This is a genomic window from Gordonia sp. QH-12 (genome assembly GCF_001578675.1).
In the GTDB taxonomy this organism is placed as follows: Bacteria; Actinomycetota; Actinomycetes; order Mycobacteriales; family Mycobacteriaceae; genus Gordonia; species Gordonia sihwensis.
In genome coordinates, this window is sequence record NZ_KQ969288.1 from 56,429 (window position 1) to 113,410 (window position 56,982).

55 protein-coding genes (1 of these 55 running past the window's edge) are annotated in these 56,982 nt (G+C 69.7%); 18 read left to right on the top strand and 37 right to left on the bottom strand.

The genetic code is table 11. The features are described from left to right. Positions 1-4 precede the first annotated feature (4 nt). Both Y710_RS07985 and Y710_RS07990 read left to right on the top strand, forming a co-directional pair. On the top strand, positions 5-1,342 hold the full coding sequence (locus tag Y710_RS07985) for a cytochrome P450 (protein ID WP_062367087.1): 1,338 nt from the start codon (positions 5-7) through the stop codon (positions 1,340-1,342). 92 nt (positions 1,343-1,434) lie between these two features. Beyond that, complete coding sequence (locus Y710_RS07990; RefSeq protein ID WP_231650278.1) at positions 1,435-1,809, top strand: PASTA domain-containing protein; 375 nt, start codon at positions 1,435-1,437, stop codon at positions 1,807-1,809. 28 nt (positions 1,810-1,837) lie between these two features. Here the strand turns inward: Y710_RS07990 and Y710_RS18925 are convergent, their stop codons facing one another. Next, positions 1,838-2,008 (bottom strand): hypothetical protein, encoded by a 171-nt coding sequence (locus Y710_RS18925; RefSeq protein ID WP_197462922.1) that lies wholly within the window; start codon positions 2,006-2,008, stop codon positions 1,838-1,840. Positions 2,009-2,311: 303 nt separating this feature from the next. On the opposite strand from Y710_RS18925, the gene Y710_RS07995 reads away from it, so the two are divergent. After that, positions 2,312-2,776 carry a tRNA (cytidine(34)-2'-O)-methyltransferase gene (locus Y710_RS07995; protein ID WP_006897221.1) on the top strand — a complete coding sequence of 155 codons (465 nt, stop codon included), beginning with the start codon at positions 2,312-2,314 and terminating at the stop codon, positions 2,774-2,776. Positions 2,777-2,813: 37 nt separating this feature from the next. Here the strand turns inward: Y710_RS07995 and Y710_RS08000 are convergent, their stop codons facing one another. Then, complete coding sequence (locus tag Y710_RS08000) at positions 2,814-3,878, bottom strand: citrate synthase (protein ID WP_062367089.1); 1,065 nt, start codon at positions 3,876-3,878, stop codon at positions 2,814-2,816. Between the two features lie 54 nt (positions 3,879-3,932). On the opposite strand from Y710_RS08000, the gene Y710_RS08005 reads away from it, so the two are divergent. Then, the gene (locus tag Y710_RS08005; protein WP_062367090.1) at positions 3,933-5,087 is read left to right on the top strand and encodes a citrate/2-methylcitrate synthase; all 1,155 of its coding nucleotides are present in this window, start codon (positions 3,933-3,935) and stop codon (positions 5,085-5,087) included. Here the strand turns inward: Y710_RS08005 and nagB are convergent. Both nagB and Y710_RS08015 read right to left on the bottom strand, forming a co-directional pair. After that, a complete protein-coding gene (nagB, locus tag Y710_RS08010) occupies positions 5,084-5,833 on the bottom strand; it encodes a glucosamine-6-phosphate deaminase (protein ID WP_006897218.1) in 750 nt (249 codons plus the stop codon). The genes Y710_RS08005 and nagB overlap by 4 nt on opposite strands. Before the next feature lie 75 nt (positions 5,834-5,908). Next, entirely contained in the window at positions 5,909-9,199 is a 3,291-nt protein-coding gene (locus Y710_RS08015; protein ID WP_045537815.1) for an error-prone DNA polymerase, read from the bottom strand. 146 nt (positions 9,200-9,345) lie between these two features. Here Y710_RS08015 and Y710_RS08020 point away from each other — a divergent pair, with 146 nt between their 5' ends. Together Y710_RS08020 and Y710_RS08025 are read left to right on the top strand one after the other, a co-directional pair. After that, positions 9,346-11,265: an SDR family oxidoreductase gene (locus Y710_RS08020; protein ID WP_062367093.1), complete on the top strand. Its 1,920-nt coding sequence runs from the start codon at positions 9,346-9,348 to the stop codon at positions 11,263-11,265. 33 nt (positions 11,266-11,298) lie between these two features. Next, positions 11,299-12,363 carry an alanine racemase gene (locus tag Y710_RS08025; RefSeq protein ID WP_006897215.1) on the top strand — a complete coding sequence of 355 codons (1,065 nt, stop codon included), beginning with the start codon at positions 11,299-11,301 and terminating at the stop codon, positions 12,361-12,363. A gap of 33 nt (positions 12,364-12,396) precedes the next feature. Here the strand turns inward: Y710_RS08025 and Y710_RS08030 are convergent, their stop codons facing one another. Both Y710_RS08030 and Y710_RS08035 read right to left on the bottom strand, forming a co-directional pair. Beyond that, positions 12,397-14,004, bottom strand: coding sequence for a DNA polymerase Y family protein (locus tag Y710_RS08030; protein ID WP_045537807.1), 1,608 nt, complete (start codon positions 14,002-14,004; stop codon positions 12,397-12,399). Continuing rightward, entirely contained in the window at positions 14,001-14,780 is a 780-nt protein-coding gene (locus Y710_RS08035) for a hypothetical protein (protein ID WP_006897213.1), read from the bottom strand. Before Y710_RS08035 ends, Y710_RS08030 begins: the two co-directional genes overlap by 4 nt. A gap of 213 nt (positions 14,781-14,993) precedes the next feature. Between Y710_RS08035 and Y710_RS08040 the strand changes: the two genes are divergently transcribed. Next, complete coding sequence (locus Y710_RS08040) at positions 14,994-15,506, top strand: hypothetical protein (RefSeq protein WP_045537805.1); 513 nt, start codon at positions 14,994-14,996, stop codon at positions 15,504-15,506. 72 nt (positions 15,507-15,578) lie between these two features. On the opposite strand, the gene Y710_RS08045 is transcribed toward Y710_RS08040, so the two are convergent. Beyond that, the gene (locus tag Y710_RS08045; RefSeq protein ID WP_062367095.1) at positions 15,579-16,505 is read right to left on the bottom strand and encodes an SPL family radical SAM protein; all 927 of its coding nucleotides are present in this window, start codon (positions 16,503-16,505) and stop codon (positions 15,579-15,581) included. A gap of 100 nt (positions 16,506-16,605) precedes the next feature. Between Y710_RS08045 and Y710_RS08050 the strand changes: the two genes are divergently transcribed. Next, entirely contained in the window at positions 16,606-17,859 is a 1,254-nt protein-coding gene (locus Y710_RS08050) for a serine/threonine-protein kinase (protein WP_045537813.1), read from the top strand. A 12-nt stretch (positions 17,860-17,871) separates the two neighbouring features. On the opposite strand, the gene Y710_RS08055 is transcribed toward Y710_RS08050, so the two are convergent. Both Y710_RS08055 and Y710_RS08060 read right to left on the bottom strand, forming a co-directional pair. After that, positions 17,872-18,540, bottom strand: a complete 669-nt coding sequence (locus Y710_RS08055; RefSeq protein ID WP_006897209.1) for a response regulator — start codon at positions 18,538-18,540, stop codon at positions 17,872-17,874. After that, on the bottom strand, positions 18,537-19,784 hold the full coding sequence (locus Y710_RS08060) for a sensor histidine kinase (protein ID WP_045537802.1): 1,248 nt from the start codon (positions 19,782-19,784) through the stop codon (positions 18,537-18,539). The genes Y710_RS08055 and Y710_RS08060 overlap by 4 nt, the downstream gene beginning before the upstream one ends. Before the next feature lie 99 nt (positions 19,785-19,883). On the opposite strand from Y710_RS08060, the gene Y710_RS08065 reads away from it, so the two are divergent. Both Y710_RS08065 and Y710_RS08070 read left to right on the top strand, forming a co-directional pair. Continuing rightward, positions 19,884-21,167: a PspC domain-containing protein gene (locus Y710_RS08065; protein WP_062367097.1), complete on the top strand. Its 1,284-nt coding sequence runs from the start codon at positions 19,884-19,886 to the stop codon at positions 21,165-21,167. After that, positions 21,164-21,382: a hypothetical protein gene (locus Y710_RS08070; RefSeq protein WP_006897206.1), complete on the top strand. Its 219-nt coding sequence runs from the start codon at positions 21,164-21,166 to the stop codon at positions 21,380-21,382. Before Y710_RS08065 ends, Y710_RS08070 begins: the two co-directional genes overlap by 4 nt. Before the next feature lie 253 nt (positions 21,383-21,635). Here Y710_RS08070 and guaA read toward each other — a convergent pair whose 3' ends face one another. Then, the gene (gene guaA / locus Y710_RS08075; protein ID WP_062367099.1) at positions 21,636-23,219 is read right to left on the bottom strand and encodes a glutamine-hydrolyzing GMP synthase; all 1,584 of its coding nucleotides are present in this window, start codon (positions 23,217-23,219) and stop codon (positions 21,636-21,638) included. A 426-nt stretch (positions 23,220-23,645) separates the two neighbouring features. Here guaA and Y710_RS08080 point away from each other — a divergent pair, with 426 nt between their 5' ends. The 5 genes from Y710_RS08080 (at position 23,646) to cysE (ending at position 27,335) form a co-directional block, all read left to right on the top strand. After that, positions 23,646-24,263, top strand: coding sequence for a biotin transporter BioY (locus Y710_RS08080; protein ID WP_006897190.1), 618 nt, complete (start codon positions 23,646-23,648; stop codon positions 24,261-24,263). Continuing rightward, complete coding sequence (locus Y710_RS08085) at positions 24,256-24,954, top strand: energy-coupling factor ABC transporter ATP-binding protein (protein ID WP_006897189.1); 699 nt, start codon at positions 24,256-24,258, stop codon at positions 24,952-24,954. The genes Y710_RS08080 and Y710_RS08085 overlap by 8 nt, the downstream gene beginning before the upstream one ends. After that, positions 24,951-25,547: an energy-coupling factor transporter transmembrane component T family protein gene (locus tag Y710_RS08090; protein WP_006897188.1), complete on the top strand. Its 597-nt coding sequence runs from the start codon at positions 24,951-24,953 to the stop codon at positions 25,545-25,547. Before Y710_RS08085 ends, Y710_RS08090 begins: the two co-directional genes overlap by 4 nt. 268 nt (positions 25,548-25,815) lie before the next feature. Continuing rightward, positions 25,816-26,754: a cysteine synthase A gene (gene cysK / locus Y710_RS08095; protein ID WP_045537792.1), complete on the top strand. Its 939-nt coding sequence runs from the start codon at positions 25,816-25,818 to the stop codon at positions 26,752-26,754. Beyond that, positions 26,754-27,335 carry a serine O-acetyltransferase gene (gene cysE, locus Y710_RS08100; protein WP_006897186.1) on the top strand — a complete coding sequence of 194 codons (582 nt, stop codon included), beginning with the start codon at positions 26,754-26,756 and terminating at the stop codon, positions 27,333-27,335. Before cysK ends, cysE begins: the two co-directional genes overlap by 1 nt. Positions 27,336-27,413: 78 nt before the next feature. Here the strand turns inward: cysE and Y710_RS08105 are convergent, their stop codons facing one another. From Y710_RS08105 to guaB, 6 genes are all read right to left on the bottom strand, one after another. Then, positions 27,414-29,144 carry a GMC family oxidoreductase N-terminal domain-containing protein gene (locus Y710_RS08105; protein WP_062367101.1) on the bottom strand — a complete coding sequence of 577 codons (1,731 nt, stop codon included), beginning with the start codon at positions 29,142-29,144 and terminating at the stop codon, positions 27,414-27,416. Positions 29,145-29,198: 54 nt separating this feature from the next. After that, a complete protein-coding gene (locus Y710_RS08110; protein WP_231875708.1) occupies positions 29,199-29,792 on the bottom strand; it encodes a TetR/AcrR family transcriptional regulator in 594 nt (197 codons plus the stop codon). Continuing rightward, positions 29,789-31,012, bottom strand: a complete 1,224-nt coding sequence (locus Y710_RS08115) for a cytochrome P450 (RefSeq protein WP_062367103.1) — start codon at positions 31,010-31,012, stop codon at positions 29,789-29,791. Before Y710_RS08115 ends, Y710_RS08110 begins: the two co-directional genes overlap by 4 nt. A 66-nt stretch (positions 31,013-31,078) precedes the next feature. Next, entirely contained in the window at positions 31,079-31,369 is a 291-nt protein-coding gene (locus tag Y710_RS08120) for a DUF4287 domain-containing protein (RefSeq protein ID WP_062367105.1), read from the bottom strand. A 180-nt stretch (positions 31,370-31,549) separates the two neighbouring features. Continuing rightward, positions 31,550-32,716, bottom strand: coding sequence for a GuaB3 family IMP dehydrogenase-related protein (locus Y710_RS08125; RefSeq protein WP_039867727.1), 1,167 nt, complete (start codon positions 32,714-32,716; stop codon positions 31,550-31,552). Positions 32,717-32,779: 63 nt separating this feature from the next. Continuing rightward, positions 32,780-34,291 carry an IMP dehydrogenase gene (gene guaB, locus Y710_RS08130; RefSeq protein ID WP_006897180.1) on the bottom strand — a complete coding sequence of 504 codons (1,512 nt, stop codon included), beginning with the start codon at positions 34,289-34,291 and terminating at the stop codon, positions 32,780-32,782. Between the two features lie 66 nt (positions 34,292-34,357). Here guaB and Y710_RS08135 point away from each other — a divergent pair, with 66 nt between their 5' ends. Next, positions 34,358-34,744, top strand: coding sequence for a DUF5319 domain-containing protein (locus Y710_RS08135; protein WP_039867726.1), 387 nt, complete (start codon positions 34,358-34,360; stop codon positions 34,742-34,744). Positions 34,745-34,837: 93 nt separating this feature from the next. Here Y710_RS08135 and Y710_RS08140 read toward each other — a convergent pair whose 3' ends face one another. From Y710_RS08140 to Y710_RS08150, 3 genes are all read right to left on the bottom strand, one after another. After that, the gene (locus Y710_RS08140) at positions 34,838-35,659 is read right to left on the bottom strand and encodes an anti-sigma-D factor RsdA (RefSeq protein WP_051999664.1); all 822 of its coding nucleotides are present in this window, start codon (positions 35,657-35,659) and stop codon (positions 34,838-34,840) included. An 11-nt stretch (positions 35,660-35,670) separates the two neighbouring features. Then, positions 35,671-36,246, bottom strand: a complete 576-nt coding sequence (locus tag Y710_RS08145; RefSeq protein WP_006897177.1) for a sigma-70 family RNA polymerase sigma factor — start codon at positions 36,244-36,246, stop codon at positions 35,671-35,673. An 83-nt stretch (positions 36,247-36,329) separates the two neighbouring features. Then, the gene (locus tag Y710_RS08150; RefSeq protein ID WP_006897176.1) at positions 36,330-37,172 is read right to left on the bottom strand and encodes a hypothetical protein; all 843 of its coding nucleotides are present in this window, start codon (positions 37,170-37,172) and stop codon (positions 36,330-36,332) included. Between the two features lie 460 nt (positions 37,173-37,632). Here Y710_RS08150 and Y710_RS08155 point away from each other — a divergent pair, with 460 nt between their 5' ends. Further along, positions 37,633-37,872 (top strand): WhiB family transcriptional regulator, encoded by a 240-nt coding sequence (locus tag Y710_RS08155; protein ID WP_045540292.1) that lies wholly within the window; start codon positions 37,633-37,635, stop codon positions 37,870-37,872. 126 nt (positions 37,873-37,998) lie between these two features. Here Y710_RS08155 and groES read toward each other — a convergent pair whose 3' ends face one another. The 16 genes from groES to rplM all read right to left on the bottom strand — a co-directional run bounded on the left by groES (position 37,999) and on the right by rplM (position 51,420). Next, positions 37,999-38,295 carry a co-chaperone GroES gene (groES, locus tag Y710_RS08160; RefSeq protein ID WP_006897174.1) on the bottom strand — a complete coding sequence of 99 codons (297 nt, stop codon included), beginning with the start codon at positions 38,293-38,295 and terminating at the stop codon, positions 37,999-38,001. A 169-nt stretch (positions 38,296-38,464) separates the two neighbouring features. Continuing rightward, entirely contained in the window at positions 38,465-39,493 is a 1,029-nt protein-coding gene (gene tsaD, locus Y710_RS08165) for a tRNA (adenosine(37)-N6)-threonylcarbamoyltransferase complex transferase subunit TsaD (RefSeq protein ID WP_006897173.1), read from the bottom strand. Next, positions 39,490-40,062 (bottom strand): ribosomal protein S18-alanine N-acetyltransferase, encoded by a 573-nt coding sequence (gene rimI, locus Y710_RS08170; RefSeq protein ID WP_062367108.1) that lies wholly within the window; start codon positions 40,060-40,062, stop codon positions 39,490-39,492. Before rimI ends, tsaD begins: the two co-directional genes overlap by 4 nt. Beyond that, positions 40,055-40,765, bottom strand: coding sequence for a tRNA (adenosine(37)-N6)-threonylcarbamoyltransferase complex dimerization subunit type 1 TsaB (gene tsaB / locus Y710_RS08175; RefSeq protein WP_006897171.1), 711 nt, complete (start codon positions 40,763-40,765; stop codon positions 40,055-40,057). Before tsaB ends, rimI begins: the two co-directional genes overlap by 8 nt. Next, complete coding sequence (tsaE, locus tag Y710_RS08180; RefSeq protein WP_006897170.1) at positions 40,762-41,214, bottom strand: tRNA (adenosine(37)-N6)-threonylcarbamoyltransferase complex ATPase subunit type 1 TsaE; 453 nt, start codon at positions 41,212-41,214, stop codon at positions 40,762-40,764. The genes tsaB and tsaE overlap by 4 nt, the downstream gene beginning before the upstream one ends. Further along, positions 41,211-42,410, bottom strand: coding sequence for an alpha/beta fold hydrolase (locus tag Y710_RS08185; protein WP_062367177.1), 1,200 nt, complete (start codon positions 42,408-42,410; stop codon positions 41,211-41,213). The genes tsaE and Y710_RS08185 overlap by 4 nt, the downstream gene beginning before the upstream one ends. Beyond that, positions 42,403-43,563 carry an alanine racemase gene (alr, locus tag Y710_RS08190; protein ID WP_006897168.1) on the bottom strand — a complete coding sequence of 387 codons (1,161 nt, stop codon included), beginning with the start codon at positions 43,561-43,563 and terminating at the stop codon, positions 42,403-42,405. Before alr ends, Y710_RS08185 begins: the two co-directional genes overlap by 8 nt. A 5-nt stretch (positions 43,564-43,568) precedes the next feature. Beyond that, on the bottom strand, positions 43,569-44,999 hold the full coding sequence (locus tag Y710_RS08195; RefSeq protein ID WP_062367110.1) for a bifunctional ADP-dependent NAD(P)H-hydrate dehydratase/NAD(P)H-hydrate epimerase: 1,431 nt from the start codon (positions 44,997-44,999) through the stop codon (positions 43,569-43,571). 13 nt (positions 45,000-45,012) lie between these two features. Further along, the gene (glmS, locus tag Y710_RS08200; protein ID WP_039867719.1) at positions 45,013-46,875 is read right to left on the bottom strand and encodes a glutamine--fructose-6-phosphate transaminase (isomerizing); all 1,863 of its coding nucleotides are present in this window, start codon (positions 46,873-46,875) and stop codon (positions 45,013-45,015) included. 17 nt (positions 46,876-46,892) lie between these two features. Then, positions 46,893-47,795: an alpha/beta hydrolase family protein gene (locus Y710_RS08205; RefSeq protein WP_006897165.1), complete on the bottom strand. Its 903-nt coding sequence runs from the start codon at positions 47,793-47,795 to the stop codon at positions 46,893-46,895. Between the two features lie 50 nt (positions 47,796-47,845). Next, positions 47,846-48,091: a hypothetical protein gene (locus tag Y710_RS08210; protein WP_006897164.1), complete on the bottom strand. Its 246-nt coding sequence runs from the start codon at positions 48,089-48,091 to the stop codon at positions 47,846-47,848. Then, entirely contained in the window at positions 48,088-48,705 is a 618-nt protein-coding gene (locus Y710_RS08215) for a hypothetical protein (protein WP_231875709.1), read from the bottom strand. Before Y710_RS08215 ends, Y710_RS08210 begins: the two co-directional genes overlap by 4 nt. Continuing rightward, a complete protein-coding gene (locus tag Y710_RS08220; RefSeq protein ID WP_006897162.1) occupies positions 48,702-49,022 on the bottom strand; it encodes a hypothetical protein in 321 nt (106 codons plus the stop codon). The genes Y710_RS08215 and Y710_RS08220 overlap by 4 nt, the downstream gene beginning before the upstream one ends. 93 nt (positions 49,023-49,115) lie before the next feature. Continuing rightward, the gene (gene glmM / locus Y710_RS08225; protein WP_062367114.1) at positions 49,116-50,444 is read right to left on the bottom strand and encodes a phosphoglucosamine mutase; all 1,329 of its coding nucleotides are present in this window, start codon (positions 50,442-50,444) and stop codon (positions 49,116-49,118) included. A 14-nt stretch (positions 50,445-50,458) separates the two neighbouring features. Further along, positions 50,459-50,980: a 30S ribosomal protein S9 gene (gene rpsI / locus Y710_RS08230; protein ID WP_006897160.1), complete on the bottom strand. Its 522-nt coding sequence runs from the start codon at positions 50,978-50,980 to the stop codon at positions 50,459-50,461. Beyond that, positions 50,977-51,420: a 50S ribosomal protein L13 gene (gene rplM, locus Y710_RS08235; RefSeq protein ID WP_006897159.1), complete on the bottom strand. Its 444-nt coding sequence runs from the start codon at positions 51,418-51,420 to the stop codon at positions 50,977-50,979. The genes rpsI and rplM overlap by 4 nt, the downstream gene beginning before the upstream one ends. Before the next feature lie 175 nt (positions 51,421-51,595). Between rplM and Y710_RS08240 the strand changes: the two genes are divergently transcribed. After that, positions 51,596-52,129, top strand: a complete 534-nt coding sequence (locus tag Y710_RS08240; RefSeq protein ID WP_039867718.1) for a YceI family protein — start codon at positions 51,596-51,598, stop codon at positions 52,127-52,129. On the opposite strand, the gene Y710_RS08245 is transcribed toward Y710_RS08240, so the two are convergent. Both Y710_RS08245 and eccCa read right to left on the bottom strand, forming a co-directional pair. Continuing rightward, positions 52,126-53,307 carry a type VII secretion-associated protein gene (locus Y710_RS08245; RefSeq protein ID WP_062367116.1) on the bottom strand — a complete coding sequence of 394 codons (1,182 nt, stop codon included), beginning with the start codon at positions 53,305-53,307 and terminating at the stop codon, positions 52,126-52,128. The two genes, Y710_RS08240 and Y710_RS08245, sit on opposite strands and share 4 nt — an antisense overlap. Further along, positions 53,304-56,982 carry the 3' portion of a type VII secretion protein EccCa gene (eccCa, locus tag Y710_RS08250; protein ID WP_062367119.1) on the bottom strand. The gene runs 272 nt beyond the window's last position, so 3,679 of the gene's 3,951 nt are visible here — the last part of the coding sequence; its start codon lies off the right edge, out of view; it ends in the stop codon at positions 53,304-53,306. Before eccCa ends, Y710_RS08245 begins: the two co-directional genes overlap by 4 nt.

A 56,982-nucleotide genomic window follows, 5' to 3' on the forward strand; every position in this document is an offset into this window, starting at 1 on the left:
TGTCGTGGATCTCCAAGTCTCCGATCCGGAACGCACACGCGCCGACGGGCCGCACCGTCTTCCACCCGGCCCTCGGCTGCCGCGCGCGGTGCAGGGTGCCGGATTCCTCGTCGACCGACGTCGATCCCTGCGCTGGATCGCGCACCGCTACGGCGACGCCGCCGCGCTGGCCCTTCCGTTCTTCGGCGAGACCGTGCTGATCAGCGATCCGGCGATGGCCAAGCAACTGTGCATGGCGAAGTCGGACACCGTCGTCAACGTCCGGCCCAACCTCGGGCGCACCCTGGGCCGCGGTTCGATGTTCGCACTCGTCGGCGACGAGCACCGGCGCCGGCGGCGTCTGCTCACTCCGCCGCTGCACGGGCGGCGAATCAAGGAGTACGAGGCGATCGTCGCGCAGGAGTTCGCCTCGGAGGCGTCGCGCTGGCCGGTCGGACGTCCCTTCGCGACGCTCGAGCCGATGATGCGGATCACGCTGAACGTCATCCTCCGCGCGGTGTTCGGGGCGCAGGGCAGCGGACTCGACGCGCTTGCCGACCTCATGCCTCCGTTGGTGACGAACGGGTCGCGGCTCGCCACGCTTCCCGAACTGCCGCGGTTGGGAGGAAAGGCCAACCCGCGCAACCGATTCGACGCCGAGCGCGCCGAGTACGACGCAGTCATCTCGCCGTTGATCACTCAGGCCCGCGCTGACGCCCACCTCGCCGAGCGCAACGACATCCTCGCGCTGATGGTGCAGAGCAGCTACGACGACGGCACGGTCATGTCCGACGCGGAGATCCGCGACGAACTGCTGACCCTGCTCGCCGCCGGTCATGAGACCACCGCGACCACGCTCGCGTGGGCGATGGAGCGTCTGAGCCGGCACCCGCGGATTCTCGCCGACCTCGCGGCCGAGGCGCGGTCGGAGGAGAACACACTCCGGATCGCGACGATCCACGAGGTCCAGCGGAGCCGGCCGGTGATCGACCTGTTCGGCAGACACGTCATCGCCGAGGACGGTCTCGAACTCGGCGACTACCGAATCCCCAAGGGATACAACGCGGTGGTGGCCATCTCACTGCTGCACGACGACAGCCGGCAGTTCGCCGACCCGGCACGGTTCGACCCGCAGCGCTTCGTCGACGCGAAGCCCGGGCAGGCGTGGCTGCCCTTCGGCGGCGGCACCCGGCGCTGCATCGGAGCAGCGTTCGCGCACATGGAGATGGATGTGGTGCTCCGAGAACTGCTGCGCACGTTCACCGTCCAGCCGACCGCGGCGAAGGGCGAACGCTGGCACTCCCGAGGCGTCGCGTACGCGCCCGCACGAGGCGGGCGCGTGGTGCTGTCGCGACGAATCTGAGGCGGCGGACGCGGGGTGGTTCCCCGCCGCCGCCCGATATGAGTCGGTATCGTCCCATTCATCAGAATGAGAGGCGCCCCATGTTTCGCTCTGTGACCGGTGTCGTTGCGGCAGTCGTCGCAGCCGGCCTGCTCGTCGGCTGTTCCACCGGCGACGTCTCCGCCGGAGGCGCGACGGCGCCGGAGACGACCGAGATGAATACCCAGCACGCTGCGGCACCAGTCAGCTCGGCCGCGAACGCGATCATGCCGAACGTCGTGTGCATGAACCTCCAAGAGGCTCAGAACGAGATCCAGCGGGCCGGTGTCTTCTACTCGCGAAGCAACGACGCCACCGGCAGGGGCCGGCACCAGATCCGCGATCGGAACTGGGTGGTCGTCGCTCAGACTCCGTCCCCCGGGACGCCGATCGGTGAGGGCGACGCCGTTCTGTCGGTCGTCAAGATCGGCGAACCCAGCCTGTGCTGAACCGCCCGGTCCCTGCCGCGAACAGAGGTCAGGCGGCGGCCATCTGCTGCGACCGCGCGACGGCGAGGAACTCCTCGACCGTCACGTAGAAGCCGGTGGCGTCGTCGATCTGAAACCAGACGGTCTGCTTCGGATCGAGCCCGGCCCGTCCCGCGATCGAGGTGATGGTGGTGTTGTTGTTGTCGATAGTGCTGTTCATGTGATGCCTCCTGGCATTCGGGTAGATGGCAACGGCTCACGCCGTCGCGGGAGATGTCATGGGTCTGGGGCTCCGATATCGGCCCAGTCACGGACTTCATGAGGCTCTCGTGGTTCGGCTGCATCGATGCGCCGATCCTTGACCCAGAGTTCCTCGGGAGATTCGCGGATCGCTTCCGGCGGACCGTGAGAGGGTCTACGCCAGCGAATCGCGGATACAACATCCTCGCACATTCATTCGAGACGCGTCAAGCGCCCGTGCCTCGACTCCGGCTTGCGAGGTGCCGGAGCATAGGATCCTCGTGTGTTCCGAATCGTCTACTACCAGCCCTGCATCCCTCCGAACACCGGCAATGCGATTCGGATCGCGGCCAACACGGGCTGCGAACTGCACCTCATCGAGCCGCTCGGGTTCACCATGACCGATGCCCAGGTGCGCCGTGCCGGTCTCGACTACCACGAGATGGCCAATGTGACCGTCCACCCGGACCTGGACACCGCGTGGGAACGGCTCGCTCCCCGACGGGTGTTCGCCTTCACCGCCCACGCCACCCGCTTCTACACCGACGTCGCCTACGAGACCGGCGATGTGCTGTTGTTCGGACCGGAACCCACGGGACTGCCCGACGAGGTCCTCGCCGATCCGCGGATCACCGACCGGCTGCGCATCCCGATGCTGGAGGGGCGGCGTTCGATGAACCTGGCGAATGCCACCAGCGTCGCGCTGTACGAGGCGTGGCGTCAGCACGGGTTCGACGGCGCGGTGTGACGCCGGTGACGAGGTCGCGTCCGGCACGTCCCACTCGTCACCCCGTCCTGCTGCCTCGCCACCGCAGCGGCGCCTCGCCGTACTCCTCGACCGCGTGCGCGGCCATCCCGACCGTCCGCCCGTACTGAAACAGCACCTCCCCCGACCGCACCGGGAGCCCCAGCTCGTGGGTGACGACAGCACCGGCGAAGTCGATGTTCATCGGCCGCCCCACCCGGCGGGCGATCGACTCGGCCGCAGCCAGGGCCTGCGAGTCGGGCCGGTCGGCCCGGACACGGTCGAGCACGATCCGCGCCCGCGGATCCACCCCGGTGTAGATCACGTGCCCGAACCCCGGCACACGGCCTCCGACCACCGCGTCGGCCAGCGCGCGATCGACTGCCGTCCCGCCGACCACCGCGTCGAGCAGCACCCGGGCAGTGGCCGGCGCCCCACCGTGCAGCGGACCCGACAGCGCCGCGTATCCGGCGAGCAGCGCGTCGAACACCCCGGCGCGTGCCGACGCCGCGACCCGGGCCGCCGTCGTCGACGCGGCGAGCCCGTTGTCGATCAGAACGGTCGCGAGCAGGTCGATCCACGGGTGCGTGAAGTCGATTTCGGGCACTGATGCGGCAAGACGCGGAAGCAGTCCCACGACGCGGTCGCCGATGTCCGACAGATCGGCCCGCAGCGGGTCGGCCGCGGCGATCAACGCCACCGTCAACGGGATGCGGCGCTCGACGGGCACGCCCGACACCACGGAACCGTCGACGTCGGGCGGGGTCACGACCGACGAGGCTCCGAGGACCAACTTCGCCGCCCCCGCGAAATCGGTCTCCGCGCACAGTTCGGCGAGGTCACGGCCCCGCAGGTACAGGCGGTCGTCGCGGATCGCGGACACGCCGCTGGCGACGGCGCGGAACCGCAGCAGTCGGTCGCCCGCCCGGCGTCCGTCGTGCTTGGCGGCGGCCAGGGAGTCGATCTGCGTGCGGTCGAACAGCGATTCCGACTGGCCCGGCATCCGCCGCGAGGACAGGACGCCGCGACTGACGTACGAGTACAGCGTCCCGCGCTTGACTCCGAGCCGGGCCGCCGCCTCCGACGTGGTAATCCACTGGTCCACGGGTTGATTCAATCAACATTGCAGATGTTGATCAATGGGCGCAGACTCGGCCGCATGACTCAGAGCACGCCCATCACCGTTCCCCGCGGACTGAAGAATGTGATCGTCGCCGACACGGCCATCGGCGACGTGCGCGGCGAGGAGGGCTTCTACCACTACCGGCAGTACGACGCGACGGAGCTGGCGCGCACGGCGCGCTTCGAGGACGTCTGGCATCTGATGATCTACGGCGAGCTTCCCGACGCGGCGGCGTCGGAGCGGTTCGCGCGCCGCATCGGTGAACTCCGCGTCCTCGACGGCACCACCGTCGATCTGCTGCGCAGCGTCGTCACCCCCGATGTGGAGCCGTTGGCGGCATTGCGCGTGGCACTGGCGACGGCGGGGATCACCGAACGCCCGCTGTTCGACCTGCCCGAAGCCGACCGCATCCACGCCGCGCTGCGCTACGCGGCCATCGCTCCCACCGTGATCGCCGCCGCGCACCGGCTCGCGCGCGGACTCGACGTCGTCGACGCCGACCCCGCCGCCGGACACACGGCCGACTACCTGCGGATGGCGACCGGGAACACCGCCGACGACGCCGTCAGCGCCCTGCAGACCTACCTCGTGACCACCATCGACCACGGCTTCAACGCCTCGACGTTCGCCGGGCGCGTGGTCGCCTCATCGGGGTCGGACATGACATCGTCGATCCTGGGCGCGCTCGGTGCGTTTCTCGGCCCGCTGCACGGCGGCGCGCCCGGACGGGCGCTGGCGGCGCTCGAGGAGATCGGCGATCCGTCGAACACCCGGGACTGGGTGCGGGGAAAGGTGGCCGGCGGCGAGGTCATCATGGGCTTCGGTCATGCCGTCTACCGCACGCACGACCCCCGCGCCGAACTGCTGAAAGAGGTGGTCACCACGCGCTACGACTCACCCCTGGTCCGGCAGGCGGCCGCGGTGGAGGCCGAGATCGAAACCGCGATCAACGAATTCAAGCCCGGTCGGCGACTGTACGCGAACGTCGAGTTCTACGCCGGTGTGCTGATGAGCGAGGTCGGTCTGCCGCCGGAGATGTTCACGCCGACCTTCGGCGTCGCGCGAATCGTCGGCTGGACCGCGAACATCCTCGAACAGGCCGCCGAGCGCAAGATCATCCGTCCGGTGGCCCGCTACGTGGGACCGGAGCCGAGCCGCACCGCGAGTTCGCGAACCACTGCGGACGCCTAAGGCTTGTGGGCGTAGACGTACTTGTAGTAGTCGGCGTCGGCCAGCTTGCTCGCGGCCGCGGGATCGATCACCACCGTCGCGTGACGATGCCACTGGAGGATCGATGCCGGGCACGACGCCGACAGCGGTCCCTCCACCGCCGCCGCGATCGCGTCCGCCTTGCCCTCGCCGGTGGCGACCAGCGCGAGCCGTTCGGCATCGCAGATGGTGCCGAGCCCCTGGGTGATCACGTGCATCGGCACTTCGTCGAACGAGTCGAAGAATCGGGCGTTGTCCTGCCTGGTCTTCTCGGTCAGCGTCTTGATCCGGGTGCGTGAGGTCAGTGACGACGACGGTTCGTTGAATCCGATGTGCCCATTGCTGCCGATGCCGAGGATCTGCACGTCCACCGGGCCGAGGCGGCCGATGAGCGCGTCGTAGGCTTCGGCGGCGGCCTTGAAATCGGGAGCCATGCCGTCCGGCGAGTGCACCGTGCCGATGTCGATGTGATCGGTGAAGTTGTCGCGGATGAACCGGGCGTACGACTCCGGGTGCGTGGGCGGAAGCCCGACGTACTCGTCGAGCAGTACCGCGTCGACGCCCGCGAACGACAGCCCGTTCTCGCGGTGCCTGCGGATCAGCTCGGTGTAGGTGGCCAGCGGCGACGATCCGGTCGCGAGGCCGAGCGTCGATGCACCGCCTTCGATCGCCTCGGCGATGATGTCGGCCATCACCAGCTCCGGACGATCGACGATCACGACCTCCATGCGTCTCCCCGCTCTCTGTGCGCCTCCGTCGTCACCGCGACGATATCCCGATTCGGCCGGTGGTGCGGCGAGTCGTCAGCACCAGTCCCGAGACCGCGTTCCCACTTTCAGATCCAGTCGCTGCAGCCGATCGGCGACGACGGTCACCGCTCCCTCCGCGTTCTGCACCCGGCCCCGGATCAGCAACGCCGACGCCGTCTGCGCCAGTGACCGATAGCGTGCCCACAACCCCACCGAACACACCACGTTCACCATGCCGGTCTCGTCTTCGAGGTTCACGAACGTGACACCCGAAGCGGTGGCCGGCCGCTGCCGATGCGTCACCGCTCCCCCGACCAGCACCCGGCTGCCGTCGGCCACCGACAGCAGCCGGGCGGCCGGGACCACACCCATCGCATCGAGCCGGGGCCGCAGGTATTCGGTGGGATAGGACTTGGGTGAGATGCCGGTGGAGAGCGCGTCGACGGCCGTGAGTTCCACCTCCGACATGCCGGGCAGCGTCGGGGTCGCCCGCGGTGGCGGCACGTCGAGCTGGTCGTCGCGCAGTCCCGAGGCGGCACCGGCCTCCCACAGCGCCTGTCTGCGATCCAGACCGAGGCTCTCGAACGCGCCCGCGGTCGCGAGAGCCTCCAGCTGCGCCGTCGTCGCATTCACACGCCGGGACAGATCCGCCACCGAGACGAACGGACCGCCGGAGGTCCGCTCCTCGACGATCCTCGTCGCGAGGTCGTCGGACAGTCCGCGCACCGCACTCAGGCCGATCCGCACGTCGAGCCCGTCGTTCTCCAGACTCGCGTGGGAGAGCGAGGAGTTCACATCCGGTCGGTGCACCTGGACGCCGTGCCGCCGGGCATCGGCGACCAGCGACTGCGGCGAGTAGAAGCCCATCGGCTGGGCGCGCAGCAGCGCCGCGCAGAACGCCGCCGGGTGATGGAGTTTGAACCACGCGGAGTAGAAGACCAGCGACGCGAAACTCTGCGAATGACTCTCCGGGAAACCGAAATTCGCGAACGCTGCCATCTTCTCGTAGATGCGGTCGGCGAGGTCGCCGGTGATGCCGTGTCTCTCGCGCATCCCGTCGTAGAACCGTGTGCGGAGCCGCTGCATCTTCTCCGGCGACCGTTTGGATCCCATCGCACGACGCAACTGGTCGGCCTCCGCGGCGCCGAAACCCGCGACATCGCGCGCCACCTGCATCAGCTGCTCCTGGAACAGTGGAATGCCGAGGGTGCGCCCGAGTGCGTCCTCCATCGACGGATGATCGCAGTGCGGCTCCTCCAGCCCGTTGCGCCGGCGGATGTACGGATGCACCGAACCGCCCTGGATCGGCCCCGGCCGGATCAACGCCACCTCGACGACGAGGTCGTAGAAGTTCCGCGGCTTCAGCCGCGGCAGGGTCGCCATCTGCGCCCGTGACTCCACCTGGAAGACGCCGACCGAATCGGCGCGGCACAGCATGTCGTAGACGGCCTCCTCGGCCAGGTCGAGCCGTGCCAGATCCACCCGCACGCCCTTGTGCTCGGCGACGAGATCGATCATGTAGTGCAGTGCCGACAGCATGCCCAGGCCCAGCAGATCGAACTTCACCAAGCCGACCGCCGCGCAGTCGTCCTTGTCCCACTGCAGGATGCTGCGATTCTCCATCCGGGCCCATTCGGTGGGGCAGACGTCGGCGATCGGCCTGTCGCAGATCACCATTCCGCCCGAGTGAATCCCCAGATGTCTCGGCAGCGAGGAGATCTGCGCGGCGAGCTCGCGGACGTCGTCGGGCGCGGAGTCGGGGATCTTGCTCCAGGCGTCCTGCTGTCCGGGGGCGTACCCGAGCGCCCGGGCCATATCGCGCACGGCCGACCGCCCGCGGTAGGTGATGACATTGGTGACCTGTGCGCTGTGACTGCGCCCGTGCTTGGCGTAGACGTGCTGGATCGCCTCCTCACGGCGGTCGGACTCGATGTCGACGTCGATGTCCGGCGGACCGTCCCGCTCGGGTGAGAGGAATCGCTCGAACAGCAGATGGTTGGCGACCGGGTCGACGTTGGTGATCCCGAGCGCGTAGCAGACCGCCGAGTTCGCCGCGCTGCCCCGGCCCTGACACAGGATGTCGTTGTCCTTGCAGAACGAGACGATGTCGTGCACCACGAGGAAGTAGCCGGGGAAGGTCAGCGTCTCGATGATCGCCAGCTCGTGGTCGATCTGCCGGTACGCGTCGGGACGCTGCTCCCTGGTGCCGTAACGCTCGCGGGCTCCCCGTTCGGTGAGTGCGCGGAGCCAACTGGCCTCGGTGTGGCCGTCGGGGACGGCGAAGGGCGGCAGGTTCGGGGCGATCAGCCCGAGCGAGAAGGCGCATTCCTCCGCGAAGGCGACGGCGTTGTCGATGGCTTCACGGTGGGCGGGCATCAGCCGGAGCATCTCGTCTCCGCTGCGCAGGTGCGCCCCGCCCACCCCGGGCATCCAGCCGTCGATGGTCGCGATATCGGTCCGGGCGCGCACCGCCGCCATCGCCGTAGCGAGTCGGCCGTTCTCCGGCGCGGCGAAGTGCGCGCCAGTGGTCGCGACTGTCGGCACCCGATGGGATGCGGCCAGTGACGCCAGAATCGCATTGCGTTCGTCGTCGTCCGACCCGGCACCGGGGCTCAGCTCGACGGCGATGTTCCCGGCCCCGAAACGGTCGATCATCGTCCCGAGCGCGGTGTCGGCGGCCCGCCGGCCGCCGCGGTCGAGCGCCCGGCGCACCGCACCCTTGCGGCACCCGGTCAGAACCAGCCAGTCGCCGTCGGCGGCGTACTCGGTGATCGCGTCGGCATCGTAGCGCAACAGCCCCTTCTCGCCACCGCTCATATGCGCGTCGGCGATGACACGGGAGAGCCGGCGGTAGCCCTCGGCGCGGCGTGCGAGGACCAACAGGTGCTCCCCCGGCGGGTCCACCGCACCGGCGCGGGCACTGTCTCGCTGCAGCGAGAGTTCGGCGCCGAACACCGTCGGCATGCCGAACTCGCGGGCCGCTTCGGCGAATCGGACGACACCGTAGAAGCCGTCGTGATCGGTCAGCGCGAGCCCGCGCAGCCCCAGCCGCTGCGCCTCCTCGACCATGGCCTCGGGCATCGACGCGCCGTCGAGGAAGCTGTAGGCACTGTGCGCGTGCAACTCGGCGTACGGCACCGTCGATGCGCCGAACTCGATGTCGGTGGCCTGGTACGGGCCCCGCTTACGCGACCATGCCGGCGAATCGCCGCCGTCCCCCGGCGGCCCCGCGCCGTTGAACGTGGGCGGAAACGTCTCACCGAGCCGGTCGCCGCGCGCAGGCGCACGCCCCGACAGCACTCGCTCCATCTCCGACCAGGTCGGAGGCCCGTTGTTCCATCCCACACACCGATGATAGAACATATGTTCGATATCTGCCTTGCCGTGGCCCGCCCCGGCCACACCCCAGACGCGTGCCAGAGACCGGACCGACGCACGAATTACCGCTGTCAATCATTCACATCGGTATCTCTCTGTGAGACTCTGGGTCGGTGACGAGCTATTTCGTGACCGGCGGCAGCGGCTTCATCGGCCGTCGAGTCGTCGCGCGCCTGCTGGCCCGCGACGAGCAGGCCCGGGTGTACGCGCTCGTGCGCACCGGATCACTGCAGCGATTCGCCGCCGCCATGGAGGGGATCGACGGCGGCGACCGCGTCGTCGCCGTCGCCGGCGACCTCACACACGAAGACCTCGGCCTGCACGGATCCGACGTCGACGAGGTCGACCACGTGATCCACCTGGCCGCACTGCACGACCTCACCGCCGAGGAGGCCGACCTGCGGGCGGTCAACGTCGACGGCACCCGAAGGGTCGCCGAGTTCGCTCTCGCCCGCGGCGCGCTCCTGCACCATCTCTCCTCGATCGCGGTGGCCGGCGACCATCGCGGCGACTTCACCGAGACCGACTTCGACCTCGGCCAAGGCCTGCCGACCGAATGCCACCGCACCGTGTTCGACGCCGAGCGCGTCGTGCGGGAGACCGAGGGCCTGCGCTGGCGGGTGTATCGGCCGTCGGCCGTCGTCGGCGACTCCGTCACCGGACAGGTCGACAGGGCCGACGGCCCCTACTACTTCTTCGGTCACCTCGCCGTGCTCAGTCAGCTGCCCTCGTTCCTGCCGCTGCCGATCCCCGATCCGGGGCCCCTCAACGTCGTCCCCGTCGACTTCGTCGCCGAGGCGATGGTCGCGCTGATCGATGTGCAGGACGGCCGGAGCGGGCTCGTGTTCCATCTCGCCGACCCCGACCCACGCTCGATCACCGACCTGTTCAACGCCCTGTCACCGGCCTTCGACGGACCGTGGGCCTTCACCGCACTGCCTTCGGGGCTGGTGAGGCCGATGCTGGCCGCCAGCGGTCGCGGACTGCTGCGGCCCGGCCGCGACCTGATCGCCGAACAGACCGGCGTCCCACCCGCGATCCTCGACGTCGCCTCCCTTCCCGTGGTGTTCCGCAGCGACGCGACCGCCGCCGAACTCGACACGCTCGGTGTGAGACTGCCCGATCTGGACGAGTACGCACCCCGACTGTGGCGGTACTGGTACGAGAATCTCGATCCGGCCCGTCACCGCCGCAACGATTCGCGGGGCCCGCTGGTCGGCAAGAACATCTTGATCACCGGGGCGTCGTCGGGAATCGGCCGCGCGACCGCCCGCATGTGCGTGCGGCGCGGCGCCAACGTCTTCCTGGTGGCCCGCGACGCCGATCGGCTGATCGAGACCGCCGCCGAACTCGACGCGGAGGTTCCCAAACCCGGGCTGCCCGTCGGACGCGCGTACGCCTATCCCGTCGACATCACCGATGAGGCCGCGGTGCAGACCCTTGTGAAGTCGGTGATCTGCGAGCACGGCCATGTGGACGTGCTGGTCAACAACGCAGGCCGGTCCATCCGACGGGCGACCGCGAACGCGGTGACCAGGTCGCACGACTATCACCGGATGATGGCCGTCAACTACTTCGGCGCCGTCTATCTCACGCTCGCCCTGCTGCCGCACATGATCGAGCGGCAGTCCGGACATATCGTCAACGTGTCCTCGATCGAAGTCCAAAGCCGCGCACCACGATTCGGCGCGTACGCCGCGTCGAAGGCCGCACTGGAGGCGTTCAGCGACGCCACCGGTGCCGAGACCCTCTCCGATCACGTCACGTTCAGCAATGTGCGCATCCCGTTGACCCGAACGCGGATGATCGTTCCGACCAACGCCTACGACAGCGCTCGGGGGATCTGGAGCGTCGACAAGGCCGCCCACCGGGTGCTGCACGCGATCGTCGAGCGCCCCAAGCGGGTGAACACGCTACTCGGCGACCTCATCGATTTCGGTCATCACGCCGCACCGCGGCTCACCAACCGGCTGCTCCATCAGGACTTCCTTCTGCATGAGGAGTCCGACGCCGCGCTCGGCCGCACCGGCTGACGACGAAAGCCGTCGTCCATGCCACCATCAGGTATGCCCGACACTCCGTTCCTGCACGTCGATCCCGCTCGCCTCGACCGCAATCTCGCCGCGATGGCCGGGTGGGCCGAACGGCACGGCGTGCGCTTGCGACCACATGCCAAGACGCACAAGTGCGTTCGGGTCGCGCAGCGGCAGCTCGCCGCCGGTGCCGTCGGACTCACCGTCGCGACGATCGGCGAGGCGGAGGTCTTCGCCGACGCCGGGTTCGACGATCTGTTCGTCGCCTATCCGCTGTGGTTGTCGGAGGACAAGGCCCGCCGCCTGCGTGCACTCGCCGGTCGGGTGACGCTGACCGTCGGTGCCGATTCCGTCGAGGGCGTGCGCCGTCTCGCCGAAGGACTCGGCGGCGCTCCCGTCGGAGTGCTCGTGGAGATCGATTCGGGCATGCACCGCAGCGGTGTACCCGCCGATAGCGTGGTCTCGGTCGCCGACGCGGCTCGCGACGCGGGACTGACCGTGGCCGGTGTCTTCACCTTCCCCGGCCACGGCTACGGACTCGACACAGCGCGAGCCGACGCCGCGGAGCAGGAGGCCCGATCCCTGGCCGTCGCTGCGAACGCTCTGCGCGACAACGGTATCGACGTCTCCGTGGTGAGCGGAGGGTCGACGCCGACCGCACGACTCGCCGATCCCGGCGTGGTCACCGAGTTGCGTCCGGGCGTCTACGTCTTCAACGACGCCCAGCAGTTGGAACTCGGCAGCTGCGGTATCGACGACATCGCACTGACCGCGGTGTCCACGGTGGTCAGCGCATCCGGCTCCCGGGTGGTGCTCGACGCCGGCAGCAAGATCCTCGGGGCGGACCGCCCCGGCTGGACCACCGGTTTCGGCCGGCTCGCCGATCATCTCGACGCCCGTCTCGTCTCGCTGTCCGAGCATCATGCCGTCGCCGAGTTCCCACCGGCTGCCGTCGTGCCCGAGGTGGGCGACCGGGTACGGGTGATACCCAACCACGTCTGTACCGCGGTGAACCTGGTCGACGAACTGTTCGCCGGTCCGGACCCGTACGGTGAACTCGAATCATGGCCGGTCGCGGCGCGTGGCGCGAACAGCTGAGTCCTCCTCTGGGATCGCCGGAACGGGTTCGCCTCACTCATAGACTCCTTCCACAACCCACACCGCCTCCCGGCAGCAGAGCAGCAGTGCGCGGCCGTCTTCCAGCAGTGCCTGTGCCCGAGCGTTCCCCGGACCGAACGGCCACGGTCCCGCCCACCAGTGCAGACGATGCGACCGCGCCCCGAGCCGCACGGTCACCGGCTCCGCACTGAACGCACCGCGCGGACTCACGGCGACCGACCGCCCCTCGGCGTCGAGGACCTCCGCTGTGGCCTGCACCAGCAGCGAGGGCGTCGGCCGGGCAAGGCGGTCCGGCCAGGCGGCCGCCGGATCGCGCGGCGGTCGCAGTTCGTCGCCGAAGGCCACCAGCGCCACCTGCTCGGCCGGTCCCCGACCACCGCTGCGCACCGGCACCCGCACCGACTCGCCGCCGAGCAGCCCTTGGACCCGGACCAGAGCCCGACGTGCTTGATCGCCGAGACCGCCACCGGTGTCGCCCGGAAGCCCGGCGCCCGTCAGCGCCGACTGCAGCGTTCCCGGATTCACCACCTCGACCGGCTCCAGCACCAGTCGGACGACCGGTGAGTCAGGCGCTTCGACGCTGCCGGCCCGGCCGGTCAGCCACCCCTCCAGCTGCCAGCGCACACGGTCGGCAGTGGCCTCCGGCGTGAGCGGCTCCACGCATCGCCAGGTCCGTGAGTGCCGTTGCCCTCGCTCCGTGAACGCGTGAATCGTCAGTCGCATACAGGCCAGCGAGGCTGCGGACAGTCGCTCGTGCAGCTCCTGCGCCATTCGCCGTCCCAGGAAGGCCGCGGCGTCGATCCGATCGACCGGCGGATCACAGCTGTGCTCCACCGCCAAACCCGGCGGGATCGGTGCCCGGCTGGGCCGCCGGCCCGGCAGACCTCGGGCCAGCCGATGCGCGGTGATCGCATCGCCGGAGAAACGTGATGCGATATCCGCGGGATCCATCGCAGCGAAGGCGCCCAGGGTGCGAATCCCCAAGCGCCACAACAGACTCACCAGATCCTCACGTCCCGGGCCGTTCAGCGCGGGTTCTGCCACCAGGTCGGCGACCGGCCTCGCCGAGAGATAGGCGGCATCCGTCCCCGGCGGGACGGTCTGCCCCGATCTCGCGGCGAGCACCGCGGTGAACAGCTCATCGGCCACCCCGACTCTGGCCGTGACTCCCCCGACCACCGTCCTTCCGAGACCATCTGCGTCGCGGCCCCTGCCGACCTCGGCCACCGCATCGGTGAGCCGTTCGGCCAATTGCTCCTCCCCGCCGAAGAAGCGCGCCGCACGATCGGCGGCCACCACCAGCAGTCCCGGCCGCAGCACCTCGGTCATCGGGACCACGCCGGTCACCGCCGCCACCACCGGCTCGAACAATCTCCCATCGCGTGCCGGGTCGGCGTCGTACACGGTCAGCCGCGGACACGACGACTGCGCCTGCCGTTTGCGCATCCCCCGTCTCACCCCGTCGACGCGGGCCGCATGCGAACACGCCTCCACTCGTCCCGCCCGCAGCACCGCCACCGGATCGCCCGGAACTCGCCCGGCCGCCGCGGCGGCCGCCGTCGTCGGCCAGTCCGGACACCACAGTGCCAGCACTCGCCTGCCGGGAGAATCGGCGGTCAATTCGCCACCGCCAGCGCCGCCGGCACCCGGGCCCCGTGTTCTGCACCTGACCCCGCCTTCGGCATCGTCGGCCGGACCAGCCGCATCACTCCTTCTTCTCCCAGTCCCGGCACCACGAGGTCGAACACGTCGCTCACTGGGCGAGCCCCCGGCGCCGACACCTGAACTTCCACCCGAAAACCCCCGATGCGGCCGTATCCGCTTCGCCGTACCGGCAGATGCCGGTACTCCCGCACTCGCCCCTGCACACGCGTGGCCGTCCCCGGCCAGTCACCGAGGACCAGCAGCGTGGACGACTGCTTCCTCGCCCGGCCCCCGAGCACCCGGGCTCGGGCCGGTGCCACCGACGACCCCGTCGGACCCAGTCGATCCTCGAATCCCAGCACCACCAGGTCCATTCCGTCCAGCAGCACCCCAGCCACCTCCAGTCGATCGGCTCCCGGCTCGGCGACCACCGCGATCCGGCTCAGATCCGCCCCCATCTCCACCGCCGCGGCCAGATTGAGTCGCGGCAGCCCGACCAGAGCCACCGTGGCCCCCGTCCGACTCGCCTCGGCGATGATCGACATCGGCACCACCGAAGCACCGGACACCGCGGCCACCGAGCCACGCGGGAGCCCGCGCTTCGGAAACAACGACGCCACGGACTCCGGCACGGCGATCACTCCCGACGACACCACTCCCGAGGCCGTTCCCGCACGAGCGCCCGACTGGCCGGACAGCCGGCTCAGCTTGCGACGCAGGTGTTCCAGTTCGGCCTTCTCCGCTGCATTCATGGCGCTTCCCCTCGTCGTTCCGGGCTTGCGCCCGTGTTCTCACCTCTCGTCCGAAGCGGCAGGGAAGATGCCGGTGTTCGAACTTGTGTTCGATGTTAAGTCCGCCCTCTGACAACCGTCAACGGAGCAGGAAACACCCGCCACACGCGAGGATCTGCGTCCCTTCAGTCGCAACAGCGACCGTCGGCGCACCATGCTCTACCATTCGGATCCATGCAGTCCCGAGCCCTTCCATTCGCCGTCATCGCCGCCGCCGTCACCGGAATCGCGGTCACGGCGCTGCCGTGGTTCGACCTGCGCCGACTGGGCATGGACGCCTCATGGAACGGACTCGGAATCGGCACCGTGAGCCAGAGCGACCTCGGCGTGGCACCGGCCGGCCGCGGCTGGCTGATCGTCGCCGCATGCGCGCTGGCCGCCCTCGCCGGAATCGTCGCACTGCTGCCCGCCGCGAAAGCCCAGAGCATCGGCCGAGTCCTGGCCGGAGTCGCCGCCGTCGGATCCACTGCCGCCGCCTTCGTCCCCGTAGCGGTGTGGATCTGGCCGTCCTGGTACTTCGCCGGGTTCCTCGACGGACTCGGATTGAGTGACGCCCAGGAGCTCGTCACCGTCAGCAAAGCGATCCTCATCGGCCTGATTGTGATACTGCTGATCCTGGCCGCACTGTGCGGCGCACTCTTCATCGACCGCAGCGAACAGAACCTGATCGACGACTCCGGAGCCTGACCCGGCCCACTTCCTGGCGGTACCTCGATTCCGCACGCAGCGACCGCAGCCGCAGACCCGATCCGAACCTGATCAGAACAACGTCAGATCTGGCGAGGGAGCCGTCCCCGCCGGCGGAAGCACCGACGGTTCGGCCGGATTCACACTCTCCGACTCCGGGTCACTGCCCAGACCGTACTTCTCCACGAGCGGCGTCATCCGTGCCCGGAGACCGAGCGCATACTCCGCCGACACGAAGCTCCGTCGGCCGTAGAGGGAGCGGTACCTGCGCACCAGCGCAGGGTGCTCATTTCCCAGCCAGCCGAGGAAGTCAGCACCGCCGTCACCGCCCAACTGCAGCGGAGACACCGACACCCGGGCGGCACCCGCGGCCGACAACGCCGCGAGGAGTTCGTCGAGCTGCGCCGTGCCGTCGGCGAGCAACGGCGGCAGCGGCGCGATCCGAATATGCGGCGCGAGTCCCGCCTCCGACAGCCGCGCCACCATGTCCAGTCGCGCCCGTGGCGACGATGCCGAAGGATCGACCCGCGCCGACAGTCCCGGATCGAGGGTGGCCAGTGAGATCGACACCGTCACCGGCACCGCCCGCCCGATCAACCGCAGCAACGGCAGATCGCGCAGCAGCAGCGTCGACGCGGTGTAGAGAGCGATCGGCGTCTGCGACTCCGACAGGACCGACAGGACCTGAGGCATCATCCGGTAGTGCTCTTCCACCGGATCGTAGGGATCCTCGGCCACTCCGATCGCCACGGTGTCGCGACGCCACGACCGACGCCGCAGCTCCCTCCGGAGCACCGCCGGGGCGTTCATCTTCACCTGCATCGCCTCGCCCGACCGCCGCAGAGCCGAGGCCGCGAAGGAGTGCCGATGACTCCGGTCGCCGGTGACCGATTCCAGCACTGTCCGCGCCAGCACCTCGTGCACCCGGACGCCCGGCGCCTCCGGGATCATGGTCGATCGCATGAAGTCGCCGCACACCAGTTCGGTCAGCGCTGCCATGCCACCTATCCGAACATACGTGCGATGGACTCGTCAAGGGCCGGCGCGCACAGTGAGTGCGGCCCCGATCGCCGTCACCGCCTGCGGCTATCATCGGGCCATGACCTCTCCTGCCACACCCGGCCCGTCGTATCTGGTGGCCGGACGCTACCGGCTGATCCGAAGGATCGGACACGGCGGCATGGGTGCGGTGTGGCTGGCGCACGATCAACTCCTCGACCGCGAGGTGGCGGTGAAACAGGTCCTGACCACCAGCGGGATGGACGAATCAGTCGCCGAGACCTCCCGGGCCCGAGCGCTGCGTGAGGGCCGGTTGGCAGCTCGGCTCTCGCACCGGAACGCCGTTGCGATGCACGACGTCGCGCTCGATCGCAACGAGCCGTGGCTGGTGATGGAGTACCTGCCGAGCCACAGCGTGGCCGACGTCCTGCACGAGAACGGGACGATCGATCCGGTCGAGGCCGCGCAGATCTGCGCGCAGGTGGCCGACGCCATCGCCGAAGCGCACGCCTCCGGCATCGTCCACCGCGACATCAAGCCGGCCAACATCCTGATCGCGAACACCGGCCGCAACGTCGGCCTGGTCAAGATCACCGACTTCGGCATCTCCCGCGCGAAGGACGACGTATCCATCACTCAGACCGGTGTCGTGACCGGCACGCCCGCGTATTTCGCACCGGAAGTGGCCCGAGGCGATGAACCGGGCGAGTCCTCGGACGTCTACTCGCTGGGGTCCACCCTGTACACGATGATCGAGGGGCGTCCCCCGTTCGGCAGCGAGGACAATTACATCGCCACGCTGCACCGGGTGGCGCTCGGTCAGATCAATCCGATCACCCGGGCGGGCGCGCTTTCGCCGATCCTCCTGCGGCTGCTGGAGCCGAATCCCGCCAATCGGCCGACGATGGCCCAGGCCCGAGATCTGCTCGCCAAGTACGCTGCCGACACCCTCGGCACCACCGATAACGTGCTCACCGGGCTGGTGGCGACCAAACCGCTGTCGGCGCGGAACCGGTCGGCCACACTGCCCCCGATCAGCGGTCACTCCACATCGCAACCGTCCACTCCGCAGACGTCCGCCCCGCAGACGCACTCGGCCCCGGACACGTCGCAGGGCTCGGCGCCCCACAACCCGACTCAGGTCGCCTCCGGCTATTACGCGCCGCGAACCACGCCGGAACCGGTGCCCTACGCTCCCACGCAGTATTCGTCGGCGCCGGGCCTGTACACGCCCCCGCCCACCTACTACCAGCAGCAGGGGCCGAGCAGTCACGCCGGTCTCGCGGCCGCTGTCTTCGCCGTATTCGCACTGCTCACCGCGATCGCCGCGGGCATCATCATCCTGGTGATGTGACCCGCGCCCGCCTCATCCGATCTGGCGGTTCACCGCCCAGCGGGTGAGGGCGTTGCGGTTGGACTGCTGCGTCTTGCGCAGCACGTTCGACGCGTGAGTCTCCACCGTCTTCACCGAGATGAACAGTTCCTCCGCGATCTCCCGGTAGGTGTAGCCGCGCGCGAGCAGGCGCAGCACCTCCATCTCGCGGCGGGTCAGCGAATCGAGTTCGGGATCGAGCTGCGGTTCGGGCACCGGCGACCGCCCGGTGAAGGAGTCGAGGACGAATCCGGCCAGTCGCGGACTGAACACCGCGTCGCCCTCGGCGACGCGACGGACCGCGTCGGCCAGTTCGGTGCCGTCGATGGTCTTGGTGACGTACCCCCGCGCGCCGGCGCGGATGGTGGCGATGACATCGGTGGCGGCGTCGGAGACGCTCAGTGCGAGGAACACCGGCGCCTCCGAACCCAGCGCGTCGGTCACCCCGCGGAGCACCGCGACACCTCCGCCGCCCGGCATGTGGACGTCGAGCAGCACCACGTCGGGACGCGCCTGGACGATGCCCGCGACCGCTTCGGGAACGTTGCCCGCGTCGCCGACCACCTCGAGTCCGGCCTCGCCGGCGAGCTCGGTGCGCACCCCCGAGCGGAACACCCCGTGGTCGTCGACCAGGAACACCCGGTAGGTCTTGTCGGCGGTCATGAGAGCTCCTGTGTCCGTTGAGTTTCCGAATCGATGGACGCCGACGGCCCGTGCCGCCGGCCACGCGGCAGCATCAGCGCCACATTGGTACCACGGCCCGGTGTCGAGGTGATTCGCACCGACCCTCCCACACGCTCCATGCGCGCGCGGATCGACCGCGCGATGCCCTGGCGGTCCTGGCTCACCGCGTCGGGATCGAACCCCTTGCCGCGGTCGCGGACGAAGACCTCGACGTGGTCGTCGTCCACCTCGCAGTAGACGTCCACCTTGTCGGCGCCGGAGTGCTTGGCGGCGTTCACCAATGCCTCGCGAGCGGCCGCGACCACCGTCTGCAACCCGTTGGAGACCGTCTCGTCGCGCAGTTCGTCGGGAGTCACGTCGCCGACCGTCACCGTCTCGATCTCGACACCGTACGCGTCCTCCACCTCCGCCGAGACCGCCGAGACGGCCGCGGCGAGCGACTCGCGCCTGCGCGCCTGGTCGCCGAAGAGCCACTGCCGCAGCTCGCGCTCCTGGCGACGGGCGAGCTGTGCGACGGCGTCGGGCTGGTCGGCGCGCTTCTGGATCAGCGCGAGCGTCTGAAGAACCGAGTCGTGCAGGTGCGAGGCGATCTCCTCGCGTTCCTGGTTCCGGATCCGCGCGGCACGCTCGGCGTTCAGCGTCCGCCACATCCGCATCCACAGGGGGATGGTCAGCAGCAACACGCCGAACAGCGTCCCGAGGACCGCGAGCAGGGTCGGGTTCATTCCGGCCAGCGCGGTGTCCGGGGCGGTCACCAGCACCACCAGTCCTCCGACCACGAGGACGGCGCCGGCGGCCAGTCGGAGCCACGTCACCACGCCCCCGCGCGAGGAGACGCCGGTGACGTCCACCTCGCGCCACACCAGCGCCGCACCGCCGAGTACCACCACCAGTGCCAGCAGCGTGGACGCCGGCGCGCTCGAGGCTGCGAAACCGTTGAGCAGCAAGGCCACCACGCCGATGACGATCAATCCCTGCGCCTGCCGGCGCTCCCGAGGAGCGGGCCGCTCCACGTCGGTGCCCGTCGGACAGAAGAACCACAGCAGTCCGTAGGCGGCCACGCCCGCCCCCGCCAGCGCGGCGAGCACGACGAAGACCACGCGGACGCGGAAGACGTCGACGCCCAGGTGGTCGGCGATGCCGCCGCACACTCCGCCCACGACCTTGCCTCCGTTGCGCCGGCGCACACGGTCGACTTGCGGGGTCTGCGTCACGTGAGTCATTGATTCGATAGTGGCACGAACCGGACCGCGTGCACATCAGGGAGCATCTCAGGGTTTAACCCGATTTGCCTCGCTGATCAGGCGTCCAAGATTGACTGCATGGACACCAAGACTCTGATCGACATCTGGAACACCCGGCCGGTCCGCCGCCGGACCGGAAAGTCCGTCGGCGGCGTCTGCACCGGCATCGGCATGCGCTACCGGGTCGATCCGACGCTGGTGAAGGTCGCATTCGTCGTCGCGGCGTTGTTCGGGGGCAGCGGAATCCTGCTCTACATCGCCGCGCTGATCGCTCTTCCCGCCGAAGACGAGACGGCACCCCGCAAGATCCATCAGTCGCATCGCGCACATCACCGCGTGCGGCACGACATGCCCTGGTACTGGATCGTGGTCGCCGTCATCGCGGTCATCGTCTTCAGCAACATGGGCTCGTCGCCGTTCTGGGGCACCAGCGGACTGCTCGGACTCGTGCTGATGCTGGGCGGCTGGTGGCTGCTCTATCAGCGCACCCCGACCGCGCCCGCCGGAACCAGCGCGGATCAGCTGAGGCCGTCCGACGGATCGACGACCGCGACGCCCGCGCCGACGCTCATCGCGGACGAGGTGGTCACGAACGACGTTCTCGCCGACACCGCCGTCCGGCCCGCGTCCGAGACGATCCCGTTCGCGGCCGCTGAACCGCCGGCGCCCGCCCCGCCCGACGCACCGCCGTCGTGGGATCCGCTCGGGACCGCGAGGTTCGCCTGGGATCTGCCGGAACCGACACCGCCCGAGCCGCCCGTGGTGAAGCCGCCCCGGTCTCCGTTGACGTCGGTCTTCGCCGGTCTCGCCCTCATCGCCGCGACCGTCGGCACCGCCGCCCGCGTACTCGGCGACGTCGAGTGGTTCACCGTGGGCCGCATCGCCGGACTCGCGCTGGCGGTGCTGGGTGTCGGAATGGCGATCGACGCGCTGCAGCGCAGGCAGAGCAATACGCGCGCGGCCGGACTGGTGCCGCTCGCCATCATCGTCGGCGTCGTGGCAGTCACCGCCACCGCGTTCTCCGGCGATCGGCCGGCCTTCGCCTCCGGCGGGATCGGCGACCGCTCCTGGCATCCGCGCAGCGCCGAGCAGCTCAGCGAGACCTACCAGCTGACCATCGGCACCACCAGCCTCGACCTCCGCGATCTCGGCGGGCTCGACCACGACCGAACCATCGAGATCCACCAGGGCATCGGCGATATGACGGTCTGGCTGCCCGACGACATCCGCGTCAAGACCGAGTGCAGCACGGTGGTCGGTGATCAGACGTGCCCCGACGGGATCGTCAACCCCGACGCCAAGACACCGACGCTGACGGTGAAGGCGAACCTCAACCTCGGAACCGTGGAGATGAAGCAATGATCGACGAGACTCCCGACCAGACCGGTACCGCCGAACCCGAGCGCCACCGCTCAGTGGTGATGGGGCTCTCGGCGCTGGTGACCCTCCTGGTGGCCGCCTGGTGCCTGGCCGACGGCCCCTTCCTCCTCGACACGACCTACCTGCCCTGGGCACTGCTCGCTATCGGAATCGTGGTCGGCGTCGGCCTGATCGCGAGCGGATTCCGAAGAAAGTAGGACCCTCGCCGTCTGCCCAGGCTCGTCGAGCCGCACCGGAGCGCAGCGACGGAGCGAGTCGAGACCACCCACCGCCACCGGCCCAGGCCCGTCGAACCGTCCCTCGCCGTCCACCACAGGCTCGTCGAGCCGCACCGGAGCGCAGCGACGGAGCGAGTCGAGACCACCCACCGCCACACACCACCCGCCCCGAAACCACCGAGTGCCGCCCACATCCAGATGCGGGCGGCACTCGGCGCGGTTCAGTGGGAGGTCACTCCCATTCGATCGTGCCCGGCGGCTTGCTCGTCACGTCGAGCACCACGCGGTTCACGTCCGGGACCTCGTTGGTGATGCGGGTCGAGATTGTCTCCAGGACCTCGTACGGCACGCGCGTCCAGTCGGCGGTCATCGCGTCTTCGCTCGACACCGGGCGCAGCACGATCGGGTGGCCGTACGTACGACCGTCGCCCTGCACCCCGACGCTGCGGACGTCGGCCAGCAGGACCACCGGGCACTGCCAGATCTGGCCGTCGAGGCCGGCGGACGTCAGTTCCTCGCGCGCGATCAGGTCCGCCTTGCGCAGCAGTTCGAGCCGGTCCTTGGTGACCGATCCGACGATGCGGATCGCGAGACCGGGGCCCGGGAACGGCTGTCGTGCGACGATCTCCTCCGGCAGGCCGAGTTCACGGCCGACGGCACGGACCTCGTCCTTGAAGAGCAGGCGCAGCGGTTCGACGAGCTTGAACTCAAGGTCTTCCGGCAGGCCGCCGACGTTGTGGTGACTCTTGATGTTCGCGGTGCCGCTGCCGCCACCGGATTCGACGACGTCCGGGTACAGGGTGCCCTGAACGAGGAACTCGACCTTCTTGCCCGCGGCGGCCTGGTCGCCCAGCACCTCCGACACCGCGCCCTCGAAGGAGCGGATGAACTCGCGGCCGATGATCTTGCGTTTGGTCTCCGGATCGGAGACGCCGTCGAGGTGGCCGAGAAAGACGTCCTCGGCGTCCACCGTCACCAGCCGCGCGCCCGTCGCCGCGACGAAGTCGGTCTGCACCTGCTCGCGTTCACCGGCGCGCAGCAGTCCGTGGTCGACGAAAACACAGGTCAGACGGTCGCCGATCGCGCGCTGCACCAGTGCTGCCGCCACCGCCGAGTCGACGCCGCCGGACAGTCCGCAGATCGCGAGACCCTCGTCGCCGACCTGCTCCCGGATGTCGGCGATGAGCGCCTCGGCGATGTTCGCCGCGGTCCACGTCGGCGTGAGGTTCGCGATCTCGTAGAGGAAGCGGGTCAGCACTTCCTGGCCGTGCGGGCTGTGCAGGACCTCCGGATGGTATTGCACGCCGGCCATCTGCCGCTCCGCGCACTCGAACGCGGCGACCGGCGCGCCCGGCGTGGACGCGGTGACGGTGAAGCCCTCCGGGGCCACCTGCACGGCGTCGTTGTGGCTCATCCACACCGGCTGCGACTCCGGCAGTCCGCGGTGCAGTTTGCCGCCGTCGGCGACCGTGAGCGTTGTCCGGCCGAACTCGCGTCCGCCGGTGTTCGCGACGGTGCCGCCGAGAGCGGCCGTCATCTTCTGGAATCCGTAGCAGATGCCGAATACCGGAACGCCGAGGTCGAAGAGCTTCTCATCGATGGTCGGCGCATCGTCGGCGTACACCGACGCCGGTCCGCCCGACAGGATCAGCGCGGCCGGATTCTTGGCCTTGATCTCTTCCAGCGTCGCGTCGTGCGCGATCACTTCCGAGTAGATGCGGGCCTCGCGAACGCGGCGAGCGATCAGCTGCGCGTACTGGGCTCCGAAGTCGACGACGAGTACGGGACGCGGGTGGTCGGGGGATGTTTCCGTCACGACGTGAAGTCTATCTTGCGCGCGATCGTCGCTGGTGGTCCGGACCAGCGAGGCAGTTCGGGAGCCCTGCGGCGACCGTGGCGGTCGACTAGAATGATCGGATCGCGGTTTCTCGACTGGACGATGGAAGTCCGGAAGCGAGTTCCCCGCGTAGCTAGTTTGGAAGACTAGGACGCTTTGTGTTCCCCGCGAATGTGTTCCCCGCGAGCGGGGATGGCCCATGGTCGAACTCGGGAACGACGGCGTGGGTGCCGTGCTCCCCGCGCGAGCGGGGATGGTCCGTCTGCCACCGAGTACGGATCCACAGCGCCGCTACCCCACCGCTGTGACCCGCACGCGCCCACCCCACCCGTTTTCGTTCCCGCACCACGCTCCCGCCCAGCCCGCAATAGGTATCTGTGCCACCCGCCAAATACCCTTGAGCCTGTGACGCATCTTTCCTCCGACACCGAAGGCCGCCGCTCGCGCTGGTCGCTGACCATCGCCGACCTGGCTCAGGCCGCCGTCTTCGCCGCGCTCATCGCGGTCCTCGGCCTCCCCGGGCAGATCAATCTCGCCGGCGGAGTCCCGATCACCCTGCAGACGCTCGGCGTGATGCTGGCGGGGGCGGTACTCGGACCGAAGAAGGGCACGCTCGCGGTCGTCATCTTCATGGTGCTGGCCATCGCCGGCCTGCCGATCCTGGCGGGCGGACGCACCGGCATGGTGGCGCTCGGCTCCCCGACCGCAGGCTACTTCGTCGGCTTCCTGCCCGCGGTGATCGTGATCGGCCTGCTCACCGCGCTGATGATGCCGAAGTACAACATCGTGGCGGGCATCGTGATCAACCTCTTCGGCGGCGTCCTGATCATCTACGCGTGCGGCATCGTGGGCCTGCTCCTGCGCACCGACATGTCGCTGGGCGCGGCCATCGCCACCAACGGATCCTTCGTCGCCGGCGACGTGCTCAAGGCGCTCGTGACCGCTCTCGTCGCGGCCCCCGTGCATCGCGGCCGTCCCGGTCTCATCGCGCCGCTGCGGCCGTCGTTCCTCCGCCGTGCCTGAGCCCGCCCCGTCGTCGATCGTCTTCGACGGCGTCGAGCACGCCTTCGGCGACCGCGTGGTACTGCGCGGAGTGGACCTGGCCATCTCGCAACGCCGCGTCGGCATCGTCGGCGCCAACGGCAGCGGCAAGTCGACGCTGGCACGGATGATCAACGGGCTCGTCCTCCCCGACCGCGGGACGGTCACGGTCAACGGGCTCGACGTCCGCAAGAACAAGCGCAGGGTCCGGCGCGACGTCGGCTTCATCTTCTCCGATCCGGACCGGCAGATCATCATGCCGACCGTGGCCGAGGACATCGAGCTCTCGCTCTCGCGCATCGTCTCCGACAAGGCCCAGCGTCGCGCCCGGGCGCGCGAGGTACTCGCCGACTTCGGCCTCGACGGCCACGCCGACCAGCCCGCGCATCAGCTCTCCGGCGGCCAGAAGCAACTGCTCGCGCTCGCCGCAGTGATGGTGGTCGGACCGACCATTCTGGTGGCCGACGAGCCCACCACCATGCTCGACCTCCGCAACGCGCTCATGCTCCGGAGAGTGTTCGCCGACCTCGCAGAACAGCTGATCGTACTGACGCACGACCTCGACATGCTCGACGACTTCGACCGCGTGCTCGTCCTCGACGACGGCCGGGTGGTGGCCGACGACGAACCGGCCCCCGCACTCGCCTTCTACCGCGACCTGATGAGCCGATGATCGGCGTCTACGTCCCCGGCCGCTCCCTGCTGCACCGGCTCCCGGCGGGGTTCAAGATCGTCGCGCTGATGGCGTCGATCATCACGCTCGCCGTGGTGGTCCGAACACCGATCGCCGCCGGGATCGCCCTGGCGGTCACCGTCGCGACGTTCGCCCTCGCCTGGATTCCGCCCCGCCACGCCTGGTCGCAGGTCAAGGGCGTGGTCTGGGTACTGGCGGCGCTCTTCGTCTTCCAGTGGATCATCACCGACGCCGCGCGAGCCTTCGTGGTGTGCGCGGTCCTGCTCGCCTCGGTGGGGCTGGCCGCCGTCGTCACACTCACCACCCGGACCACCGACATGCTCGACGCGATCATCACCGGCCTCTCGCCGTTGCGCCGGCTCGGCGTGCGGACCGACCTCATCGCCATGGCGTTCGCGCTCACCATCCGCAGCATCCCACTGATCGCCGAAGTGCTCGCCCAGGTGGACGAGGCGCGTCGCGCCCGCGGACTGCGCGCCGGCCCGCGCGTTCTCCTGGCACCGACGGTGCTCGCCGCCCTGCAGACGGCCGACGGCTTCGCCGAGACCCTCGCCGCACGCGGAATGGACTGACGAGCAGCCCTTCCCCGATCTGTCGGTCACCGCGGTCTGTTAGCCTTCAATCAGACGGCTTGACGACTTCAAGGAGGATGCGGTGGACCCCTTCCCGCACCTGTCGCGCGCCCTCTTCGCCCACTCGGTGTACTTCCTCACCGATCACTGTCAGTAGGGCTCATCGCACCGTGCCGTCCCGTTCTCAGGGTCGGCACCTGAGCACCGGATCCAGGCCATCAGTGTCTGCAAACCGACCCTCACGGACCCATTTCGCAAAGGAAAAGTCATGTCTCCCACCATTTTCGACGACGTCACCGCTCTCATGGGCCGCACCCCGCTGGTGCGCCTCAACCGCATCACCGACGGCGTGGACGCCACGATCCTGGCCAAGCTGGAGTATTACAACCCCACCAACTCCGTGAAAGACCGCATCGGCGTGGCGATCGTCGACGCCGCCGAAGCCTCCGGAGAACTGCCCGCGGGCGGCACGATCATCGAGGCCACCAGCGGCAACACCGGCATCGCACTGGCGATGGTCGGCGCGGCGCGCGGCTACAACGTCGTCCTGACGATGCCCGAGTCGATGTCGAAGGAACGCCGCGCCCTGCTCCGCGCCTTCGGCGCCGAACTCGTCCTGACCCCGGCCGCCGAAGGCATGGCCGGCGCCGTCAACGCCGCGGAGAAGATCGCCGCCGAGCGCCGCGGTTCGGTCCTCGCCCGCCAGTTCGCCAACGAGGCCAACGCCGAGATCCACCGTCGCACCACCGCCGAGGAGATCTGGAACGACACCGACGGCGCGGTCGACGCCGTAGTGGCCGGCATCGGCACCGGCGGCACGATCACCGGTATCGGCCAGGTCATCAAGAAGCGCAAGCCCGAGATCAAGATCTACGCCGTCGAACCCGCCGAGTCGCCGATCCTCAACGGCGGCGCGCCCGGACCGCACAAGATCCAGGGCCTGGGCGCCAACTTCGTCCCCGAGGTACTCGACACCACCGTGTACGACGAGGTCATCGACGTCGACGTCGACACCGCCGTGAAGTGGGCCCGCCGGGCGGCCACCGAGGAGGGCCTGCTCGTCGGCATCTCGTCCGGTGCCGCGCTGGCCGCCGCCGTCGACGTCGCCAAGCGTCCGGAGCTCAAGGGCAAGACCATCGTCGTCGTGCTCCCCGACTTCGGCGAGCGCTACCTGTCGACGCTGCTCTTCGAAGGGCTGGTCGACTGATGTCCGAGCCGGTTCCGCTACTGCGCCTGCTGCGCGAAGATCTGCGCGTCGCGCAGGAGCGGGATCCGGCGGCCCGGTCGATGATCGAGGTCGCACTCGCCTACCCGGGAGTCCATGCACTCTGGTTCCACCGGGTGGCTCACCGACTGTGGAACTCCGGCGGGGCGGCGCGTCTACCCGCGCGCCTGCTCTCGCAGTTGGGCCGGTTCGTCACGGGCATCGAGATCCATCCCGGCGCGAGGCTCGGCCGCCGCATGTTCATCGACCACGGCATGGGTGTGGTGATCGGCGAGACCGCCGAGGTCGGCGAGGACGTCGTGATGTTCCACGGATCCACCCTCGGCGGCGTCAGCATGTCGAAGGGCAAACGTCATCCCACCGTCGGCGACCGCGTGCTGATCGGCGCCGGCGCCAAGGTCCTCGGTCCCATCACGCTCGGTGACGACGCGAAGATCGGCGCCAATGCCGTTGTGGTGCACGATGTTCCGGCCGGATTCGTCGCAGTGGGCGTCGCCGCGACGACACGGGCGGCCGGCGCACCGGTGCACGACCCGTACGCCGACCCGGCGATCTACATCTGATTCTTCCTGCTCAAACGCTTATGCCGTTCTCCGTGACCCGATTCGAGTCACGGAGAACGGCATAAGCGTTCAGATCGGTCAGGCCTTCTCCACCGGGGTGATCGGCAAGCGCAGCGCGCCGGGCGCGTCCGCCGGAACCACCGGCGCCTTCGGCGCCACCGGGGTCAGCCGCCGGTAGGCGTCGCCCTGCGCGGGACGCGGGTCGGCCTCACCCTTGTTCGGCCACAGGGAGATCGCACGCTCGGCCTGCGCGCAGATCGACAGCGACGGGTTCACGCCGAGGTTCGCGGTGATCGCCGCGCCGTCGGTGATGTGCAGCGTCGGGTAGTTCCAGACGCGGTGGTAGGGGTCGATGACGCCGGTGGCCGGGTCGTCGGAGATGACGCATCCGCCGAGGTAGTGCGCGGTGAGCGGCATGTTGAAGATGTCGCCCCAGGTGCCGCCCGCCAGTCCGCCGGGCAGCTTGGCCGCGATCCGGCGGGTCGCCTCGTTACCCTCCGGAATCCAAGTCGGATTCGGCTCGCCGATGCCCTGCTTGCTCGTCACGTACTTGAACGGACCGCGCTTGCGGACGAAGGTCGTCAGCGAGTTGTTGTTGTTCTGCATCACGAGCGCGATTACCGTCCGCTCGCTCCACTTGCGGACGAAGAACAGCCGCAGCAGCATCAGCGGGTTGGTGACGGCGTTCTTGAGAAACTGGCCGAGTCGGTTGGGGACGCTGCCACCGTCGGTGAGCAGCGTCTGCAGGTAGGCCATCGCGTTGCTGCCCTTGCCGTACCGCACCGGCTCGATGTGAGTGTTGGACGTGGGGTGGAACGACGAGGTGATCGCGACGCCCTCGGTGAAGTCGCGGCTCGAATCGTACGACCGCGCCTGCGCCCCGAGGATGGATTCGGAATTGGTGCGTGTCAGCACGCCCATCGCGTCCGAGAGCCTCGGGAGGGTCGAGCCCTTGGCGCGATGCATGATCTTCTGCGTGTTGAACGTGCCCGCGGCGACGATCACCTGGTCGGCGGTGAACTGTCGCCGCCGGGCGCCGAACGGACCCCAGGACGACGACCCGTGCGCCGACACCAGCCATGAGCCGTCGGCCCGCTGCTCCAGGCGATCGACGGTGGTCCGGTCGATGATCGTCGCGCCGTTCCGCTCGGCCAGACCGAGGTAGTTCTTCATCAGCGTGTTCTTGGCGCCCACGCGGCAGCCGGTCATGCACGCGCCACACTCGGTGCAGGCGGTGCGTTCGGGACCCGCGCCGCCGAAGTAGGGGTCGGGCACCGTCTGACCCGGGGCGCCCTCGCCGCCGGTCTTGGCTCCGAAGAAGACGCCGACCGGGGTGGAGGTGAAGGTGTCGCCGACCCCCATCTCGTCGGCCACCCCCTTCATGATGCGGTCCGAGTTGGTGAACGTCGGGTTGGTCACCACACCGAGCATCCGGCGAGCCTGCTCGTAATGGGGCGTCAGCTCCGATTCCCAGTCGGTGATGTGGTTCCACTGGGGATCGGTGAAGAACGGTGTGGGCGGCTTGTAGAGCGTGTTGGCGTAGTTCAGCGATCCGCCGCCGACGCCGGCGCCGGCGAGAACCATCACGTCCTTGAGCATGTGGACGCGCTGAATGCCCATCAAACCGAACTTCGGCGCCCAGACGAATCGGTTGAGACGCCAACTCGTCTTGGCGAACTGGTCGTCCTCGAAGCGGCGACCGGCTTCGACGATGCCGACGCGATATCCCTTCTCGATGAGGCGGAGCGCACTGACGCTGCCGCCGAATCCGGAACCGATGATGAGGACGTCGAAATCAGTCTGCGCCATAGCCGACCATACTAATGATCATTGTCTCATTATCGAAAGCCAGTGTAGGCTACGCTAACTTCTGGTCTCGGTGAATCCGAGCACGGTCGGCGTGACGAAACGAGCGATCACGGCGCGCTCTCGCTCCGGCGACCCTTCTGGCACCGCGAGCAGCGACACGATCACCCGGACCACCCATCGCGCCGCCTCTCCCCCGTCCTCACCGCCGGCGCCGAGGAAGGCCGTCGCCACCGTCTCGATGAACTCCGACGACAGCGCCAGTTCACCGGCCACCCCCGCACCCGCCGCGGTGAACCAGGCGGCCAGCGCGGGATCCCGGCGGACCTCCGTCAGCGCCACGATGATCGACTCGGTCAGCCGGTCCGCAGGCTCCGGTCGGTCGGAGACGGTCTCGGCCACCACGGCGCCGATACGGCGAGCGACCCGTTCGATGTACGCCAGCTGCAACTGGCGCCGGCCGTCGAAATAGCGGTACAGGGTCGCCCGGGAACACCCCACCGCGGCGGCGATGTCCCCCATCGAGGCGTTGGCCCCCTTCGTGGCGAACACCTCGCCCGCGATCTCGAGGATCGCGTCCTGTACGGCGGGCCGCCGGGTGCCGCGCATCCAATCCGCCCCGCGCACTCGGAGATCCTGATCGTCGGTCATGCCGAGAACGGTACCGAGACCGGTCGCCGCACATAGTTTCCGGACGCCCATTCGATTCCGTCGACGTCGACGTGGAAGTCCGGGCACCGCGCGAGCAGTTCTTCGAGCGCCACCCGCGCCTGCATCCGTGCGGCGGCGGCGCCGAGGCAGTGGTGGGATCCGTGGCTGAAGGCGAGGATGTTCGCGGGGTCGCGGCGGACGTCCAGGTCGGCGGCGTCCTCCCCGTACATGCGTTCGTCACGGTTGGCCGACGCGTAGCAGAGCAGCACCTTGCGGCCCGCCGGGATCGTCACCCCCTCGACCTCGACGTCGCGCGTCGCCGTACGGGCCAGCCCCTGCACCGGCGAGGTCAGCCGCAGCAGTTCGTTGATGGCCGACGGCAGCAGCTCGGGTTCCCGCCGAAGAATCGCACGCTGATCCGGATGCATGGTCAGCAGCGCCGACGAGCCGCCCAGCATGCCGGTGGTCGTGTCGTTTCCGCCGGCGACCATTGTGAAGGCGAACGCCAGCACCGACAGGACGCCCGACTGGTCCGCCGGGTCGTCGGTCAGGCCGGCGGCCACCAGATGCGACACCGTGTCGTCGCCGGGACTGCGCTTGCGGAATTCGATGAGGTCGGCGAAGTACGCCATCAGTCCCATCACCGCCTCCGACGCCGATTCGACGGCCGAGGCCATGTCGGCGCCCGGGTTGGCCGCGACGATCGCGTCGGTCCACGCGTCGAACTGTCCGCGATCGGACTCCGGCACGCCGAGGTAGTGGGCGACGACCATGCTCGGCAGCGGTTTGAACAGGTCCGCGGCGATGTCTCCGCCGCCGCGGGAGGCAAGGTCGTCGAGCCGCTCGATCACGAACTCGCGAAGCTCGGGCTCCAACGTCGTCACCTGTCTCGGCGTGAAGCCGCGCGCCACGAGGCGACGGAAGGCGGTGTGCCGCGGCGGATCCTGCATCACCATCGGCGGGTTGTCCTGCAGGCCGATGCTCTCCAGTTCGCCGTACGCCACGGTCAATCCGCGCGCCGAGGAGAAGGTCTCCCAGTCCCGCGCGGCGGCCATCACGTCGGCATGGCGAGTGAGGACGTAGTAGTCCGCCGCCGGATCCCCCTCGGGCACCACGTGATGGACAGGGTCGCGGTCGCGCAGGAGCGCGTACATCTCGAACGGATCGCGCCAGGACGGACCCGACCGCAAGGTGAACTCCGGAGACAGATCGTTCTTCATGTCCCAACTATGAGACAGTTCACACATATTGTCAACGACGGACGATGCCTCCGCCTCCCGCCCGCGTCAGCGTGACGGGTTCGTCGCCGCCCCGTCGAGCCACAGCGTGTCGCTGGCATCGCGGTGCGGGCCGGACGTCCCGACGTGTTTCGCGCTGATCTTCGGCCCCTTGGTGATGACGTGGACCAGCGCCATGCCGTGTCCACGGCCGAGCCCGTACTCGTCCTTCAGCCATTCGAGAATCGGCCCGGCCTTGGTGCCCGGGCCGAAACCGCGTTCGGCTGCCTGCTCGACGAGTTCGCGTGGGGTGTGCCCGGTCTTGATCTCGATGGTGTCGAGGTATGCCTGGAATGACATGACGGTTCTCCTGTCGTCGGATGCTGTCACCAGTATTGACAGCCGCCGGCACCGAAACTGATCGGTATCAGCCCGAAACGACTCAGGACGGTTCACAACCATGTCGCAGACCAAGAGAGCCGAGACCCCGGTACTCCGGGGTCTCGGCTCACCGAGTGGGCGACGCCTGGCGTCGCGAGGTCAGGCTCGGACCGAGAGGCCGACCTTCTGGAACTCCTTGAGATCGGAGTAACCCGCCTTCGCCATGGACCGGCGGAGGCCGCCGACCAGGTTCAGCAGGCCGTCCGGATCGTCGGACGGTCCGTTCAGCACGGTCTCGAGGGAAGGCCGCTCCTCGTCGATCGCCACCTGCAGCAACGCACCGCGCGGAGTGTCGGGGTGCGCCGCGGCCGACGGCCAGAACCAGCCGCGGCCCGGAGCGGTGTCGGCGGCGGCGAGCGGTGTGCCCAGCACCGCGGCGTCGGCACCGCACGCGATCGCCTTGGCGAGGTCGCCCGAAGTGTGGATGTCGCCGTCGGCGATCACGTGCACATAGCGTCCACCGGTCTCGTCGAGGTAGTCGCGACGGGCCGCGGCCGCGTCGGCGATCGCGGTCGCCATCGGGACCCCGATGCCGAGGACCTCACCGGTCGTGGTGGATCCCTCCGTGGAGCCGTATCCGACGATGACGCCCGCGGCGCCGGTACGCATCAGATGCAGTGCCGTGCGGTGGTCGTGCACGCCTCCGGCGATCACCGGGATGTCGAGGTCGGAGATGAAGGTCTTCAGGTTGAGCGGTTCGGCGACGAGTCCGTCCTCGTGGCCGCGGTCGACCAGCACCACGTGCTCGGCGGAGATGATCGTGCCGTGCACCACCAGAATCTCGGCGCCCGCCTTGATCAGCGCGGGTGTCAGTTCGGGGGCGTGCTGGGGGCTCACCCGGACCGCCGTGGTGACACCGGCCTCCCGCACCCGGGCGACAGCCTGCGACAGCAGGTCGAGGTTGATCGGGGCGCGATGGAGCTCCTGCAGGCGACGGATCGCCGCGGACGGGTCCGGATTCTTCTCCGCGATCTCGACCAGCTCGGCGATCTTGTCCTCGACGTGCTCGTGGCGGGCCCAGAGGCCTTCGCCGTTCAGCACGCCGAGCGCACCGAGCTTCCCCATCGCGATGGCCGACTCCGGCGAGCCGAGCGCATCGGTCGGATGGTTCAGGATCGGCGATTCGAAGCGGTATGCATCGATCTGCCATGCGGTCGAGACGTTCTTCGACGACCGCGTCCGCCGGGACGGGATGATCGAGATGTCTTCCAGTTCGTACGTTCGGCGAGCCGTCCGGCCCATGCCGAATTCGACGAGGTCACGCACCATTGCGCCTTTCTAGTGGAAACTCAGGCGAGCGGGGTTGCGGCGGTCGCGCCGCAAACCGGCTCAGCGTGCATAGTAGTTGGGCGCCTCGGCGGTGAGGGTGATGTCATGCGGGTGCGACTCCTTGAGACCCGCCGCGGTGATCTGCACGAACTGCGCGTTCTGCAGGTCGGCGATGGTCTGCGACCCCGTGTAGCCCATGGCCGCGCGGAGGCCGCCGGTGAGCTGATGGATCACCTGCGACAGCGGTCCGCGGAACGGCACCCGACCTTCGATGCCCTCGGGGACCAGCTTGTCCTCGGCGAGCACGTCGTCCTGGAAGTAGCGGTCCTTGGAGTACGACTTGCCCTGGCCACGCCCCTGCATCGCACCCAGCGAGCCCATGCCGCGGTAGCTCTTGAACTGCTTGCCGTTGACGAGGATCAACTCACCCGGCGACTCCTCGGTACCCGCCAACAGCGAGCCGAGCATGGCGGTCGAGGCACCGGCGGCCAGCGCCTTGGCGACATCGCCCGAGTACTGCAGACCGCCGTCGGCGATCACCGGGACATCGGCCGCCTTGCACGCGGCGACGGCCTCGAGGATCGCGGTGATCTGGGGCGCGCCGACGCCTGCGACGACGCGGGTGGTGCAGATGGAGCCGGGGCCGACGCCGACCTTGACCGCGTCGACGCCCGCGTCGATGAGCGCCTGCGCACCCGACCGAGTCGCGACGTTGCCGCCGATCAGCTGGACGCGGCCGCCGACCTCCGCCTTGAGCTTGGCGATCATCTCGAGCACCCCGCGCGAGTGGCCGTGGGCGCTGTCGACCACGAGCACGTCGACGCCGACCTCGGCGAGGGCGAGCGCGCGATTCCACGCCTCGTCGCCCGCTCCGACGGCCGCGCCGACCAGCAGCCGGCCGTCGGCGTCCTTGGTGGCGTCGGGGTGCTGCTCGGTCTTCACGAAGTCCTTGACCGTGATCAGTCCGGTCAGCTTGCCGTTGCCGTCGACGATCGGCAGTTTCTCGATCTTGTGCCTGCGCAGCAGACCGAGCGCCGCCTCGGCGGAGACGCCCTCGGACGCGGTGATCAGCGGCGCGGGAGTCATCACCTCGGACACCGGCCGCGTCTCGTCGGCCTCGAAGCGCATGTCGCGGTTGGTGATGATGCCGACCAGATCGCCGGAAGCGTCGACGACGGGCAGACCCGAGATCCGGTACCGCGCACACATCGCGTCGACCTCGGCGAGCGTGTTGGTCGGCAGACAGGTGACCGGGTTGGTGACCATGCCCGCTTCCGAGCGCTTCACGGTCTCGACGGCGGCGGCCTGCGCCTCGATCGAGAGGTTGCGGTGCAGCACGCCCATACCGCCGGCGCGCGCCATCGCGATCGCCATCCGGGCCTCGGTGACGGTGTCCATCGCCGAACTGACGAGCGGGACCCGGAGGGTGATCTCCCGGGTCAGCCTGGACGAGGTGTCCACGGCGTTCGGGACGACATCCGACGCCGCCGGGAGCAGCAGTACGTCGTCGAAGGTGAGGCCGAGCATTGCGACCTTGTCGGGATCATCTCCACCAGTGCGAACCTGCGTCATCTGCACATCGTATCCGCTGTGGATTGAGGAAGCCTGTCCGCCCGGTTATCGGCTACGGTGGAGGACGTGCATGACCAGTTCCCCGGACTCCCGCCGGACCCCTTCGCCGATGACCCGAACGACCCTGCGTCGGCCCTGGACGCGCTCGACCCGGGAATCCCTCTTGACGAGGGTGAACGCACCGCGGTGGAAGAGGATCTCGCCGACCTCGATGTATACGAACGCCTCCTCGCGCCGCGCGGTGTGCGGGGCCTGGTAGTGATGTGCGAGGACTGTCGCGAAGATCACTACCACGACTGGGACATGTTGCGCTCCAATCTGCGCCAATTGCTCGTGGACGGCACGGTCCGACCGCACGAGCCCGCAGTGGATCCCGAGCCCGACGACTACGTCACCTGGGATTACTGCCGCGGGTACGCCGACGCCTCACTGCGCTATCACGAACGCTACTGATCCGCAGGGGAACGAACTCCGAACACACGAGAGGGACCGTGATCGTCGATCACGGTCCCTCTCGCTGTTCGGACTACCTCGCGGCCCGTCGGGTCAGCGGATGCTCTCCGACGGCGCGGTGGTCGTCACCGACGCCGACGCCGTCGCCGACGACGTGGTGGTCGTCGGCTTGTCCGTGTCCGTCTTGCTCGTGGACGGTTCCTGCGTGGTCGACGGCGCGGTGCTCGGGCTGCTCGAACCGCTGGAGGAGCCCGGCGGCTTCAGCATCACGGTCGGGTCCGGGACGTCGGGGCTGGTGGCGGAGGTCGGCAACGGCAGCGACGGCAGGGACGACAGCGGCGGAATCAGCGCACTCGGGTCCTGCCTGCGCACGTCCTCGATCAGGCTGCGCAGTTGATCGGCCTCGGACTTGTCCTTGAGCGGGCCGATGTCCTTCTCGGCCTTCGCGATCAATTCGCGGGCCTTGACGGTGTCGCCCGCGGCGAGCGCCTTCTTGGCCTCGGCGATGTTCTGCTCGGCGTTCATCCGCGACTGCGTCTGCTGCGCCTGCTCGGAGAACACCACCTGCTTCACCGACCACAGCGGATCGCCGGGCTGCGATCCCTCCGACAGCACGAGCAGGCCGGCACCGGCGACCGCCAGGATGGCGGCGGCACCCGAGACCACCCGGAGCCTGCGCGCCAGTCCGCCGCGACGCTCCCGCTCGTTGGCCCGAGCGATGGCCGTCTCGATGTCGGCGATCGTCGGCGTGCTCGGAACCGGCCCGGCCAACGACTCCGCGCGCCACTGCGCGAGCAGACCGGCGAGCCGGTACTCGGCGTCGTCGCCGATCCGGGCGGCCCTGCCTGCCGCGAGATCGTCGATGAATTCGTCGTCGTGGTGCACCGCGCCCACGTCGATGGGACCGGTAGGCATTTCGTCCTCCGTCATCGACGTTCACCTCCTGGGGTCATGAGTTTCTTGAGCTTGGTGAGCGCCCGATGCTGTGCCACTCGCACCGCTCCCGGGCTGCTGCCGACCATGTCCGCGGTCTCCTCAGCGGAGAGACCGACGACGAGCCGAAGCACCAGAATCTCGCGTTGCTTCTCGGGAAGGGTGCCGAGAAGATCTCGCATCTGCCTCGAGGCATCTGATTCGAGGGCAGCCTGTTCCGGCCCGTTCGAGAAGTCGAGCGAGTCGGGGACGTCTTCTACCGGATCTGACTTCACGCGGGCCGCCGAACGCATCGCGTCGGCGACCTTGTGCGAGGCGATGCCATATACGAACGCCATGAAGGGACGCCCCTGGTCTTCGTACCGGGGCAACGCCGTCATCACCGCCATCAACACCTCCTGAGCCACGTCGTCAGCGGAGAACAAGTGTCGTTCTCCGGCACCGATTCGTCCTCGGCAGTAGCGCAGGACTGGTTCCCGCACACTGTCGAGCACTGAGGTCAGCGCAGCGCGGTCACCATCGGCCGCCGCACGGACCGCCTGGCCCAACGCATCACCTGTAAGTTTCATCGCCGCTTAGGTGCCCGGGTGTTACGCATTCGGGAGACTACTGACCGCGGTGCGCCGTGTGGTTCGCCTAGATCAGTCATCAATCAAGCGTACCGAGCCGCGTGCGCCGAACCCGCCAAGGGCGCGAAGCCCATGCCCAGGCCGATGAGTTTCTCCTGGATGGCGGCCGCCGCCCGGCTCTGCTCGTTCCGGTCGGCGGCGAACGAGGCGAGCATGCTGCGTGCTGCCCACTCCAGCGGCGCCAGTCCGGCCGCCGCGCAGTCGCCTGCGACGTTCCGTGCAGTCTGCGCCGCCGCCTCGACCCGGCCCGAGGCCGCGTCGGCGGCAGCGGCGATCAGTGCGGTCTTGAGCCGATGGCGCACCGACGGTGCCCCGGCGGACAACTCGAGCGCCCGCGCCGCGAGGTCCGCGGCGTCGGACCGGCCGGTGTACAGGGCCAGTTCGGTACGCACCCACGCCAGGCGCAGTGCCGGACGGCCGTCGAGCACCCAGTTCCCGCGGGCCGCCGTCGATACTGTGCCCGCCGATTCTGCCGCCGCGCGTTCCAGGAGCCGGGCCGAGCCGGCGAAGTCGCCGATCCCCAACCCGTCCGCGGCCAGCCCGACGAGGGCGTCCACTCGAGCGACGGCGGCCCAGCGGCTCTCCTCCGCTCCCGCGCTCACCGCGACGCGCAGTGCCGCACCGTCATCGGCTCGCGCGTACCCGTGACCCCCGGCCTGCCGCGTGAGCGACGCGCGAGTCGCCAGTGCCAGTGCGGTGACCCCGGCGCCGGTGGCCGGATCGGCGAGCAGGTCGGCGATCAGCGCACGCGCCGCGGCGGCCCTGCCGAGCGCTCCGAGCCGAACCGCACGCGCCCAGCGATCGCCCCCCGGCGGACAGTCCGGCGGTGCGTCGACGCCGAATGCGTCGTTCCACTGATCCGACATTCGCAATTCACCTTTCACTACCGGCGCCTGCGCGCAGAATGAAGATTTCATTTCGACTAACAAAAGATGATCACGTGGAAGCAGAATTGCCGCAGTCGACAACTCCCGTTATCTCCGACGTAACCTTCGTACGATTGCAGTCCATCCTCCCACCGAGGCGCCGCGCCGTTCGACCGGCCCAGCGCCTCCGCCCTCGATCAACAAAATCGCAGGTAAAGGGCGACATAGAGTCGGAGTATCCGTCGCCCGCCGAGACCGCCATGGTCCCCGTCACGTCACCGGGCGTTCACTTGTTCGCTTTTAATCGCAGTGATTCGAGACCGGAGAACGAGTTGACTCGCTTTTCCGGACGCACATACCGTGAGCGTCGTAGGTAAGAGCGTTTCTCATTCAGGAGCGAAGATTGACGACCACAATCGACAGACTGCCCGGCCCCAACTCCGACTTCTGGGACTGGCAGATGCAAGGCAGATGCCGAGGGCTCGAATCGTCGGTCTTCTTTCACCCCGAGGGTGAGCGCGGCCAGGCGCGGATGCAGCGCGAACGGCGTGCCAAGCAGGTCTGCGCCGACTGCCCCGTGCTGCAGCAGTGCCGTGCGCACGCCCTGCGTGTGGACGAGCCGTACGGGATCTGGGGCGGCCTCACCGAGTCGGAGCGGAATCTGATGCGGCGACGCAATCCCCGGCGCCTGGCCGGCTGAGCGTCCCGGAGCGCCGGTCCCTGTACGAGGCCCCGAACGCCCCGGACATCGAGCCTCAGACAGCGATCAGCCCCGGTTGAGATCGGACTCAACCGGGGCTGATCTGTGTCTGTCCGCCGACTGGCGTCAGCCGACCACCGCGAGGATGTCGCGGGCCGACAGGATCAGGTATTCCTGACCTGCGTACTTGATCTCGGTGCCGCCGTACTTGCTGTAGATGACGACGTCGCCTTCCTTGACGTCGACCGGGATACGGTTGCCCTGATCGGTGACGCGGCCTTCGCCGACAGCGATGACCTTGCCCTCCTGCGGCTTCTCCTTGGCCGAATCCGGGATGACCAGGCCGGAAGCAGTGGTGGTCTCAGCCTCGACGGCCTGAACGAGGATCTTGTCCTCAAGCGGCTTGATGTTCACGCTCGCCACGATGTCAGTTCCTTTTCCTTCATGTAACTGATGGGAAGTTCGCGGCACCGGGTCGCTTTGCCACGTCGTCGCGGGTGCCGCGGCGCTGCATTTCGGATGCCAACTAGCACTCTACCCATGAGAGTGCCAGCACATCAAGGGCCCCGGTGTCCGAGCCGGTCGCGGCAGCTCAGAGCTTGCTGATCTGCACGCTCATCCCGGGATCGGTCGCCACGGTGAGAGGCGACGGAGGGGCGCCGCCACCGATCACGTGGGCTCCCAGGGTGGCGACCATGACGCCGTTGTCGGTGCACAACCTCGGCTTCGGCACGCGCAGTTCGATACCCGCGGCGGCGGTCCGCTCGGCCGCGAGCGACCGGATCCGCGAATTGGCGGTCGCACCGCCGCCCAAGACCAGGGTGTCGACGCCGCGATCACGGCATGCGCGCAGCGCCTTGGCGGTCAGCACATCCGCGACCGCCTCCTGGAACGACGCGGCGACGTCGGGCACCGACACGGGGGCACCCGACCGGACCCGGCCCTCCACGTATCGCGCGACGGCCGTCTTGAGACCGCTGAAGGAGAAGTCGTACGGCGCGTCGCGGGGCCCGGTCATGCCGCGCGGGAACGCGATCGCGGCGGGATCGCCGTCACGGGCGGCCGCGTCGAGTGCGGGACCCCCCGGGTAGCCGAGATCCAGCAGCCGCGCCACCTTGTCGAAGGCCTCCCCCGCGGCGTCGTCGACGGTGGTGCCCATTTCGACGATCGGCTGTGACAGGTTCTGCACGCCGAGCAGATGCGTGTGCCCGCCGGAGACCAGCAGCGCCACCGCGGGCGGCATCGGACCGTGCTCGAGGGTGTCGACCGCGACATGTCCGCCGAGGTGATTGACCGCGTACAGCGGCACATCCCAGGCCAGCGCGTACGCCTTGGCCGCGGCGACGCCGACCAGCAGGGCTCCGGCGAGTCCCGGTCCGATCGTCACCGCGATGGCGTCGGGCCGGTCGATCCCGGCCGCCTCACGCGCCCGCTGCATCGTCGGGACCATCGCCTGCAGGTGGGCCCGCGAGGCGACCTCGGGGACCACGCCGCCGTACCGCGCGTGCTCGTCCACGGACGATGCCACTTCGTCGGCCAGCAGCGTCGCCGTCTCGCCGTCCCATTCGACGACACCGACTCCGGTCTCGTCGCAGGAGCTCTCGATACCCATCACGATCATGAGGTCGCGTGCCCTTCCGGCCGGTGATTGCCCGGTTCGTCGTTACTGTGTTCGTCGCCGCTGTGTTCGCCGCTGCTGTGTTCGTCGCCGTCCCGGCGCGCGGCGCGCACCATCGTGTACGCGTCCGCGCCGGACGGCTGATAGTAGTTGCGTCGCACTCCCGCCACCTCGAATCCGCTGCGCTCGTACAGCGCGATCGCCGGGACGTTGTCGGTGCGCACTTCCAGGAATACCGGCGCGTGGACGGCGTCGGCAACCCGCAGCAACTCCTCGAGCAGAGCCCGCCCGTAGCCGCGCCCCTGGCAGGCGGCGTCGACCGCGATGGTGTGCACCTCGCACTCGTGGTCGCCGGCACGGCCCAGCACGCTGATACCCGCGTAGCCGGAGACCGGGGCGCCCGGGACGGTGCGCACCGCGAAGTAGGTGTTGTGCGGCGCCCGCAGTTCGGCGACGAAGCCGGTCAGCGGCCACGGCGAATCCGTGGCGAAGAGTTCCCGCTCGATCTCGGCGCATCGGGCCAGGTCGGAGGGAGTCAGTTCGTCGACGACCGGGCCGGGGCCCTCACTCATGTGTCGCCGAGGGCAGCAGCGACTTGCGCTTCTGGTCCTTGAGTTCGACGGCGTCCGGGCGGCGCAGGTACAACGGCGTCAGAGGCTCGGCCGGAGCCCGAGCGGTGAGTCGCTCGGCGGCGACGGCGACCAGCGAGGCCGGGGTCGGTGTGACCAGGTCGGCGCCCGCCGCGCCGAAGCGCTCGGTGAATCTGCTCTCCCCCACCACGTCGGAGAGCGTGCGGCCCGCCAGTTCCGCGACCAGCGTGTCGGGTGAGTCGACGGCCGGTCCCGCGACACGCCGACCGGCCTCGTACAGCGCCCAGTACACCTCGCGGCGACGGGCATCGGTGAGCACCAGTCGCGTCCCCGCCTCCGGCGCAGGCGTGCCGCGGTCGATCGCATCGAGGGTGCACACCCCGTAGGCGGGAAGGCCGAGCGCGTCGGCGTACGCCGCTCCGGTGGCCATTCCGACGCGCAGCCCGGTGAACGGTCCGGGACCGCAACCGACGACCACGGCGTCGAGGGCGTCGCCCGCCACACCCGCCTCGGCGAGCACGTCCCGCATCAGGGTCGTGAGCACTTCGGCGTGACGGCGCTGATCGGTCACGATCCGCTCCGCGAGCGTCACGGGCCCCTCGTCGCGCAGTTCCACCACGCCGGTCACCACGGCGGAAGTCGCGGTGTCCAGCGCCAGAGCCCGAATCGGCGGCTGCGCGGTCATCGGTTCACCCACTCCCAGGTCGCATGTCGTGTCTCGGTGTCGTCGTCGCGGCGCAGCCGGACGATGAGGTATTCGTCGACGAGTCGCTCCACGACGCCTTCGCCCCATTCGACCACGACCACGCTGTCGTCGAGGTCGGTGTCGAGATCGAGGGCGTCCAGATCGTCCAGGCCGCCCAGCCGGTAGGCGTCGACGTGGACCAGGCCGGTGCCGCCGGGCACGCCGGGAGCGTGCTGACGAGCGATGATGAAGGTCGGCGACGAGACACGGCCGGCCACGCCGAGCCCGGCGGCGATACCGCGCGTCAGCGCCGTCTTCCCCGCACCGAGCGGACCGTCGAGGATCACCAGATCCCCCGGGCCGAGGTCGGCGGCGAGCTCGCGGCCGAGGTCTTCGGTGTCGGCCACCTCGGGCAGGTCGCGGGTTCCGGAGGTGCGCTGCGGCGTCATCCCTGTCGCTCCGATCGTGCGTGCTTGTCCGAACGCGCGCGGCCGGAGAGCCGCCACGGCAGCACCGGCCGGCCCAGCGCCAGGCGCGACCGCGAGACCAGGTCGTCGATGGCGTCGGTGACCAGCTCCGGGTCCTCCATGGGGAGCATGTGCCCGCAGCCCTCCGCGATGACCATGCGGGAGTCGTGACCGAGCTGTCCGTACATGCTCAGTGAGTTCGGCAGCGGCGTCAGCCGGTCCTCGTCGCCGCACATCACCACCGTCGGTACCTGAGCGAGCACCGGCAGCGCCGTCGCCTCGTCGTGGCTCTCCAAGACGTGCAGGAAGTTCACCATGGTCGCGATCGACGTGTTCTGAATCATCGACTCGACGGCGTGGCCGGCGCGCGGGCTGTAGTGGTCGTGGCCGAAACTCGCCGCGACGAGCACCGGTTCCACCGCCCGGCGCGTGATCCCCCGGCCGGCCTGCACGGCGCCCGGGATGTAGCGGACCGACAGGCGCAGCGCATCGACGATCGGGTTGTTGAGTCCTTCGCCGAGCCCGGCCTCGGTGATGCCCCTGGCCGCCGTGGAGACCAGTGCGACGCCCGCGATGCGACCGCTGTGAGAGAACATCCGCGAATGACGTCGCGCGAACGACATGATCGACATCCCGCCCATCGAATGGCCCACCAGAACCACCGGTCCGGTCGGCGCCATCGTGCGGATCACCGCGGCGAGGTCGTCGCCGAGCTGCGCCATCGTAGAGCTCTCGGCGGACGCCGGGTCGCTTGCTCCGTGGCCGCGCTGGTCGTAGAAGACCATCTTGATGTGCCGGCCCGCCCAGCGCTCGGCGAGACCGAACCGCTGGAAGTGCCAGGCCGCCATCCGCAGGGTGAACCCGTGCACGAAGACCACGGTCAGCTCGGGCGTCGCGGTGCGCCCCCACTTGCGGTCGCCGCGCACGTCGGGACCGCCGGTGAGCACCGTGCGGACCGCGAGACACACGCCGTCGTCGGCGGTGACCGTCGCAGCTTCGTCGGCGTAGATCGCTTTGAAGTCGACGCCCGCATGCGGATCGATCCGCATGTCGGCCTTGCGGAGCTTGCGGCGGCGGAAGGCGCCGCCCGCCGTCACCGCGCCGAGCGAGCGCGCCTCCGACAATCCCGAGCGCCATGCGGCCTTCCGTCGCGGCTTCGCACGCTCGCGGTCAGGCATCGACGTCTCCCCCGGGACCGCCGACATACCGTCGCACCGCGCGCGAACCGATTCGGGAGATGATCTCGTAATCGATCGTGCCGATGGTGTCGGCCCAGTCGGTCGCGGTCGGCACCGGCGCGCCGCCCGCGGCGCCCGCGGGTCCGAACAGCACGGCCCGGTCGCCCTCGGCGACGCCGCCGCCGTCCGGTCCGAGGTCGATCACCAGCTGATCCATGCAGACCCGCCCGACGTTCGGGAAGATCCGGCCGTTCACGTGCACGCCGAACCGGCCGGACAGCAGGCGCGGAACTCCGTCCGCGTAGCCCGCGGGCACCACGCCGAGAACGGTGTCGGCGGGAGCGACCCACGTGTGGTTGTAGGAGACGCCCTGCCCGGCCGGAATCCTCTTGACCAGCGAGATCCGCGTCTCCAGCGTCATCGCCGGAATCAGCCCGAAGTCGCCGATGTCCGGGACCGGCGAGTAGCCGTAGATCGAGAGTCCCGGACGGACCGCGTCGCGCGCCAGGTCGGGCCGGGTGAGCGCCGCCGGAGAGTTCGCGATGTGCACCAGCTGCGGCCGTACGCCGCGCGCACGCAGGTCGGCGACGGCATCGTCGACACGCTGCGCCTGCTGTGAGTTGAGCGGATGGTCGGGCACGTCGCCGAAGGCGAGATGACACATCACACCGTGCAGGCTGATCGCGCCCTCCGCACATGCGGCAGCCACCGCGTCGGCGGTCTGCGCCCATTCCTCCGGGCTGACGCCGCTGCGCGCGAGCCCGGTGTCGAGCTTCACCGTCACCGTGGCGGTCCGGCCGAGTCTGCGCGCCTGCGCCAGCACCAGCTCCAGCTGCCGCGGCGAGGAGACGGCGATGTCGATCCCGTCGGCGATCGCCCCGGCGAAATCGGCCTCCGCGGTGTGCAGCCAGGCGATCAGGTGCCCGTCGATGCCGGCGGCGCGCAGTGCGCGGGCCTCGCTGATCTGCGCCACACCGAGCGCGATGGCACCCGCTCCGAGCGCGGTGCGGCCCACGGCGACCGCCCCGTGCGCATAGCCATCGGCTTTGACCACCGCGATCACATCGGAGCCCGAGCGCTCCCGCAGGACGCCCACATTGTGGGCGATGGCGTCGAGATCGACAGTGGCGTAGAGGTTAGCGTGCGAGTCCATCGCACCTATTCTCGCAAATCCAGCAGACGGCGGAGCGTCGGCGCGACCGCGTCGCGCAACGCGGCGGCGCTGATCGGCGCTCCCCCGCTCGCGAGCGCGGCGGCGCGCGCGTGCACGCGGGCAGCGCAGACGCCGGCCGAACGAGCGGGGAGTCCCGCCGCCAACAACGATCCGGCGATGCCGGTGAGCACGTCGCCCGCCCCGGCGGTCGCGGCCCAGGACGACTCCGCGTCGTTGCCGCTGACCCGACCGTCCGGGTCGGCCACCAGGGTGATCCGGCCCTTGAGCAGCACCGTCACCCCGAGCCTCTCGGCCAGGCCGCGCACTGCGCTCAGCCGGTCCGGCCCCGGTTCGGCTCCGGCGAGCCGGGCGAACTCCCCGGCGTGCGGCGTCAGCAGCGTCGGTGCGGTCCGATCCGCCAGAAGCTCGGGCGCACGCGCCAGCACGGTGAGCCCGTCGGCGTCGACCAGTGTCGGAAGGTCGGTCCCGAGCACATCTGCCAGTAGATCGTGTGCTTGCTCACCCGTGCCGATTCCGGGGCCGATCGCCCACGCCTGGACTCGCCCGGCATCGGCGACGGTGGACGCCGCGACCACCTCCGGCGACTTCGCCAGCACCTCGTCGACCGCCGGACCGACGTAGCGCGTCATGCCCGATGTCGCGGCCACCGCGGCCGAGGTGGCGAGCACCGCAGCCCCCGGGAACACCGCGGACCCGGCGATCACGCCGACCACGCCCTGCGAGTATTTGTCGTCGCCCGGCCCGGGAAGCGGCCACAGCGCGGCCACCTCCGCATCGCTCGGACTGGTCACCTGTGCAGCCGGTACCGGGATGCCGATGTCGGCCACCACCACCCGGCCGCAGGCCGGCGCGGCGAGCAGGTGGGCGAGCCTCGGCGCCCCGAAGGTCACGCACACGTCGGCCCGCACCGACGGTGTGTTCACCACGCCGGTGTCGGGATCGACGCCGGACGGAAGGTCGACGGAGAGCACCGCCGCGCCCGTGTCCGCGATCCGCGCGAAGACCTCCGCAGCCGGCGGTCGCAGCGGGCCGCGGCCGCCGAGCCCCACCACGGCGTCGACGGCGATGTCGAGTTCGTCCGGCACGGTGGCGCTCACGCGGCCGCCGGCGCTCCGGAACGCCGCCAGGCCCGCACCGTGCGCGTGATCGGGATCGAGCAGGAGTGCGTCGACGCGGACGCCGCGCCGCCGCAGACGAACGCCGGCGTAGAGCGCGTCGCCGCCGTTGTTTCCCGCGCCGACCACCAGCAGCACCCGCCGGCCGTAGACGCCGCCGGTCCGCTCGCGCAGTTCGGCGCTCACCTGCGCCGCCACCGCATTCGCGGCACGGGCCATCAGCACACCGCCGCTGAGCAGATCGCCGGTCGCGGCTTCGGCGTCCCGGATCTGCGCGGCGGTGTAGTAGCCGGTCACCACGAGGTCCTCATCGCTATTCGACGGTGACGGACTTGGCCAGGTTCCGCGGCTTGTCGACGTCGTAGCCGCGCGCCTGGGCGACGGTGGCTGCGAACACCTGCAACGGGACCGTCGAGACCAGCGGCTGCAGGAGGGTCGCGGTGTGCGGGATCGGGATCAGATGGTCGGCGACCTCCGCCGCCGCGGTGTCCGTGGCCTCGGCGATCACGATCGTCCGGGCACCGCGCGCCTGGATCTCGCGGATGTTGCTGATCATCTTGGAGTGCAGCAGGGCCCGGCCCTCGGGGGACGGCATCACCACGATCACCGGCAGCCCGTCTTCGATCAGGGCGATCGGGCCGTGCTTCAGCTCGCCTGCCGCGAAACCCTCGGCGTGGATGTACGCGAGTTCCTTGAGTTTGAGCGCGCCTTCCAGCGCCACCGGGTAGCCGACGTGCCTGCCGAGGAACAGGATCGTGTCGGCCGAGGCGAGGCCGCGGGCGAGCTCTCGGACGGGCTCCATCTGCTCGAGCACCTTCTCGACCGCGGCCGGGATCTGTTCCAGTGCCTCGAACTCGCGTGTCACCTCGTCGGCGTACTTGGTACCGACGGCCTGAGCCAGTGCGAGGCCCACCATGTAGGCCGCGGCGATCTGCGCGAGGAAGCACTTGGTGGACGCGACCCCGATCTCGGGGCCGGCGTGGGTGTAGAGCACGGCGTCCGATTCGCGCGGGATCTGCGCGCCGTTGGTGTTGCAGATCGCCAGGACGCGGGCCTTCTGGTCCTTGGCGTGGCGTACGGCCTCCAGGGTGTCGGCGGTCTCGCCGGACTGGCTGATCGCCACCACCAGCGTCGACCGGTCGAGCACCGGGTCGCGGTAGCGGAACTCGCTGGCGAGTTCCACCTCGACGGGCAGTCGGGTCCAGTGCTCGATCGCGTACTTGGCGATCAGTCCGGCGTGGTAGGCGGTGCCGCAGGCGACGACGAAGACCTTGTCGACGTCGCGCAGGTCCTGATCGCTCAGGCGCTGTTCGTCGAGCACGATCCGGCCGTTGCGGAGGTGACCGATCAGGGTGTCCGAGAGCGCCGCGGGCTGCTCGGCGATCTCTTTGAGCATGAAGTAGTCGTAGCCGCCCTTCTCCGCGGCGGCCAGGTCCCAGTCGATGTGGAACGGGGTGCCGCCGGTCGGGTTGCCGTCGAAGTCGGTGACCGCATAGGTGTCGGCGGTGATGACCACGACCTCGTCCTGGCCGAGTTCGATCGCGTCGCGGGTGTGCTCGATGAACGCCGTCACGTCGGAGGCCACGAACATCTCGCCGTCGCCGACCCCGACGACCAGCGGGGTGGACCGGCGTGCGGCGACGATGGTGTCCGGGTGGTCGGCGTGGGTGAAGACCAGGGTGAAGGCGCCCTCCAGACGCCGCAGCGTGGCGTACGCGGCGGCCACGAAGTCGCCCGCGTGCCGGCCCGACGTGTATTCGCGCTCCATCAGATGCACCGCGGTCTCGGTGTCGGTGTCGGAGGAGAATTCGATGCCGGAGTCTTCGAGTTCGGCACGCAGCGGCGCGTAGTTCTCGATGATCCCGTTGTGCACGACGGCGATCTTGTGGTCGGTGCTGAGGTGCGGGTGCGCATTGCGATCGGTCGGTTGACCGTGCGTGGCCCAGCGCGTGTGGCCCATACCGGTGTGACCGGTGAGCGCCGCACGGCCGACTTCAGCGATCTGCTTGTCGAGGTTCTCCAGCCGGCCGGCCTTCTTCTCGACCGTCACCGCACCGTTGCCGTCCAGGATCGCCACGCCGGCCGAATCGTAGCCGCGGTACTCCATCCGGCGGAGGGCGTCCACGACGATGTCGAGCGCGTCGCGCTTGCCCACATATCCCACGATTCCACACATGGGTACCAAGAATAGCGTCAGGCGGAGCGTGGTTTAGCGCCGAGCAACTGGGACACGGTGTCCAGTTCGGGACGGTCGGCGGACTCGAGGTCGACGGCGAGCGCGTCGCCCATGGTGAGCTCGGGGTCGGAGAAGGCGGCGTACTTCTCGTCGCCGGTCAGCCGATGCAGGAAGAAGCCGGTCAGCTGCGCCCGAACCGCCTTGTGGACGGCTCGATCGGCGCCGTTGATGCCGATTAGGGACTTGACCGAGGGCGTCTCGACGAGGTCGCCCGCGTCCGCTCCGGGGAGTGTGCGCAACACCACATCGCCTGCGACGTTCTCCGCCAGGTCGAGTGCGTTGCCGGTCATCGACGCCAGGTGTCCGCTGCCTGCCAGCACCAGCGACGGCACCCGGACGGTCGCGGCCGCGGCAGGCAGGTCGGCGGTGGTGGGCGCGGGGAACACGGTCGCCAGCGCCTTGACGTTCATCGGCGGCCTGCCCAGCAGCACGGCGTCGGATGCGGCCCGGACCGCGGCGGCGGCACCGAACCCGTGTCCGGCGAGCCCGATCCGGTTCGGATCGACGCGGACCCGGCCGGTGCCGAGTTGCACGCTGCCGGCGACGGTCGCCGCGGCGCGCAGGTCGGTGCCCAGGGAGATGTCGGACGGGAACGGGCCCCGGCTGCCGTCGGGCGCGGCCGCCACGATGCCCCATGAGGCGAGGTGGAACAGCAGATCCCGGTAGCGGGCACTTCCCACCAGCCAGCCGTGCGCGAACGCCACTGCCGGAAGGTCGCTGCCGGTGCGCGGTGCGAAGATCTGACCGGACATGCCGACTATCCCGAGATCGCCGCGATCGACCTTGTTGGGTCCGCGGCGCGCGAGTTCCTTCATCAGCTTGTCGGGCGGAGGCGCCACGACCTTGTTGTTCCCGAACACGGCTCCCACCCTATGACATCGATCGCGGATAGGGACTCGGTGCCGACCGATCACCGTCCGCGCGTGCGCGGCCGCGCCGCGTCGAGTCCTGCGGCCAGCATCAGCCGCCCGAGCACGGCGTCGGCCGCATCGGCGTCGGCGCGCAGCCGGGCGCGGAGCCGCTGGACGCGCACCGGATCCTCGCGCGGTGCGGGCGCCGCCGCTGCCAAACGGTCGCGGTAGCGTCGGCCGGCCTGTTCGAACCCGCTCGCGGATTCGGCGGACAATGCCTCGAGTCGGTTCTCCGGAGACGTCACCGCAGATCCGCCAGTACGAGCTCGCCTGCCGAACCGGTGTCGGTCGTCCATGCCGAGGCCACCTCCGCGAGGACTGCGGCGATGGCGTCGGCGGCCAGCTCCCCCGCAGAGTCGGCGTAGTCAAGACGCGAATGCACTTCGGCTCGCAGTTCGCCTTCGGTGACCGCGCCGGCATTCAGAGCGGCAGGTACCGCGTCGAGGTCCACCCCGCCCAGCCTGCGACGGGACACCGTCTCCAGTACCGCTGCGTGGCGTGCGAGCACCTCTTCGAGGACCCGAGCGGCGTGGGTGGTCACGGCCGCCCCCTGCGTCAGCCGGCTCCGCAGATCGGCGACGTCGCCTGCCACCACCCGTACCGCGCTGCCCGCCGCGTGTCCGGATCTGCCGGACCATTCCCCGACCGTCGTCGCCGTCGCACCCGCTGCTCCCTCCGCGCGGGCGAGGCGGTCTGCCAGGTCGCTCAACCGTTGCGCATCCGCCACGAATGCCGGCATCCGAAACTCGTCCACCGCTGAATGAGGCCGGCGTACGGCCGCCTCGTCCACCGCGGTCAGGCCCAGTTCCCGGCAGACGGCGATCACCGTCGCGAAACCGTCCGCGCACGAGCCCGTCATGCCGGCCGGCCCGTCGCCCACGACGCCGCGGCCGACTCCGCGTCGGCGAACGCCGCACCGGCCCGCCCCAGATCCGCGGCCACCGCGTCCACCGCGACTCCGCAGCCACGGAGCCGGGCGGCGAGATCGAGGAGCCGGTCCAGCGTGGCGTCCGCCGCACGACGCGGCGGACCGTGATCGGCCCAGTCGCACATCCCGCCGCCGTCGAGTTCCGCGGCGCATTCCGCGAGCGTCGTCACGATGTGCTGCTGGGCGGCGGTGAAGTCCGCGAGTTGGTCCAGATCGACGTGGATCGAGTCATTGCTTCCGGCGTCCATGCCTATTGGACGCACGCGCCGCCCGCACGGTTCCGCGACACGCCGAAAACGTCGCGTCCCCGACCGGTCGGGCGTGTCTGTCGCGGGGCCTGTTCAGACGCCCGCGACCACAGCGGCCACGCGTTCGGCGATTCCGCGCGCCGACTCGGGGGTCTGCGCCTCCACCATCACCCGGACGAGTTGCTCGGTTCCCGACGGACGCAGCAGGATGCGCCCGCATCCGTCCAGTTCGGACTCGGCGGCCGCTACCGCGCTGAGCACCTCTTCGGCGACCGCGACGGCGTGTTTGTCGGAGACGGGGACGTTGATGAGCTCCTGCGGCAGAACCGTCATCACCCCGGCCAGATCGGCCAAGCGCTGTCCGGTCTGCGCCACCCGCGCGGCGAGCATGAGGCCGGTGAGCACTCCGTCGCCGGTGGTTCCGACGGCCGGGACCACGATGTGGCCGGACTGCTCACCGCCGAGGGCGTAACCGCCCGAGCGCAGTTCCTCGAGGACGTAACGGTCGCCCACGCCCGTCACCTTGAGCTCGATTCCCGCGCTCTTCATCGCCAGGTGCAGGCCGAGGTTGCTCATGACGGTGGCCACGAGGACGCCGTCGGTCAGGTGGCCCGCCTCGTGCATCGCCAGCGCCAGGATCGCCATTATCCGGTCGCCGTCGACCACCGAACCGGTCGAGTCGACCGCCAGGCAGCGGTCGGCGTCACCGTCATGGGCCAGGCCGAGGTCGGCGCCGTACTCCAGGACGGCGGCCTGCAGTTTGTCCATGTGCGTGGAGCCGCACCCGTCGTTGATGTTGAGGCCGTCGGGCTCGGCGTGGATCGCAATCACCTTGGCGCCGGCGGCCTCATACGCGCGGGGAGCCACATGGGACGCCGCACCGTGTGCGCAGTCGACCACGAGCGTCAACCCGTCGAGCGAGGTCGGGACCGACTCGGCCAGATGAGCGAGGTAGCGTTCGGCGGCGTCCTGGGCGTCGCGGATCCGGCCCACACCGGCGCCGGTGGGACGGGGCTGGTCGGCGTGCATCGCCGCCTCGATCTCGTCCTCGACGTCGTCGGGGAGTTTGTGGCCGCCCGCGGCGAAGAACTTGATGCCGTTGTCGGGCATGGGATTGTGCGAGGCGGAGATCATCACTCCGAAATCCGCCCGATAGTCAGCCGTCAGAAAGGCGACGGCCGGGGTGGGGACCACTCCCACCCGGATGGCGTCGGCGCCCGCTGCGGCCAGACCGGCGCACAGCGCGGCCTCCAGGAGTTCGCCGGAGGCGCGGGGGTCACGTCCGACGACGACGCGCGGACGGGAACGAGCGTTTGCACCGAGAACGCGAACGGCGGCCGAGGCCAGGGCCAACGCCAGCTCTGCGGTGAGCTGGTCGTTGGCCCGGCCTCGGACGCCGTCGGTGCCGAAAAGGCGAGCCACAGTAGCCGAAGCGATCAGCGCTTGCTGTACTGCGAGGCCTTGCGGGCCTTCTTCAGGCCGTACTTCTTACGCTCCACAGCACGCGCGTCGCGGGTCAGGAAGCCGGCCTTCTTCAGTGCCGGACGATCCTCGGGGCTGACCTCGATGAGGCCGCGCGCGATGGCCAGACGCAGCGCGCCCGCCTGACCCGACGGGCCGCCGCCGACCAGACGAGCGTGGATGTCGAAGGCGTCGGTGCGCTCGACGGTGACGAGCGGAGCCTTGATGAGCTGCTGGTGCACCTTGTTCGGGAAGTAGTCCTCGAGGGTGCGGCCGTTGAGCGTGAACTCGCCGGTGCCGGGCACCAGGCGGACCCGGACGATGGCCTCCTTGCGGCGGCCCACGGTCTGGATCGGGCGGTCGAGCACGACCGGTCCGCGAGTGGCGGTCTCGGTCTCGACGACCTCGACGGACTCCGTGGTGTAGCTGCCGTCCTCGTTCAGGGTCTCTTCTTCGATGACCTCGACGTCGACGTCGTTCAGGTTCTCGTTGGTCACTGGGCCACCTGCTTGATCTCGTAGTTGACCGGCTTCTGCGCGGTGTGCGGGTGGTTGGGGCCCGCGTAGACCTTGAGCTTGCCTGCGATGGCGTTGCCCAGCTTGTTCTTCGGGAGCATGCCCTTGACGGCGCTCTCGACGACGCGCTCGGGCTTGGTGGCCAGGAGCTCACCGATGCTCTGGGACTTCAGGCCGCCCGGGTGACCCGAGTGGCGGTAGAGACGCTTGTCGGTCAGCTTGTTGCCGCTGACGGCGACCTTCTCCGCGTTGATGATGATGACGTAGTCGCCGCCGTCGACGTGCGGGGCGAACGTGGGCTTGCCCTTGCCGCGGAGCAGGTTGGCGCTCGCGACGGCGAGGCGGCCGAGCACCACGTCGGTGGCGTCGATGACGTACCACTCGCGGGTCACGTCACCGGCCTTCGGGGTGTAGGTAGGCACAGTAGTCCTCTTTTGAACTCGTTTGCTGCTGGTCAGGCACTTCTGCAGAGCGTGCTCCCGGCGACCAGTGGGGACCCGGGCACTCTGTTGACGCAGGGCACCAGCGATCTAGCTTACGCGGGCTCGTCGACGCGGGTCAAAACGCGCGTCCGGCTGGGTCCGTATCGTCGAGAGCATGACTTCAGTGATCAGCATCGGTCCCGGCGACGGCGCCCTCACCCTGCGCACCGGCGTCGCCGGGCGGGCGGCGCGGACCGGCCACAGCTTGACGATCGGGTTCGACGCGTGGCGAGCCGACATCGCCTTCGACGGCGACACTCCGGTCTCCGTGGCGCTGCGGGTGGACGTCGACTCCCTGCAGGTGCTCTCGGGCGAGGGCGGGCTGACTCCGATGACCGGTCCGGAACGGCTGGTCGCGCGCGCCAACGCTCTCAAGTCGCTGAAATCGTCCGCCTTCCCCGAGATCGTCTTCCGGGCCGGCGACGTGTCGGCGAGCGGCGACGGCTACCGGTTGTCGGGCGATCTGACGATCTGTGGAGTCACCGAGCCCCACACCGTCGACGTGGCGGTGGACGGCAGCACCGTCTCCGGGCAGTCCGCGGTGACGCAGACGACGTTCGGGATCAAGCCGTATTCGCTGATGATGGGCGCCCTGAAGGTGGCCGACGAGGTGGTCGTGACGCTGGAGGCGTCGGTCACCGTCTCCTAATCGCTCACCACACGCAGGGAACCCACGGCCCCGCGGCACGGACCGTCCACCGACTCCTCCCCCGTGCCCGTCTGACAACCGATGCTGATCTGCGTGCCGCTCTCGACGGCCACGTACCAGGCCACGGGAGAACCCGACGCCGGCGTCTCGCGATACCCGATCACGCGACGGCCCGCATAGCTCACGTCGGCCGCGAACTCGGCCACCGCGTCGTCCCCGCGCTGCGCGATGCGGTTCCGCAGGCTCTCCGCGACCGTCGCGACGGTGGAACCGCCCCGCAGCCGCGAGACTACGACGATCAGCCGCCTGCCGTCGTCGGGGGCCGCGAACACCGTGCGGCTTCCGGCGGTCGCATCGTCCCCGTCACTGCGCCGCCACTGGCCCGGAACGGCGAGTTCGGCCCGGCCCACCCGGACTGTCTGCTGCGCGGACCGCTCCGGCCGCGGCCAATGCGCCCACCCGGCGGTCGCGGCTGCGGCCAGCACCAGCACCGCGGCGACGACTGCCGGCGCGCGCAGTCCCCGGCGCGACGCGGCGATCGGCGGCGCGGGCAGGCCGGCGAGCAGCTCGGCGGCGCTCACCGGACCGAGCCGACCTCCGTGCCTGGTCAGAACCGTTCTGTCGACGGCCATCGCGCGTACACCGAAGGCTTCGAGCAGCAACCGCTGGGCGGCGGCGACCGATTCCGGATCGGGACCGTCGACGAAGACCGCGTCGGCGGCGCGCAGCGGAGCCGACCACCCGGGTTCGGCCGATATCCGGCGCGGGAGGTCCACCGCGCCCCGCCCCAGCGACCACCGGCCGTCGGTGCGCGTCACCGTGTGCACGCTCCAGTGTCCGCCGGTGGCCGGCAGCATCCGGGTCTCCACCACGGCGCAGCGGTGCACGGTCGCGTCGGCGTGCGAAGCGGCGATCGCCACCGCCCGTGGAACGGGTTCGGCGGCGGCGCCCACGGAGGCGAGTTCGCCGACCAGAGCCTCGGTGCGGACCGGTCCCCACACGGTGGGCAGCAGGATCCGGGAGGCGCCGACGGCCCGCGCCATCACCTCGCGCAGCGCCTGCCGGGCGAGGGCCCGCCGTTCGGCGCAGTCGATGTCCTCCAGCAGCGTCGTCAGATCCACGGTGCTGCCGGGACCGGTCACACGTCCGTAGGCGAGATCGATCACCGGGCCGCTCACGCCCGTTCTCCCAGCGCGACCTGGACGATCTCCGGCGACCGGTTGCGCGACACCAGTTCGCCGCGGCCTGCCGGCAGGCGCTGCAGGCGGTGCCTGCCCACCACGTAGCCCTCGTCGGGGTCGCCGTTCATCAGGAGGACATCGCACGAGAGGTCGCGCAGACAGGCGATCAGCGGATCGAACAGCGCTCGGCCGACACCGCCGGATCGGCGCGTGAGGATCAGCCGGAAACCGATGTCGCGACCGTGCCCGAGCAACTCGATCAATGGCGACAATGGATTCCCGGACGCCGTGGCGACGAGGTCGTAGTCGTCGACCACCAGATAGACGGTGGGCCCCGACCACCAGCTGCGGTCGACGAGTTGTTGCGGTGTCACGTCGTCGCCGGGCAGCCGCGCGGCGAAGTACTCGGCGAGTTGCGCCATCATCGGCCGCGCCGTGCGTTCGGAACTGGCGTAGCCGCCCAGATGCGTCTCCGGCACCTCTCCGAGCAGTCCGCGACGGTAATCGACGAGGACGAGCTTGACCTCGTCCGGATCTCCGCCGGCCACCAGTCCGCGGACCAGCGTGCGAAGCGTCTCGGTCTTGCCCGATTCGACGTCGGCGAACACCAGCAGGTGCGGCTGGGCGTCGAAGTCGAGGACGCACGGCCCCAAGTCGGTCTCCGACAGCCCGAGCGCGACCGTACCGGCCCGCGTCCCGGCTCCCTGCGCGGCAACGGTCTCCGCGAGCACGGAACCGTCCACCACTCGTGCGAGAGTCCGCACCTCCGGAGCCCGGCGATCGCCGTATTCCCGCGCGACGGCCTCGACCAGCTTCGCCGTTCCGGCGGACACATCGGTCGCGTCGGCGACGCCGTCCACCCGCGGCAGCGCCACCAGCAGGTGCTTCTCCTGCGCGGTCAGCCCGCGGCCCGGCCGTCCCTCCGGCACTCCGGCCGCGGCGCGGCGGCTCATCTCGGAATCGAGGGCGTCACCGAGCCGCAGTTCCACGCGACCGGCCATCAGGTCCTTCATGGCGGGCCGGATCTCGCCCCACCGCGACGCGCTGACCACCACGTGCATGCCGTACGCCAGCCCCGTCGAGACGAGGGCGTCGACCTTCTCCTCCAGCGCCTCGAAGTCGGCCCGGAGCACGCCGATCCCGTCGATGACCAGGAAGACGTCGCCGTACCGGTCGTCGGCGAAGCGGCCCGCAGCGCGCGCCGCGCGGTACTCCCGCATCGACTCGATGCCGTGCTCGGCGAAGCACGCCTCCCGGCTCGTCTTCACCGCCAGGATCTCGGCGAGCGTGCGGCGGATCCGGTCGTGCTGGACTCGGGTGGCCACCGAGCCGACGTGCGGCAGACCATCGAGTGCGGCGAGCGTGCCGCCGCCGAAGTCCAGACAGTAGAACTGCACCTGTTCGGGGGTGTGGGTCGTGGCGGCTCCGCAGATCAGGGTGCGCAGCGTGGTGGACTTGCCCGACTGCGGACCGCCCACGACAGCGACGTGCCCGGCCGCACCCGCGACGTCGAGCCATGCGGTGTCGCGCCGCTGCTCGAACGGCAGGTCGATGACCCCGTACGGAAAGGTCAAGGTGCCGGGTGCGGTGTCGCGTGCCAGCGCATCGAGGGTGATCGCCCGCTCCAGCGGCGGCAACCACACCCGATGCGGGGTGCGGCCGTGCCCGGCCAGTGCCGCGACCACCGTCTCGAGCACCGTCGCGGACGGACCCTCGTCGGCCTGGCCGTCCGGCTGCTCCGTGGCCGGTTCGGCGAGCGGGACCTCCGCGGTGGTGAACGCGACCGGCCGGGTCTGCGCACACGACGCGGAACCGGCAGACGGCCCCGCCGGTGGTCGATAGGGGCCGGAGACGAAGCACGTGTTGAAGCGTGTCGGCGCCGACGAATCGCACTTCAGGTAGGCCGCGCCGGGCGCACTCGGCAGGTGATAGGCGTCGGGGACGCCCAGCACAGTCCGGGACTCGTTGGCGGAGAAGGTCTTCAATCCGATCCGGTACGAGAGATGACTGTCGAGCCCGCGCAGCCTGCCCTCCTCGAGACGCTGGGACGCGAGCAGCAGGTGGATGTGCAGGGAGCGCCCCAGCCGGCCGATCGCCACGAACAGGTCCGCGAATTCCGGTTTCTGCGCGAGCAGTTCGGAGAACTCGTCGACGACGATGAAGAGGGCGGGCAGCGGGTCGAGCGGCGCCCCCGCCCGGCGGGCCTGTTCGTAGTCGGTGACATTGGCGAAGTTGCCTGCGGCGCGCAGCAGTTCCTGACGGCGGTTCAGTTCGCCGGAGAGTGCGTCGCCCATCCGGTCCACCATCGCGAGTTCCTGCTCGAGGTTGGTGATCACCGCGGCCGTGTGCTTGGCCTGCTCCAGACCGAGAAAGGTGGCCCCGCCCTTGAAGTCGACCAAGACCAGGTTCAACTCGTCCGGGGAGTGCGTCGCGATCAGCGCGAGGACGAGGGTGCGCAGCAGTTCGCTCTTGCCGCTGCCGGTGGCGCCGATGCACAGCCCGTGCGGCCCCATTCCGCCGTGCGCACTCTCCTTCAGATCCAGGTGGACGGGAGCGCCCTCCGGGGTGTAGCCGATCGGCACGCGCAGTCGTTCGGCACCGAGGCGCCCGCGCCAGGCCGACTCCGGGGTCACGCGGCCCGCGTCTCCCAGACCCAGCAGTGCGGGCAGTCCGGGATCGCTCGCGAGAACCGGCGTGTCGAGATCGAGAAGTGCGTCGAGCGACGCCGGGCGGTACCGGGCGAGCCGGCGCGCGACGGCTTCGGCGCACGGCCCGGACAGCCGGTCGGCGACGGCGAACTCCTCCAGTCCGGCGGCGGTGCGGGCGGCGACACGACCGCCGGACACCGTCAGCTGCAGCCCGCGACGCACCGCCAGCGGGCTCGGCGCGGTGCCCAGACTCACCACTGTCACGCCGTCGAGGCCTACGCCGCCGATCAATTCGTCGTCCACATCGACTCGATCGGTGTCGACCACGATCAACAGATGGGACGTCGCCGGAGAGTCGGCCGTCCGGCTGAAACCCGCTCGGGCCGCGAGATCGGCGGCGAGGTCGTCGCCGAGGGCGCCGAGCGTCGGGTACACCATGCGCACGGCACCGAGCCCGTCCCGACGAGCCGGATGGCCGATGTGCGGCAGCCACTTGACCCAATCCCATTCGGCGTCGAGCGGATCGTCGGCGACGACCGCGATCCGCAGGTGGTCCGGACCGTGCAGTACGGCCAACGAGCACAGTATGAACCGCAGCAGGGCGCGCACCTGCACCGGATCCCCGAGCAGGCTGACCGCCGGGAATCCGCGCAGCGCGATCGCCGTCGGCAGCCCGTCGACGGCCGCATGCGCCGCAGCGAAACGTCTCAGCGCCACCGCCGACACCGGCTCCAGGTCGTCGCCCGGCGGCGTCTCCGGCGGCACCAACGCGGTCGCGAGGCGGTGTGTCCCGCGGCCGACGCGGACATGGCCGAAGTCGTCGTCGGTGAATCTGCGCTCCCACATCCGGCGGCCCCCGACCAGGCCGATCAGCGCTCCCGGATCCGGATGCCGCCACTGCGCCGATTCTCGTTGCGCTGCAGCCATTTCGGCGACATCGTCGCGAAGCTGCCCGAGATGGCGCAGATAGTCCTTGCGGTTCTCATTCACCTCGGCTGCCCGCTCGGGACCGCCTCGCCCGCCG

Excerpts from the sequence above, each read along its gene's own strand:
- Y710_RS08120 (WP_062367105.1), bottom strand. The coding sequence starts at position 31,369 with ATGTCATTCCAGGCATACCTCGACACCATCGAGATCAAGACCGGGCAC.
- Y710_RS08050 (WP_045537813.1), top strand. The coding sequence starts at position 16,606 with ATGACCTCTCCTGCCACACCCGGCCCGTCGTATCTGGTGGCCGGACGC.
- Y710_RS08215 (WP_231875709.1), bottom strand. The coding sequence starts at position 48,705 with ATGACGGGCTCGTGCGCGGACGGTTTCGCGACGGTGATCGCCGTCTGC.
- glmS (WP_039867719.1), bottom strand. The coding sequence starts at position 46,875 with ATGTGTGGAATCGTGGGATATGTGGGCAAGCGCGACGCGCTCGACATC.
- tsaE (WP_006897170.1), bottom strand. The coding sequence starts at position 41,214 with ATGACGCCGCAGCGCACCTCCGGAACCCGCGACCTGCCCGAGGTGGCC.
- guaB (WP_006897180.1), bottom strand. The coding sequence starts at position 34,291 with ATGACGCAGGTTCGCACTGGTGGAGATGATCCCGACAAGGTCGCAATG.
- rimI (WP_062367108.1), bottom strand. The coding sequence starts at position 40,062 with ATGAGTGAGGGCCCCGGCCCGGTCGTCGACGAACTGACTCCCTCCGAC.
- tsaB (WP_006897171.1), bottom strand. The coding sequence starts at position 40,765 with ATGACCGCGCAGCCGCCGATTCGGGCTCTGGCGCTGGACACCGCGACT.
- Y710_RS08220 (WP_006897162.1), bottom strand. The coding sequence starts at position 49,022 with ATGGACGCCGGAAGCAATGACTCGATCCACGTCGATCTGGACCAACTC.
- Y710_RS08185 (WP_062367177.1), bottom strand. The coding sequence starts at position 42,410 with ATGCCTGACCGCGAGCGTGCGAAGCCGCGACGGAAGGCCGCATGGCGC.
- tsaD (WP_006897173.1), bottom strand. The coding sequence starts at position 39,493 with ATGATCGTGATGGGTATCGAGAGCTCCTGCGACGAGACCGGAGTCGGT.
- Y710_RS18925 (WP_197462922.1), bottom strand. The coding sequence starts at position 2,008 with ATGAACAGCACTATCGACAACAACAACACCACCATCACCTCGATCGCG.
- Y710_RS08115 (WP_062367103.1), bottom strand. The coding sequence starts at position 31,012 with ATGAAGAACGATCTGTCTCCGGAGTTCACCTTGCGGTCGGGTCCGTCC.
- cysE (WP_006897186.1), top strand. The coding sequence starts at position 26,754 with ATGTCCGAGCCGGTTCCGCTACTGCGCCTGCTGCGCGAAGATCTGCGC.
- Y710_RS08060 (WP_045537802.1), bottom strand. The coding sequence starts at position 19,784 with ATGACTCACGTGACGCAGACCCCGCAAGTCGACCGTGTGCGCCGGCGC.
- Y710_RS08240 (WP_039867718.1), top strand. The coding sequence starts at position 51,596 with ATGACTTCAGTGATCAGCATCGGTCCCGGCGACGGCGCCCTCACCCTG.
- Y710_RS08150 (WP_006897176.1), bottom strand. The coding sequence starts at position 37,172 with ATGTCGGATCAGTGGAACGACGCATTCGGCGTCGACGCACCGCCGGAC.
- Y710_RS08140 (WP_051999664.1), bottom strand. The coding sequence starts at position 35,659 with ATGCCTACCGGTCCCATCGACGTGGGCGCGGTGCACCACGACGACGAA.
- Y710_RS08055 (WP_006897209.1), bottom strand. The coding sequence starts at position 18,540 with ATGACCGCCGACAAGACCTACCGGGTGTTCCTGGTCGACGACCACGGG.
- Y710_RS08035 (WP_006897213.1), bottom strand. The coding sequence starts at position 14,780 with ATGAATGCAGCGGAGAAGGCCGAACTGGAACACCTGCGTCGCAAGCTG.
- Y710_RS08110 (WP_231875708.1), bottom strand. The coding sequence starts at position 29,792 with ATGACCGACGATCAGGATCTCCGAGTGCGCGGGGCGGATTGGATGCGC.
- Y710_RS08045 (WP_062367095.1), bottom strand. The coding sequence starts at position 16,505 with ATGGCAGCGCTGACCGAACTGGTGTGCGGCGACTTCATGCGATCGACC.
- Y710_RS08040 (WP_045537805.1), top strand. The coding sequence starts at position 14,994 with ATGCAGTCCCGAGCCCTTCCATTCGCCGTCATCGCCGCCGCCGTCACC.
- Y710_RS08005 (WP_062367090.1), top strand. The coding sequence starts at position 3,933 with ATGACTCAGAGCACGCCCATCACCGTTCCCCGCGGACTGAAGAATGTG.
- Y710_RS08025 (WP_006897215.1), top strand. The coding sequence starts at position 11,299 with ATGCCCGACACTCCGTTCCTGCACGTCGATCCCGCTCGCCTCGACCGC.
- Y710_RS08145 (WP_006897177.1), bottom strand. The coding sequence starts at position 36,246 with ATGAAACTTACAGGTGATGCGTTGGGCCAGGCGGTCCGTGCGGCGGCC.
- cysK (WP_045537792.1), top strand. The coding sequence starts at position 25,816 with ATGTCTCCCACCATTTTCGACGACGTCACCGCTCTCATGGGCCGCACC.
- Y710_RS08090 (WP_006897188.1), top strand. The coding sequence starts at position 24,951 with ATGATCGGCGTCTACGTCCCCGGCCGCTCCCTGCTGCACCGGCTCCCG.
- Y710_RS08065 (WP_062367097.1), top strand. The coding sequence starts at position 19,884 with ATGGACACCAAGACTCTGATCGACATCTGGAACACCCGGCCGGTCCGC.
- Y710_RS08155 (WP_045540292.1), top strand. The coding sequence starts at position 37,633 with ATGCAAGGCAGATGCCGAGGGCTCGAATCGTCGGTCTTCTTTCACCCC.
- Y710_RS08105 (WP_062367101.1), bottom strand. The coding sequence starts at position 29,144 with ATGGCGCAGACTGATTTCGACGTCCTCATCATCGGTTCCGGATTCGGC.
- Y710_RS08070 (WP_006897206.1), top strand. The coding sequence starts at position 21,164 with ATGATCGACGAGACTCCCGACCAGACCGGTACCGCCGAACCCGAGCGC.
- alr (WP_006897168.1), bottom strand. The coding sequence starts at position 43,563 with ATGGACTCGCACGCTAACCTCTACGCCACTGTCGATCTCGACGCCATC.
- nagB (WP_006897218.1), bottom strand. The coding sequence starts at position 5,833 with ATGGAGGTCGTGATCGTCGATCGTCCGGAGCTGGTGATGGCCGACATC.